Source organism: Pseudomonas sp. p99-361 (genome assembly GCF_003935475.1).
Classification (GTDB): Bacteria; Pseudomonadota; Gammaproteobacteria; order Pseudomonadales; family Pseudomonadaceae; genus Aquipseudomonas; species Aquipseudomonas juntendi.
In genome coordinates, this window is the sequence record NZ_RHQO01000045.1 from 1 (window position 1) to 41,347 (window position 41,347).

Annotated in this window: 40 protein-coding genes; 12 read left to right on the forward strand and 28 right to left on the reverse strand. The window is 64.7% G+C overall.

The window, feature by feature from the left end:
* Positions 1 to 145: 145 nt before the first annotated feature.
* Together EGJ22_RS18295 and osmE are read right to left on the reverse strand one after the other, a co-directional pair.
* Positions 146 to 676, reverse strand: a complete 531-nt coding sequence (locus tag EGJ22_RS18295) for a bacterioferritin (RefSeq protein WP_009683295.1) — start codon at positions 674 to 676, stop codon at positions 146 to 148.
* Between the two features lie 47 nt (positions 677 to 723).
* Positions 724 to 1,065 (reverse strand): osmotically-inducible lipoprotein OsmE, encoded by a 342-nt coding sequence (gene osmE, locus EGJ22_RS18300; RefSeq protein ID WP_125920332.1) that lies wholly within the window; start codon positions 1,063 to 1,065, stop codon positions 724 to 726.
* Between the two features lie 123 nt (positions 1,066 to 1,188).
* On the opposite strand from osmE, the gene EGJ22_RS18305 reads away from it, so the two are divergent.
* From EGJ22_RS18305 to EGJ22_RS18315, 3 genes are all read left to right on the forward strand, one after another.
* Positions 1,189 to 2,079 (forward strand): triacylglycerol lipase, encoded by an 891-nt coding sequence (locus EGJ22_RS18305; protein ID WP_029885716.1) that lies wholly within the window; start codon positions 1,189 to 1,191, stop codon positions 2,077 to 2,079.
* 94 nt (positions 2,080 to 2,173) lie between these two features.
* On the forward strand, positions 2,174 to 2,461 hold the full coding sequence (locus EGJ22_RS18310) for a PsiF family protein (RefSeq protein WP_029885715.1): 288 nt from the start codon (positions 2,174 to 2,176) through the stop codon (positions 2,459 to 2,461).
* Positions 2,462 to 2,531: 70 nt separating this feature from the next.
* Positions 2,532 to 3,539 carry an AI-2E family transporter gene (locus tag EGJ22_RS18315; protein WP_009683291.1) on the forward strand — a complete coding sequence of 336 codons (1,008 nt, stop codon included), beginning with the start codon at positions 2,532 to 2,534 and terminating at the stop codon, positions 3,537 to 3,539.
* A 120-nt stretch (positions 3,540 to 3,659) separates the two neighbouring features.
* On the opposite strand, the gene EGJ22_RS18320 is transcribed toward EGJ22_RS18315, so the two are convergent.
* Complete coding sequence (locus tag EGJ22_RS18320) at positions 3,660 to 4,925, reverse strand: Hsp70 family protein (RefSeq protein ID WP_029885714.1); 1,266 nt, start codon at positions 4,923 to 4,925, stop codon at positions 3,660 to 3,662.
* Positions 4,926 to 5,100: 175 nt separating this feature from the next.
* Between EGJ22_RS18320 and cbpA the strand changes: the two genes are divergently transcribed.
* Positions 5,101 to 6,054 (forward strand): curved DNA-binding protein, encoded by a 954-nt coding sequence (gene cbpA / locus EGJ22_RS18325; RefSeq protein WP_009683289.1) that lies wholly within the window; start codon positions 5,101 to 5,103, stop codon positions 6,052 to 6,054.
* Positions 6,055 to 6,056: 2 nt separating this feature from the next.
* Complete coding sequence (locus tag EGJ22_RS18330; RefSeq protein ID WP_009683288.1) at positions 6,057 to 6,362, forward strand: chaperone modulator CbpM; 306 nt, start codon at positions 6,057 to 6,059, stop codon at positions 6,360 to 6,362.
* A 68-nt stretch (positions 6,363 to 6,430) separates the two neighbouring features.
* Here EGJ22_RS18330 and EGJ22_RS18335 read toward each other — a convergent pair whose 3' ends face one another.
* The 17 genes from EGJ22_RS18335 to EGJ22_RS18415 all read right to left on the reverse strand — a co-directional run bounded on the left by EGJ22_RS18335 (position 6,431) and on the right by EGJ22_RS18415 (position 23,950).
* Positions 6,431 to 6,946, reverse strand: a complete 516-nt coding sequence (locus EGJ22_RS18335; RefSeq protein WP_029885713.1) for a GNAT family N-acetyltransferase — start codon at positions 6,944 to 6,946, stop codon at positions 6,431 to 6,433.
* Positions 6,947 to 6,977: 31 nt separating this feature from the next.
* On the reverse strand, positions 6,978 to 7,676 hold the full coding sequence (gene urtE, locus EGJ22_RS18340) for an urea ABC transporter ATP-binding subunit UrtE (protein WP_029885712.1): 699 nt from the start codon (positions 7,674 to 7,676) through the stop codon (positions 6,978 to 6,980).
* Between the two features lie 146 nt (positions 7,677 to 7,822).
* Positions 7,823 to 8,680 carry an urea ABC transporter ATP-binding protein UrtD gene (urtD, locus tag EGJ22_RS18345; RefSeq protein WP_029885711.1) on the reverse strand — a complete coding sequence of 286 codons (858 nt, stop codon included), beginning with the start codon at positions 8,678 to 8,680 and terminating at the stop codon, positions 7,823 to 7,825.
* Entirely contained in the window at positions 8,677 to 9,756 is a 1,080-nt protein-coding gene (urtC, locus tag EGJ22_RS18350; protein ID WP_029885710.1) for an urea ABC transporter permease subunit UrtC, read from the reverse strand. Before urtC ends, urtD begins: the two co-directional genes overlap by 4 nt.
* Positions 9,756 to 11,243 (reverse strand): urea ABC transporter permease subunit UrtB, encoded by a 1,488-nt coding sequence (gene urtB / locus EGJ22_RS18355; protein WP_029885709.1) that lies wholly within the window; start codon positions 11,241 to 11,243, stop codon positions 9,756 to 9,758. Before urtB ends, urtC begins: the two co-directional genes overlap by 1 nt.
* A 138-nt stretch (positions 11,244 to 11,381) precedes the next feature.
* Positions 11,382 to 12,647, reverse strand: a complete 1,266-nt coding sequence (urtA, locus tag EGJ22_RS18360; protein WP_029885708.1) for an urea ABC transporter substrate-binding protein — start codon at positions 12,645 to 12,647, stop codon at positions 11,382 to 11,384.
* A 184-nt stretch (positions 12,648 to 12,831) separates the two neighbouring features.
* Positions 12,832 to 14,238, reverse strand: a complete 1,407-nt coding sequence (gene cycA, locus EGJ22_RS18365; protein WP_029885707.1) for a D-serine/D-alanine/glycine transporter — start codon at positions 14,236 to 14,238, stop codon at positions 12,832 to 12,834.
* 290 nt (positions 14,239 to 14,528) lie between these two features.
* Positions 14,529 to 15,896 (reverse strand): PepSY domain-containing protein, encoded by a 1,368-nt coding sequence (locus EGJ22_RS18370; protein WP_054904941.1) that lies wholly within the window; start codon positions 15,894 to 15,896, stop codon positions 14,529 to 14,531.
* Positions 15,897 to 15,953: 57 nt separating this feature from the next.
* Positions 15,954 to 17,984, reverse strand: coding sequence for a TonB-dependent copper receptor (locus tag EGJ22_RS18375; RefSeq protein ID WP_064314457.1), 2,031 nt, complete (start codon positions 17,982 to 17,984; stop codon positions 15,954 to 15,956).
* 66 nt (positions 17,985 to 18,050) lie between these two features.
* Complete coding sequence (locus tag EGJ22_RS18380) at positions 18,051 to 18,482, reverse strand: DUF2946 domain-containing protein (protein WP_009683278.1); 432 nt, start codon at positions 18,480 to 18,482, stop codon at positions 18,051 to 18,053.
* 22 nt (positions 18,483 to 18,504) lie between these two features.
* On the reverse strand, positions 18,505 to 18,990 hold the full coding sequence (locus EGJ22_RS18385; protein ID WP_029885705.1) for a copper chaperone PCu(A)C: 486 nt from the start codon (positions 18,988 to 18,990) through the stop codon (positions 18,505 to 18,507).
* 46 nt (positions 18,991 to 19,036) lie between these two features.
* Positions 19,037 to 19,426: a DUF2946 domain-containing protein gene (locus EGJ22_RS18390; RefSeq protein ID WP_029885704.1), complete on the reverse strand. Its 390-nt coding sequence runs from the start codon at positions 19,424 to 19,426 to the stop codon at positions 19,037 to 19,039.
* 93 nt (positions 19,427 to 19,519) lie between these two features.
* Complete coding sequence (locus EGJ22_RS18395; protein WP_009683275.1) at positions 19,520 to 20,374, reverse strand: SPFH domain-containing protein; 855 nt, start codon at positions 20,372 to 20,374, stop codon at positions 19,520 to 19,522.
* Positions 20,375 to 20,400: 26 nt separating this feature from the next.
* Positions 20,401 to 20,838: an NfeD family protein gene (locus EGJ22_RS18400; RefSeq protein WP_125920333.1), complete on the reverse strand. Its 438-nt coding sequence runs from the start codon at positions 20,836 to 20,838 to the stop codon at positions 20,401 to 20,403.
* A gap of 94 nt (positions 20,839 to 20,932) precedes the next feature.
* On the reverse strand, positions 20,933 to 21,655 hold the full coding sequence (locus EGJ22_RS18405) for a cobalt-precorrin-6A reductase (protein ID WP_029885702.1): 723 nt from the start codon (positions 21,653 to 21,655) through the stop codon (positions 20,933 to 20,935).
* A complete protein-coding gene (locus tag EGJ22_RS18410) occupies positions 21,652 to 22,746 on the reverse strand; it encodes a cobalt-precorrin-5B (C(1))-methyltransferase (protein WP_029885701.1) in 1,095 nt (364 codons plus the stop codon). The genes EGJ22_RS18405 and EGJ22_RS18410 overlap by 4 nt, the downstream gene beginning before the upstream one ends.
* Positions 22,739 to 23,950, reverse strand: a complete 1,212-nt coding sequence (locus EGJ22_RS18415) for a bifunctional cobalt-precorrin-7 (C(5))-methyltransferase/cobalt-precorrin-6B (C(15))-methyltransferase (protein ID WP_029885700.1) — start codon at positions 23,948 to 23,950, stop codon at positions 22,739 to 22,741. The genes EGJ22_RS18410 and EGJ22_RS18415 overlap by 8 nt, the downstream gene beginning before the upstream one ends.
* A 143-nt stretch (positions 23,951 to 24,093) precedes the next feature.
* Here EGJ22_RS18415 and cobG point away from each other — a divergent pair, with 143 nt between their 5' ends.
* The 7 genes from cobG to EGJ22_RS18450 all read left to right on the forward strand — a co-directional run bounded on the left by cobG (position 24,094) and on the right by EGJ22_RS18450 (position 30,601).
* On the forward strand, positions 24,094 to 25,425 hold the full coding sequence (cobG, locus tag EGJ22_RS18420) for a precorrin-3B synthase (RefSeq protein ID WP_029885699.1): 1,332 nt from the start codon (positions 24,094 to 24,096) through the stop codon (positions 25,423 to 25,425).
* The gene (locus EGJ22_RS18425) at positions 25,418 to 26,044 is read left to right on the forward strand and encodes a precorrin-8X methylmutase (protein ID WP_009683269.1); all 627 of its coding nucleotides are present in this window, start codon (positions 25,418 to 25,420) and stop codon (positions 26,042 to 26,044) included. Before cobG ends, EGJ22_RS18425 begins: the two co-directional genes overlap by 8 nt.
* Positions 26,041 to 26,775 (forward strand): precorrin-2 C(20)-methyltransferase, encoded by a 735-nt coding sequence (locus EGJ22_RS18430; protein WP_029885698.1) that lies wholly within the window; start codon positions 26,041 to 26,043, stop codon positions 26,773 to 26,775. The genes EGJ22_RS18425 and EGJ22_RS18430 overlap by 4 nt, the downstream gene beginning before the upstream one ends.
* Positions 26,763 to 28,460, forward strand: coding sequence for a precorrin-3B C(17)-methyltransferase (cobJ, locus tag EGJ22_RS18435; protein ID WP_064314458.1), 1,698 nt, complete (start codon positions 26,763 to 26,765; stop codon positions 28,458 to 28,460). The genes EGJ22_RS18430 and cobJ overlap by 13 nt, the downstream gene beginning before the upstream one ends.
* Before the next feature lie 92 nt (positions 28,461 to 28,552).
* Positions 28,553 to 29,230, forward strand: a complete 678-nt coding sequence (locus EGJ22_RS18440) for a hypothetical protein (RefSeq protein WP_009683265.1) — start codon at positions 28,553 to 28,555, stop codon at positions 29,228 to 29,230.
* 61 nt (positions 29,231 to 29,291) lie between these two features.
* Positions 29,292 to 29,981, forward strand: a complete 690-nt coding sequence (locus EGJ22_RS18445) for a hypothetical protein (protein ID WP_029885378.1) — start codon at positions 29,292 to 29,294, stop codon at positions 29,979 to 29,981.
* A complete protein-coding gene (locus tag EGJ22_RS18450) occupies positions 29,978 to 30,601 on the forward strand; it encodes a hypothetical protein (protein ID WP_029885377.1) in 624 nt (207 codons plus the stop codon). The genes EGJ22_RS18445 and EGJ22_RS18450 overlap by 4 nt, the downstream gene beginning before the upstream one ends.
* Here the strand turns inward: EGJ22_RS18450 and EGJ22_RS18455 are convergent.
* The 8 genes from EGJ22_RS18455 to prmA form a co-directional block, all read right to left on the reverse strand.
* Positions 30,598 to 31,194 (reverse strand): MarC family protein, encoded by a 597-nt coding sequence (locus tag EGJ22_RS18455; protein WP_009683262.1) that lies wholly within the window; start codon positions 31,192 to 31,194, stop codon positions 30,598 to 30,600. The two genes, EGJ22_RS18450 and EGJ22_RS18455, sit on opposite strands and share 4 nt — an antisense overlap.
* 65 nt (positions 31,195 to 31,259) lie before the next feature.
* Positions 31,260 to 34,031: a hybrid sensor histidine kinase/response regulator gene (locus EGJ22_RS18460; protein ID WP_029885376.1), complete on the reverse strand. Its 2,772-nt coding sequence runs from the start codon at positions 34,029 to 34,031 to the stop codon at positions 31,260 to 31,262.
* Between the two features lie 135 nt (positions 34,032 to 34,166).
* A complete protein-coding gene (gene purD / locus EGJ22_RS18465) occupies positions 34,167 to 35,462 on the reverse strand; it encodes a phosphoribosylamine--glycine ligase (protein WP_029885375.1) in 1,296 nt (431 codons plus the stop codon).
* Between the two features lie 145 nt (positions 35,463 to 35,607).
* Entirely contained in the window at positions 35,608 to 37,215 is a 1,608-nt protein-coding gene (gene purH, locus EGJ22_RS18475) for a bifunctional phosphoribosylaminoimidazolecarboxamide formyltransferase/IMP cyclohydrolase (RefSeq protein ID WP_009683258.1), read from the reverse strand.
* Between the two features lie 81 nt (positions 37,216 to 37,296).
* The gene (fis, locus tag EGJ22_RS18480) at positions 37,297 to 37,617 is read right to left on the reverse strand and encodes a DNA-binding transcriptional regulator Fis (RefSeq protein ID WP_003249693.1); all 321 of its coding nucleotides are present in this window, start codon (positions 37,615 to 37,617) and stop codon (positions 37,297 to 37,299) included.
* A complete protein-coding gene (gene dusB / locus EGJ22_RS18485; RefSeq protein ID WP_029885374.1) occupies positions 37,614 to 38,627 on the reverse strand; it encodes a tRNA dihydrouridine synthase DusB in 1,014 nt (337 codons plus the stop codon). The genes fis and dusB overlap by 4 nt, the downstream gene beginning before the upstream one ends.
* 202 nt (positions 38,628 to 38,829) lie before the next feature.
* A complete protein-coding gene (locus EGJ22_RS18490; protein ID WP_029885373.1) occupies positions 38,830 to 40,200 on the reverse strand; it encodes a DUF3426 domain-containing protein in 1,371 nt (456 codons plus the stop codon).
* Positions 40,201 to 40,242: 42 nt separating this feature from the next.
* Entirely contained in the window at positions 40,243 to 41,121 is an 879-nt protein-coding gene (prmA, locus tag EGJ22_RS18495; protein ID WP_064314460.1) for a 50S ribosomal protein L11 methyltransferase, read from the reverse strand.
* Positions 41,122 to 41,347: the final 226 nt, after the last annotated feature.

Consider the following 41,347-nt stretch of genomic DNA (forward strand, 5'->3'; position numbering starts at 1 on the left):
GCGCGGCCCCGCCCCCCCCACCGGCAAATCGCGCATGTCTTGATTTCAGCGCCAAACCTGTGGGAGCGGGCGTGCCCGCGAAGGGCTGCAAAGCAGCCCCAGTAACGCTTAACTGACTGGCATTCCGCTAAGCGCCCCTTGGTCCTTACAAGCCTTGCAGCAAGTCGGACATGTCGTCTGCGTGCTCTTCTTCCTGCGCCAGGATGTCTTCGAAGATGCGGCGGGTGGTAGGGTCTTTGTCGCCGATGTACTGGATGATTTCGCGGTAGCTGTCGATTGCGATGCGCTCAGCGACCAGGTCTTCCAGCACCATCTCCTTCAGGGAATTACCGGCCACATACTGAGCATGCGAGTTCTTGGTCAGGTTGTCGGGGTTGAAATCCGGCTCGCCGCCCAACTGCACAATGCGCTCAGCCAGCTTGTCGGCGTGCTCGGCTTCCTGGTTGGCATGCTCAAGGAATTCGCTCGCGGCAACGCTTGCCTTGATACCGCTGGCCATGAAGTAGTGGCGCTTGTAACGCAGCACACACACCAGCTCGGTCGCCAGGGACTCGTTCAGCAGGCGCAGGATCTGTTCGCGGTCGGCGTGGTAACCCTCGGTCACGGCGCCTTGCTCAACATGCTGGCGGGCACGTTCGCGCAGGGTTTTTACATCGGTCAGTTCTGTAGCACTCATGTTCATCTCCGAAAGCATCAGGGTGGTCGTGGCATGCAGGGTGAGACTTACGCGCCGTGAACGGCCTCGCTGTCTTCTTCGCGTTGTTTACAGGTTTTGAAACCCTTGGCATCAACATGGCCGGTGGCGTCGAAACGCACGTAATACGGTTGTTGCTTGCCATCGTGGTTAAGAATGTAGTCGTTGCAGGTGCCCCCGTGCGGCAGGTCGATCACGTTCGATGGGCTACCGCCAATGGCGATGACCTTCTGCATGGTCATGCCGTGCTCCACCTGCTTGACCAGCGGTTCGTCGCGGTAGATGACGTAGTCGACCGGGTTTTCCGGGCGGCTGCCGCAGGCGGCCAAGGTGGCGCTTGCCAGAAGGATTGCCAGGGTCTGCTTGTACATGGTCCCGCTCCTTGCAAAGGGTCTGTGTGGTTTTGAACAACAGCGCGCGCCAGGAGTTCGATTGCGATGCCCACGAAAGCCGCTGTAGGGTTGGCCAAACCTCCACGCAAAGGGGCAGGGGCAATGCAGCAGGATTTGGCCACGCAATACCCCTTGGTACTGGTGCCAGGGATGCTCGGGTTCGTCCGGGCCGGGTTCTATCCCTACTGGTTCGGCATTGTCCCGGCCTTGCGCAAAGGGGGCGCGCAGGTGTTCCCGGTACAGGTTTCGCCGCTGCACAGCAGTGAGGTGCGCGGCGAGCAACTGCTGACCATCATCGAAGACATCTGCAGGCGCACGGGCGCCGCCAGGGTCAACCTCATCGGCCACAGCCAAGGCGCCCTGAGTGCGCGTTATGCAGCCGCCAGGCGGCCAGCCAGGGTGGCATCGGTCACCTCGGTGGCCGGGCCCAACCATGGTTCGGAGCTGGCCGACCACCTGCAACGCACGGCGCCGGGGGATTCGCCCCAGGGGCGTATGCTGAGGGCGGTGCTGCATGCCCTTGCCGTGGTGCTGGGGTGGCTGGAAACCGGTTGGCGGCGCGAGCGGTTGCCGGTGGATGTGCATGCCTCGCATCAGTCGCTGACCAGCGCCGGGGTAGCACTGTTCAACCAGGCTTACCCACAGGGCTTGCCGGACACCTGGGGCGGGGAAGGCGCCCATGAAGTCAACGGAGTGCGCTATTACTCATGGTCCGGCACCTTGCAGCCCGGGCTGACCGACCGGGGGCGCAACCGCTTCGATGGCAGCAACCGTTTCTGCCGCCTGTTCGCCCGCAGCTTCGTCAGGGAAAAGGGCCAGTGCGACGGTATGGTGGGGCGCTTCAGCTCGCACTTGGGGCAGGTGATCGGTGACGATTACCCGCTCGACCACCTCGATATCGTCAACCAGCAGTTCGGCGCCGTAGGGCGGGGTGCCGAGCCGGTGCGGCTGTTCACCGAACACGCCGCGCGGCTCAAGGCGGCAGGCCTTTAACGGCGTATGTCGGGGGGGGCTGGGGGCTGAAATTCTTGGCTACACTCTGACCTCGACACCCGTGCATCGGGCACGGAGCCCAGGAGACCACTCCATGAAAGTGCTGCACATCCCGTTACTGGCCCTGGCGTTGATGTTCAGCGCCCAAGGCTTCGCTGCCAACACCGCGCAGCAGGAAAAAATGAAAACCTGCAATGCCGACGCCACCGCCAAGGCCCTCAAGGGTGATGAGCGCAAGGCATTCATGAGCACCTGCCTGAAGAAGAGCGCCCCGCAAACCCAACAGGAAAAGATGAAAACCTGCAATGCCGACGCCACCACCAAAGCCCTGAAGGGGGACGAGCGCAAAGCGTTCATGAGTGACTGCCTGAAGAAGAAGTGACCTGCGCCTATGCCTGCGCCGTCAAGGCTGGCAGACTGCGGGCATTCCCGCTGTCTGCCTTCGAGGCTGTATGACCTTTACCCCGCGTCAGATTACCTTGGCCAGCCTGATCATCGTCATGGCCGGCCTGCTGCTGGCTTTGCCGCTGAAGTTATTGCCCAGCCTGCTGGCCGGCTTGCTGGTGTTCGAACTGGTCAACATGCTGACCCCGCGCCTGCAACCCTTGCTGGCCGGGCAACGCGCGCGCTGGCTGGCGGTGGCGCTGCTGGGCACGCTGGTGGTGCTCAGCCTGAGCCTGCTGATTGCCGGCGCGTTCAGCTTCCTGCTGCACGAGGCGGAAAACCCCGGCGCCTCGTTGGACAAGTTCATGGCCCTGGTCGAACAGGCTCGCAGCCAGCTGCCGCCGTTCATCGAAGCCTACCTGCCCGCCAGTGCTGCCGAATTCAAGGTCGCCATCGGCGACTGGATCAAAAGCCACCTCAGCGACCTGCAACTGGTCGGCAAGGGCATGGCGCACATGTTCGTCACGCTGCTGATCGGCATGATCCTCGGCGCCATCATTGCCTTGCAGCGCATTCCCGATGTGTCCCGCCGCAAGCCGTTGGCGGCGGCATTGTTCGAGCGCCTGGCCTTGCTGGTACAGGCGTTTCGCAACATCGTCTTCGCCCAGATCAAGATTTCGCTGCTCAACACGGCCTTTACCGGCATATTCCTGGCAGTGGTGATGCCGCTGTTCGGGGTGCACCTGCCGCTGACCAAGACGCTGATCGTACTGACCTTCCTGCTGGGGCTGCTGCCGGTGATCGGCAACCTGATGTCCAACACCCTGATCACCATCGTCGGCTTGTCGCTGTCGATCTGGGTGGCGGCGGCGGCGCTGGGCTACCTGATCGTCATCCACAAGGTCGAGTACTTCCTCAACGCCCGTATCGTGGGTGGGCAGATCAGCGCCAAGGCGTGGGAGCTGCTGCTGGCGATGCTGGTGTTCGAGGCGGCGTTCGGGCTGCCTGGGGTGGTGGCGGGGCCGATCTACTATGCCTACCTGAAAAGTGAGCTGAAGCGGGCCGAGTTGGTTTGAAGCGGCAAGCGGCAAGCGGCAAGCTACAAGTTGCAAGTTGCAAGCTGAGCATCTATAGATGCACTAACACCTCTCAGCTTGTAGCTTGTAGCTTGTAGCTTGTAGCTTGTAGCTTGTAGCTTATCCGTACCGCTTGCGCGCTTCGATCGCCAGCCCACTACCAATACTGCCAAAGATATTGCCCTCCACATGCCGCGCATTGGGCAACATCGCCGACACGCTGTTGCGCAATGCCGGAATCCCGCTGGATCCACCGGTGAAGAACACCGTGTCGACCTGGCCTTCGCTCACCCCGGCCTTGGCCAGCAGCTCGCTCACGCTGCCGCGCACGCGCTCCAGCAACCCCTCAATGGCCTCTTCGAACAGCACCCGGGTCAGTTCGGCAGACAGTTCAGGCTCGACCCGGTGCAGGTCGATGCGGCGGCTGTCGCGCTCGGTCAGTTCGATCTTGCTGGCTTCCACTTCCATCGCCAGCCAGTGCCCGGCACGCTGCTCGATCAGCTTGAACAGCCGGTCGATGCCGAAGCTGTCCTCGATGTCGTAGCGCATGCTGCCCAGCGCCAGCTGCGACTTCTGCGAGTACAGCGCGTTGATGGTGTGCCAGGTGGCCAGGTTGAGGTGGTAGCTGGTCGGCATCAGGGCGCCGCTTTTCATGCGGCTGCCGTAGCCGAACAGCGGCATCACGCCCTGCAGGCTCAGCTGCTTGTCGAAGTCGGTACCGCCGATGTGCACGCCGCCCGTGGCCAGGATGTCGCCCTGGCGCTCGGCCAGCAGGTGGCGCTCTGGCGACAGGCGGATCAAGGTGAAGTCCGAGGTACCCCCGCCAATGTCGACAATCAGTACCAGCTCTTCGCGGCTGATGGTCGACTCGTAGTCGAACGCGGCGGCAATCGGTTCGTACTGGAACGACACGTCCTTGAAGCCGAGCTTGCGTGCCACCTCGGCCAGGGTGTCCTCGGCCTCCTGGTCGGCGGCCGGGTCTTCGTCGACGAAAAATACCGGGCGCCCCAGCACGACCTGGTCGAACTCGCGGCCCGCGGCCGCCTCGGCACGCTTTTTCAGCTCGCCGATGAACATGCCCAGCAGGTCCTTGAACGGCAAGGCACTGCCCAGCACGCTGGTGTCGTGCTTGATCAGCTTGGAGCCCAGCAGGCTTTTCAGCGAGCGCATCAGGCGGCCTTCGTAGCCTTCCAGGTACTCGTGCAGTGCCAGGCGGCCATAGACCGGGCGCCGCTCTTCAATGTTGAAGAACACCACCGAGGGCAAGGTGATCTTGCCATCTTCCAGGGCGATCAGCGACTCGACCCCAGGGCGGTGCCAGCCAACCGTGGAGTTGGAGGTGCCAAAGTCGATGCCCAGGGCACGGGCCGGGGTTACGTCAGACATGGGAAAAGGCTTCCGGAGGCAAAACGGCCGCGCAGTTTATGCCAGTTGGCTACAGAATCAAGACCAGTCGTCTGCGATGGAGCAAAGCCAAGGCGGTCTTGAAAGGCTATGCTTGACCCCTATCTTCAGTAGCATCTTCAGTTGCAACACGCACTTTCACATTGGTGATCCACAGATGGACTTCAAAGACTATTACAAGATACTTGGCGTAGAGCCCACGGCGGACGAGAAGGCGATCAAGGCCGCGTACCGCAAGCTGGCACGCAAGTACCACCCCGATGTCAGCAAGGAACGCGATGCCGAGGACAAATTCAAAGAGGCCAACGAGGCCTACGAGGTTCTGGGCGACGCGCAGAAACGTGCCGAGTTCGATGAGATCCGCAAGTATGGCGGCCAGCACGGCCGGCCATTCCAGGCGCCACCGGGCTGGGAAAACCGCGGTGGCGGTGGCGGCTTCGAGGGCGGCGATTTCTCCGACTTCTTCAGCTCGATATTCGGCAACCGTGGTGGCAACCCCTTCGGTGGTGGCCGGCAGCAGCAACGCAGTGCCGGCAGGCGGGGGCAGGACGTGGAACTTGAATTGGCCGTATTCCTTGAAGAAACCCTGAGCAAGGAGTCCAAGCAGATCAGCTTCCAGGTGCCGCAAACCAATGCCATGGGCCAGCGCACCGGTTTCACCACCAAAACCCTGAACGTGAAGATTCCGGCCGGGGTCACCGATGGCGAGCGTATCCGCCTCAAGGGCCAGGGCGCGCCGGGCAGTGGCGGCGGGGCCAATGGCGACCTGTTCCTGACCATTCGCATGGCACCGCACCCGCTGTTCGATGTTGAAGGCCATGACCTGATCATCACCGTGCCGCTGGCGCCATGGGAGGCTGCGCTGGGCACCAAGGTTGCGGTACCCACCCTGGACGGCAAGATCAACCTCACCATCCGCCCGGACAGCCAGAGCGGCCAGCGCCTGCGTGTACCGGGCAAAGGCCTGGCGAGCAAGCACGGTGAGCGCGGTAACCTGTATGCACAGCTGAAGGTGGTGATGCCGCCGGCATCCGACGAGTCTGCCCGCGAACTGTGGGCGAAGCTCGCCGAGAAAGCGGCGTTCAACCCGAGGACACAATGGAGTAAGTGATCATGAGCAGCACCCTGATCGTTCAACTGGACATGCGTACCCTGTGTCAGGAAGCCGATGTCACGGCCGACTGCGTGATCGAAATCGTCGAACACGGCATTGTCGAGCCTTCTGGCCGAACGCCAGAGGACTGGCTGTTTGACGATCAGGCGCCGTTATTGGCCAAGCGCGCGGCCAAGCTGCACCGGGAACTGGAGCTGGAGTGGGAAGGGGTGGCGCTGGCGCTGGAGCTGTTGCAGGAAGTGCAGCAGCTGCGCAGCGAGAACAGCATGTTGAAGCAGCGGCTGGGCAGGTTTACCCAGATGTAGGCTTGCGCGCCGGCCTTTGTGGGAGTGGCCTTGTGTCGCGAAAGGGCCCTCCCACAAGCGGCCGCATTTCAGCCTGGTTCAGCTCCCGGGTTCAGTACCCGCTGCATGAAGGTCAAATCCAGCCAGCGGCCGAACTTCACGCCAACCTGGGGCATCTGCCCGGTCACCACGAAACCCAGCCGCTCATGCAGGCGGACCGACGCCGCATTGCCACTTTCGATGGCCGCGACCATCACATGCTTGCCGCAGCCTTGTGCACGCTCGATCAGCGCCGCCATCAACACCGCCCCCAGCCCCTTTCCCCGCTGGTCGCCGCGGATGTACACCGAGTGCTCCACGGTCAGGCGGAAACCCTCGAACGGCCGCCAGTCGCCAAACGAGGCATAGCCCAGCACGCCCGTGTCATCCACAGCCACCAGGATCGGATAGCCCTGCTGCGCACGTGCTTCGAACCAGGCCTGGCGGTTGGCCAGGTCTACCGGGGTTTCGTTCCAGATCGCCGTGGTAGTGCGCACGGCGTCGTTGTAGATATCGAGGATGCCCGGCACGTCGGCGGGCAGGGCATCGCGCAGCTGGTAACTCATGACAGGGTCTCGCAAGTACGGTGCTTGCAGGTTAAATGGTTACCAGGCCGCGCACACCCTCGGCTTGCATGTTTTCGCCGCGCCCGCGCTGCACGATCTCGCCACGGGCCATGACCAGGTACTGGTCGGCCAGTTCTTCGGCAAAATCGTAGAACTGTTCCACTAGCAGGATCGCCATGTCCCCCCGTACGGCCAGGCGACGGATGACGGCGCCGATTTCCTTGATGACCGACGGCTGGATGCCTTCGGTCGGTTCGTCGAGGATCAGCAGGCGCGGCCGGCTGGCCAGGGCGCGGCCAATGGCCAGCTGTTGCTGCTGCCCGCCAGACAGGTCGCCGCCCCGGCGCTGCTTCATTTGCTCAAGCACCGGGAACAGCTCGTAGATGAAGGCTGGCACTTCGCGGGCCTCCCGCGCGGGGAAACGCGACAGGCCCATCAGCAGGTTCTCCTCGACGGTCAGGCGCGGGAAAATCTCACGGCCCTGGGGCACGTAGGCGATGCCGGCGTGCACGCGTTGCTGGGGTTTGAGCGCGGTAATCGGTTTGCCTTCCCATTCGATGCTGCCATCCCGGGCGGGCACCAGGCCCATCAGGCAGCGCAGCAGGGTAGTCTTGCCGACCCCGTTGCGGCCCAGCAGGCAGGTCACTTCGCCGACTTTGGCTTCGAAGGAGAGGCCGCGCAGAATGTGGCTGCCGCCGTAGTATTGGTGCAGGGTGTCGATCTTGAGCATGTTGGTGTTCCTGAAAGTGTTGCTGTGCCTGTGCCGGCCTATTCGCGGGTGAACCCGCTCCTACAGGGACCGCACAGATTTCAAGACTTGTGCATTACCTGTGGGAGCGGGTTTACCCGCGAATAGGCCGGCACAGGTATCCCTGTCTAGCGGCCCAGGTACACCTCGACCACCCGCTCATCCGCCTGCACCTGCTCCAGCGACCCTTCTGCCAGCACACTGCCCTGGTGCAGTACAGTAACGTGGTCAGCGATGCTGCCGACAAACCCCATGTCGTGCTCGACCACCATCAGCGAATGCTTGCCGGCCAAGCCCTTGAACAGCTCGGCGGTGAACTCGGTCTCGGCATCGGTCATGCCCGCCACGGGTTCATCCAGCAACAGCAACTGCGGCTCCTGTACCAGCAGCATGCCGATTTCGAGGAACTGCTTCTGCCCGTGCGACAGCAGGCCCGCCTGGCGCTGGGCCAGCGGCAGCAGGCGCAAGGTGGTCAGTACCTCTTCGATGCGCTGGCGCTGCTCGCCGCTCAGGCGCGCAGCCAGGCTGGCCCATACCGATTTGTCGGTCTTCAGCGCCAGCTCCAGGTTCTCGTATACCGTCAGCGCCTCGAACACCGTGGGTTTCTGGAACTTGCGGCCAATGCCGGCTTGGGCGATCTGGTACTCGCCCAGACGGGTCAGGTCGAGGGTGTCGCCAAAGTAGGCCGTGCCGCTGTCTGGGCGGGTCTTGCCGGTGATCACGTCCATCAGGGTGGTCTTGCCGGCGCCATTGGGGCCGATGATGCAGCGCAACTCACCCACCCCGATGTACAGGTTGAGCGCGTTCAGCGCCTTGAAACCGTCAAAGCTGACACTGATGTCTTCCAGGCTCAGCACCGTGCCGTGGCGGGTATCCAGGCCCGCCTTGCGGGTGTGGCCCAGGCCAATGGCGTCGCGGCCGGCGCCGAGCGGGTCGAATACCGGTTCGAGCATGAATTCGGGATGCACCGGGGGCACGCCTCTCATGGCTGGCTCCTTTTTTTCAACAGGCCGACCACGCCCTTGGGCAGGTACAGGGTGACGAGAATGAACAGCGCACCGAGGAAAAACAGCCAGAACTCCGGGAAGGCCACGGTGAACCAGCTTTTCATGCCGTTGACCAGGCCGGCGCCGAGCAACGGCCCGATCAGCGTGCCACGGCCACCAAGGGCTACCCACACGGCGGCTTCGATGGAGTTGGTCGGTGACATTTCGCTGGGGTTGATGATGCCCACCTGGGGCACGTACAGCGCCCCGGCCAAACCGCACAGCACGGCGCTGAGCACCCACACCAGCAGCTTGAAGCCGCGCGGGTCGTAACCGCAGAACATCAGGCGGTTCTCGGCGTCACGCACTGCGGTCAGCAGGCGGCCGAACTTGCTGCGGGTCAGCCGCCAGCACAGGTACAGGCTGGCCAGCAGCAGGCCGACCGTCAGCAGGAACAACACGGCGCGGGTCCCTTGCGCGGTGATGTCGAAGCCCACAATGGTGCGGAAGTTGGTGAAGCCGTTGTTGCCGCCGAAGCCGGTTTCGTTGCGGAAGAACAACAGCATGCCGGCGAAGGTCAGGGCCTGGGTCATGATCGAGAAGTACACACCCTTGATCCGCGAGCGGAAGGCGAACCAACCGAACACCAGCGCCAGCAGCCCGGGGGCCAGCACCACCAGGCACAGGGCCCAGGCAAAATGCTGGGTTCCGGCCCAGTACCATGGCAGCTCGGTCCACGACAGAAAAGCCATGAACCCGGGCAGGCCGTCCCCGGCCGCCTGGCGCATCAGGTACATGCCCATGGCATACCCGCCCAGGGCGAAGAACAGGCCGTGGCCCAGTGACAGCAGGCCGGCGTAGCCCCAGACCAGGTCCAGGGCCAGGGCGACGATGGCGTAGCAGAGAATCTTGCCTACCAAGGTCAGGGTATAGGCCGACACTTGCAAGGCGTGGTCCGCCGGGAGCAGCGACAACAGCGGCAGGGCGACCAGCAGCAGGGTGACGACGGCGCCGATGGCCAGCGACAGGCGCGGCCCGGCCTTTTGCGTAGCGGTGACTAGCAGTGGCTGGTTCATCAGTCGATTACCCGTCCCTTGAGGGCGAAAAGGCCTTGCGGGCGCTTCTGGATGAACAGAATGATCAACGCAAGGATGAGGATCTTGCCGAGTACGGCGCCGATCTGGGGTTCCAGCAGCTTGTTGGCAATACCAAGGCCAAACGCCGCCCACAGGCTCCCGGCCAGTTGCCCGACCCCGCCGAGCACCACCACCAGGAACGAGTCGATGATGTAGCTCTGGCCCAGGTCCGGGCCGACGTTGCCCACCTGGCTCAGGGCTACGCCGCCCAGCCCGGCGATGCCCGAGCCAAGGCCGAAGGCCAGCATGTCGACGCGCCCGGTAGACACACCGCAGCATGCCGCCATGTTGCGGTTCTGGGTCACCGCCCGCACGTTCAGGCCCAGCCGCGTGCGGTTGAGCAGCAGCCAGGTAAGCAGCACCACCGCCAGGGCGAAGCCGATGATCACCAGGCGGTTGTAGGGCAGCACCAGGTTGGGCAGCAGCTGGATGCCGCCCGACAACCATGCCGGGTTGCTGACTTCGACGTTCTGCGCGCCGAACAGCAGGCGGATGGCCTGGATCAGGATCAGGCTGATCCCCCAGGTGGCCAGCAGGGTTTCCAGTGGGCGGCCATACAGGTGGCGGATGACCGTGCGCTCCAGCGCCATGCCGACCCCGGCGCTGATGGCGAAGGCCACCGGCAGGGCGATCAGCGGATAGAACTCGATGGCACCCGGGGCATAACGCTGCACCAGCACCTGGACCATATAGGTGCTGTAGGCGCCGAGCATCAGCATCTCGCCATGGGCCATGTTGATCACGCCCAGCAGGCCGAAGGTGATCGCCAGGCCGAGCGCCGCCAGCAGCAGGATCGACCCCAGCGACAGGCCACTGAAGGCCTGGCCGAGCAGCTCGCCGAACAGCAGCTTGCGCTGCACCTGGGCCAGGCTGGTTTCGGCAGCGGTGCGCACGCCCGGGTCGCTTTCCGCGTTGGGTTGCAGCAGCGCTTCAAGGCGGGTGCGGGCCAGCGGGTCGCCGGTTTCCCCCAGCAGGCGTACGGCGGCCAGGCGTACGGCGGGGTCGCTGGCGCCCAGTTGCAAATTGGCCAGGGCCAGGCCGAGGGCTGCGTGTACGGCAGCGTCCGGCTCGCTGGCGAAGCGCCGGTCGAGGAACGCCATTTGCGCCGGTTGTGCGCTTTTTTGCAGTTGCTGGGCGGCAGCCAGGCGGGTGTCGCTGTCGTCGCTGAGCAACTGGTGGCTGGCCAGGGCATTGTCGATCAAGCCGCGCAGGCGGTTGTTCAGGCGCAGCTTGCGGGTGTCGTCGGGTGCGATGCGGCCCTGGCGCAGGTTTTCCAACAGCGGCAGGCGTGCAGCATCGGGTTGCGCTGCCCAGTTTCCGAGCAGTTGGGCCTGCTCCGCGGGCTTGGCGGTGAGGAAAAATTCGCCCTCGCTGGCGTGGGTTGCCAAGGGCATTAGCAGGAGAAGTGTGAGCAGGAGTCTGAGCATGCGGGCAATCCTGGAAATCGGTGTTGGATTCTTCGCGCGTAAACCCGCTCCTACAGGGATTTCACCGGTCCATAGGGCAGTGGGGATCCTGTGGGAGCGGGCAAGCCCGCGAATGGGCTGCAAAGCAGCCCCCTGCACTCAGTTACCTTTCACGGCGTAATCTGGCCGCTTGTCATTGCCTGGAATGAACGGGCTCCATGGCTGCGCCCGCAGCGGCTGCTCGGTTTCCCAGACCACGCTGAACTGCCCGTCATCCTGGATCTCGCCGATCATCACCGGCTTGTGCAGGTGATGGTTGGTCTTGTCCATGGTCAGGGTGAAGCCTGACGGTGCCTTGAAGGTCTGGCCGGCCAGGGCCTCGCGGACCTTGTCCACGTCGGTGGACTTGGCTTTCTCGACCGCCTGGGCCCACATGTGGATGCCCACGTAGGTGGCCTCCATCGGGTCGTTGGTTACCGCCTTGTCGGCACCGGGCAGGCCTTTGGCCTTGGCGTAGGCTTTCCAGTCGGCGACGAACTTCTGGTTGACCGGGTTATCCACCGACTCGAAGTAGTTCCACGCCGCCAGGTGGCCCACCAGCGGCTTGGTATCGATACCGCGCAGCTCTTCTTCGCCCACCGAGAACGCCACCACCGGCACGTCGGTGGCTTTCAGGCCCTGGTTGGCCAGTTCTTTGTAGAACGGCACGTTGGAGTCGCCGTTGACCGTGGAGATGACCGCCGTCTTGCCGCCTGCGGAGAACTTCTTGATGTTGGCGACGATGGTCTGGTAGTCGGCGTGGCCGAACGGCGTGTACACCTCTTCGATGTCCTTGTCGGCCACGCCCTTGCTGTGCAGGAAGGCCCGCAGGATCTTGTTGGTGGTGCGAGGGTAGACGTAGTCGGTGCCCAGCAGGAAGAAGCGCTTGGCGCTGCCGCCGTCTTCGCTCATCAGGTATTGCACCGCAGGGATGGCTTGCTGGTTGGGGGCGGCGCCGGTGTAGAACACGTTTGGCGACATCTCTTCACCCTCGTACTGCACGGGGTAGAACAGCAGGCCGTTGAGTTCCTCGAACACGGGCAGCACCGACTTGCGCGACACCGAGGTCCAGCAGCCGAACACCACCGCGACCTTGTCCTGGGTCAGCAGCTGGCGGCTCTTCTCGGCGAACAGCGGCCAGTTGGAGGCAGGGTCGACCACCACCGGTTCGAGCATCTTGCCGTTGACCCCGCCTTTGGCGTTGATTTGCTCGATGGTCATCAGCGCCATGTCCTTGAGCGACGTCTCGGAAATGGCCATGGTCCCCGACAGCGAATGCAGGATGCCAACCTTGATGGTCTCGGCGGCCTGGATACTCCAGCTCAGGCCCATTGCCGCAATCGATGCGCTGAGGGTAAAGGCCTTGATCAGACTGCGACGCTTCATGTGCTCTCTCCGCTGGTTTTTATGTGTTGGGCAAGCGGGAGGAGCTTTGCAAGGGGTGTGCCTAACGGCGAAACGGGCGGGATAGAGCAGTGGTGCGAGGTGTTGGGGCGTTTGCGCGGGCCAGCATGGTGCTTGTGGGGGTTGCGTGCACAGGATTGGGGCTGCAACGCAGCCCCCAAGGTCATTAACCGTTGCGCACTGTGGAACGCGGCTGACGGCGGCTGCGCACGCCCTGGTAAGTGGATGCCAGCAACAGGAACCAGATCGGCGTTACCACCAGCGCCGAGCGGGTGTCGGCCTCCAGGCTCAGCAACACCAGGATGAAGGCAAAGAACACCAGGCACACGTAGCACATGAAGCGCCCGCCCGGCATCTTGTACTTCGACGCCTGGTGCAGCGCCGCCCGTTGCTTGCGGTACTTCAGGTACGACAGCAAGATCAGCGTCCAGACGAACATGAACAGCACCGCCGATACCGTGGTCACCAGGGTGAATGCCTCGACCACGTTCGGCACCAGGTAAATCAGCACCGCCCCCAGCAGCAGGCAGGTGCAGGAGAAGTACAGGCCGTTGGCAGGTACCGAGCGGCTGGACAGTTTCTCGAACGCCCTGGGCGCATCACCTTCCTGCGACAGGCCGTACAGCATGCGGCTGGTGGAGAACACGCCGCTGTTGGCCGACGAGGCGGCCGACGTCAGCACCACGAAATTGATGATGCTCGCCGCGGCCGGCAGGCCGGCCAGCACGAACAGCTCGACGAACGGGCTCTTGCCCGGTACCACGTCGCGCCACGGGGTCACCGCCATGATCGCGATCAGTGCCAGCACATAGAACACGATGATGCGTACCGGGATCGAGTTGATCGCCCGCGGCAGGGTGCGCTCGGGGTTTTTCGCTTCGGCAGCGGTGGTGCCGACCAGCTCGATGCCGACGAAGGCGAACACGGCGATCTGGAAGCCGGCGAAGAAGCCCATCACCCCGTTGGGGAACATGCCGCCGTCATTCCACAGGTTGGCCAGCTGCGCCGTGCGCCCGCTGGGCGAGGTGAAGCCGGTGATGACCATGTACAGGCCGGTGGCGACCAGGCCGATGATGGCGACGATCTTGACCAGGGCGAACCAGAACTCCAGCTCACCGAACATTTTCACCGTTACCAGGTTCAGCGACAGCAGCAGCGCCACGCAAGTCAGCGCGGGTATCCACTGCGGCAGGTCGGGGAACCAGAACTGTGTATAGGCGGCGATGGCGACCACATCGGCGATGCCGGTGACCACCCAGCAGAACCAGTAGGTCCACCCGGTGAAGTAGCCAGCCCAGGGCCCGAGCAGGTCGGCGGAAAAATCGATGAAAGACTTGTAGTTGAGGTTCGACAGCAGCAGCTCGCCCATGGCGCGCATGACGAAGAACAGCATGAAGCCGATGATCATGTAGACGAAGATGATCGATGGGCCGGCCAGGCTGATGGTCTTGCCCGAGCCCATGAACAGGCCGGTGCCGATCGCGCCGCCGATGGCGATGAGCTGGATATGGCGGTTGGTCAGGTTGCGCTGCAGATGCGGTTCATCTGGCGCTGTGGGTGAGGTTTGCGTCATAGGCAGCATTCCCTTGTAAAGGTCAGTCTTCTTGTCAGAGGTAGCCGGCTAGGCTAACACGGGCGTCCCAATTCGGGGCGTGACAGATCGACTCTGCATTTGGGTAGCAGTGTGATGCCTGTGCCGCCCTCTCTACAAAGCCAACGCAGTTCGTTGTAGGAGCAACGGTCTTTCCCAAAATTTGAAAAGCCTGCGCGATTCATTGTGGGAGCGGTGAATGGCAGCTTCTGCTCCTACTCGTGCTCTAGGCACCTACGGCATTCAGCTTGTCATTCACCGCTCATGCACAATTAGGCGCTGGCCAACACCCGGCGGCGCCTCACCACCAGGCTGTCCACCGCCCACATCACCACCATCGACACCCCCACCAGCGGGAACATCACCCCCAGCACCAGCATCACCGCCACCGCCGCCTTCCAGCGCGGCAGGTCATGGCGCAGCGGCGGTACGCCCAGGCCGCCCTCGGGCCGACGTTTCCACCACATCACCAGCCCGCTCACCGAGCCCAGCAGGATCATCAGGCACACCAGCAGGATGATGACCTGGTTGACCACGCCAAACATCCTGCCTTCATGCAGCATCACCCCCAGTTCGGTGGCACGGGCGACCGGGCTGTAGTCCTGCCAGCGCACGTCGGCCAACACCTTGCCGGTGTACTGGTCGACATGCAGGGTGGCGTCATTGCGCGGGTCATCGGCGAACACGGCGACGGTGAACACCCCATCGGCGGTGGTGGGCAGGGTAATGCTGTAGCCCGGCTCGACCTGCCGCGCGGTGGCGATGTCTTCGACCTGCTGCAGGCTTACCTGCGGCGCTGCCGGTTTGGCCGACATCATGTGGTGCCCGGCGTGTTCGGCATGCGCGCCAGACTGCGGCATGGGCGTATTTTCCATGGCCCACGGCACGGTCTGGCGGTGCGCGTCGTTCAGTTCGCCTGCCTGCTGGTCGGACTTGGGCACGTTGGTCCACATGGCCGCCGGGAAGCGGTTCCACAGCTCGGCGTACTGCTTGCCCCACAGGCCGGTCCAGGTCATGCCGCTGAGCAGCATCAACAGCAGCAAGGCCGAACCCCAGAACCCGGTTACCGCATGCAGATCGCGCCACAGCAGGCGGCCACGTGCCGACAGCCGGGGCCACACTACCCCGGCGCCGGTGCGCCCGCGTGGCCACCACAGGTACAGGCCCGACACCACCAGCACGATGCCCCAGCCGGCAGCCAGTTCCACCAGGCGGTCACCGACGGTGCCGACCATCAGTTCGCCATGCAGGGCACGGGCGATGGCCTGCAGGTTCAGCTTGCCGTCCTGTTCGCCGAGGACCTTGCCGCTGTAAGGGTCAACGAAGACGTTCAATTCTCGCCCGCCGTCATGCACCACGAACTGCGCGCTGCGCTCGGCATTCAACGGCGGCAGGTATTGGCCCACGTGGCCCTTGGGGTAGGCCTGGTGCACCTCGGCCAGCAACGTATCGGCGGCCTGGCGATGATGGCCGGCTTCGACCACCATCAGGTCGCGGTACAGCACTGGGTCGAGTTGCGGCTTGAACAGGTAGATGATCCCGGTGATGGCCAGCAGGATCATGAAGGGGGCCACGAACAGCCCCGCATAAAAGTGCCAACGCCAGGCCAGGTTATAGAAACTGATGCGTGTTCCTCTCATGGGAACCTCCTTTTGACCCGCAGATGGGCGCAACCGAAGCTGCGCCCGTGGTTAGTGTCAGAAGCTGAAATCGACCTTGGTCCAGAACGTCCTGCCTGGCTCGTTGACCGGCTGTGGGTCGCTTGCCGGGTAGCCGAACCCGGCGTTCCCGGCCAGGTTCAGGTGCTCGGCGTATGCCTTGCCGAACAGGTTGTCGACCCCGGCGCTGAGCTTGAGGTTGGTGTTGACCTTGTAGGCGCCGTTGAGCGAGAACACGCCGAAGCCGGCGCTTTTTTCGTAGTCCTTGCCAACCACGTTGCCCTGGTTCTCGGCGATGCGGTTCTGCGCCGCCACCAGCCGCCACAGCGCACCGGCGCTCCACACATCACGGCTGTAGGTCAGGCCCAGGCGGCTTTCCAGCGGGGGCATCTGCGGCAGCGCCTTGCCGTCACTGCTGTTCTTGCCCCACGCGTACGCCAGGCTGGCATCGGCCTTCCAGTGCTCGGTCAGCTGGTAGGCCGCGCCCAGTTCGCCACCCATGATACGCGCATCGACATTCTGGGCCTGCGAGGTGCTCATGCCCATCATGCCGGGGCGGTAGTCGAACAGGATGTAGTCACGGATCTGCCCGACATAACCCGAGGCCCAGGCTTCCAGGCGTTCGCTACGGTACTGGATGCCGAAGTCCAGCTGGGTGGTCTTCTCGGGCTTGATGCCGTCGAAAGCGTTGGCCGCACCGGGCGGTGCCAGCTTGGGCGAAAACAGCTCCCAGTAGTCGGGGAAGCGCTGGGCATGGCCCAGGCCAATGTAAGTGGTGGCCGGCAGGCCTGCCAGGTCATGTTCGTAGCGCACGAAGCCGCTGGGCAGGGTGGCCGCGCGGGTGTCGCCCTGGGTGGCGCTGCCTTGGCGGAAGTCGCGGGCCGAGGCGCGGTCCAGGCGGGCACCGCTGATCAGGCGGTCCTCACCCGTGGCGTACCAGGTCAGTTCGCTGAAGGCACCGTAGTTGTGGAAGTCGGCGTCCTTGGTCCAGGCCTGGCCTTTGTGCGCGTCCACGCCCATGCCGCCACGCTGGCGGTGCTCGTTGGTTTGCGCGTCGAGGCCGCTGATCAGTTGCACGTCGGCCCAGCGCCAGGTGGCCTTGATGCGTGCGCCCAGGGTGCGGCGGTCCACGTTGCTGACCATGGGCATGCCCATCATGCCGCTGCCCGAGGGCGTGCGCAGGCTGTAGTTGTCCATCACGTGGTCGGCGTAGTTGTAGTAGACCTGCGCTTCAAGCGTGTCCAGCACCTCGCCGAGGTTGGACTTTTCAAAGCGCAGGCCCAGGCTTTCGCGCTTGAACTGCGAGCCGTCCATGCCACGCCCGGCGTAGCGGGCTTCGCCATCGCCCTTGCCGGCGGTCAGCTCCAGCAGGGTGTCCTGGTCGGGCGTCCAGCCCAGGGCGACATCGCCGTTCCACTTGTCCCAGCGTGACGGCACGGTGTCGTTGTTACCGTCGTGATAGTCGTCCGAGCGCGACTGGTTGCCGACGAACCGTGCATAGGCCTGGCTGTTCCCGGCAGCGGCATCCAGCACTTTGTCGAAACGGCCGTTGGAGCCGGCCAGCAGGCTGGCATTGACCCGGCTGCCGAGGCTGCCGAACTGCTCGGGTTCGCGTTCGAACAGTATCGTGCCCGCCGAACCGCCTGGCCCCCAGATCACGCTCTGCGGGCCCTTGATAACGGTCAGCCGGTCATAGGTTTCGGGGGAAATGTAGGAGGTCGGCGCGTCCATGCGGTTGGGGCAGGCGCCGAGCATCAGCCCGCCATTGGTGAGGATGTTCAGGCGCGAGCCGAACATGCCGCGCAGGACCGGGTCGCCGTTGGTACCGCCGGCGCGGATCGCCGAGAAACCGGGAATGGTTTTCAGGTAGTCGGCGCCATCGCTGGCCGGCACCGGCTGGCGTGGGTCTTTCGGGTTGGTGACCACGGTCAACGGCGAACTCGGTGCCACGGCGGTGACGACCGTCGGGCTCAGCTCGGCGGCCAGGGCTACCGGCGCAAGCAGCGAGCCGCACAGTGCGGCGATGGTCCCACGCAGGGACAAGGCAAAAACAGGGGTGCAGCCAGACATAATGATTCCAGTCGATCAGTCATGAGGTAGCGCGAAGCTCGCGGGCTTCGTGCACAAAACGTCGGTTCAGGTGCTGATCGAGGAAGGCGGTGCACGGCTGCGCGCACCGGGGAATACAGCCTGCCGGGCATGGCCCTGGTGCGTGGGTGCAATCAGGTGGCTGGTGGGGACGACGCTGCCGGCGCTGAGTGGGCTAAGGGCCTGGGGCAGGGCCGGGCAGTTGAACAACAGGCTGCAGTAGCCGCACTTTTCCCACATCACATGCAGCTGGCCGTCGCTGCCGTGGCCGTGATGGCTGTCGCCAGCGTGCTGATGGGCAGCCGGCATGGGCATGTCCATCGGCATGGCCATGCCGGCGTGATGGTTCATCGGCATCGCCTGGGAAATCAGCGGGCCGATGAAGATCATCCACATGGCGAACAGGCTCAGCCATCCGCCACCGGCGCGCCTGCGGTCAGGGCGGGTGGTACGGCGCATGCGGGGGTAGGGCAGGCTCATGGCCAGCGCCTGTCAGCTGCGGTCAGTGTGCGTGTTCGTGCGCTTGCGGCTGGTTCGCTGGCGCTTGCTTCTGCACGGCCACTTCGACGGTGACATCGCCGGCCTTCTCGAAGTGCAAGGTCAACGGGAAGCGCTTGCCATCGACCAGCAGGCTGCGATCCTTGGGCTGCATCAGCATCACGTGGTAGGCACTGGGGGCGAAGGTCAGGTCCTTGCCGGCGGGCACCACCACGCTGGGTACCTGTTGCATTTTCATGGCGCCGTTGGCGCTCATGGCATGTTCGTGCAGTTGCGCATCATCGCTGATCGGGCTGTTGACGCTGAGCAGGCGGTCGTCGGCCTGGCCGTTGTTGTGCACCACGAAATACGCCGCCACGTTGGGCGCATTGGGTGGCAACTGCAGCGACCAGGGGTGGGCAATGTGCAGGTCACCCACGCTGTATTCGTGGGCATTGGCGAAAGCGCCAGGCAGCATCAGGGCGGCCAGGACGAGGGCGTGCTTGAGCATGGTGAATCTCCGTTCTGTTTCAGGTTCAGGCAGTCAACGACGGAACTCAGGCCAGCGGAGAGGCACGGGGGTTTAACGCAGGCCAGAGCTGGCGCGGCGTGGGTTGATAGTCAGCCGGTGGCAGCAGCAGCCCGGCGAACAGTGTCGGCGGGTTGTGCAATTGCGGCGGGTATGCGGGCAGGGCCAACAGCGGCGCGGCGCCAGAGCAGCACCAGCAGTTCATCAAGGCGGCGCTGTCGTCGCTTTGCGGGCCCAGGTCGATCTTGGCCAGTGCCTGGACATCGACCTTGGCCTTGTTGGCCATGCTGGAACAGAAGGCCCCCCACAGCAGCTGCTCGGCCGGGCCCTTGGGCGCGGCAGAGGACAGCGGCATGGCCAGCAGGTTGAACAGCACTGCAAGGCAGGCTATCCAGGCGATGTGCCGACGTGGGGGCATAGAGAGATCCGGTCAGGAATCGTGGTGGGTATTGTAAGGCGGAGTATAGGTAAATACGCGGGGTGCGGTGAAGTGACGCAGCGCGTGGTGCTATCAAGCCTTGCCACGCCCCATCAGCCCACGCACGGTTTCCTGCAGGTCCGCCGGCAACACCACCACCTTGGCATTGTTGCTACCGGCCAGGTTTTCCATCGCCCCGACATAGCGCTCACCCAGCAGGTACATGGCCGGCACGGTTTCGTTGCCCACGGCTTCCTTGACCAACGAAATAGCCCGGGCCGAAGCCTCGGCCAGGCTGATTTGCGCCTCGGCGTCCAGCCTGGCGGCTTGCAGGCGCGCTTCGGCTTCCAGGATGGCCGCTTGCTTGGCGCCTTCGGCACGGGTCACATCGGCCTTGCGCTCCCGTTCGGCGGCAGCCTGGCGCTCCATGGCCAGTTGCATGTTTTCCGAGGGCTTGATGTCCTGGATTTCCACCGAACGCACGGTCACGCCCCAGTCTTCGGTCTGCTCGGACATCGCCTCGCGCAGGCGAGCCTTGATCTGCTCGCGGCTGGACAGTGCTTCGTCCAGGTCCATCGCACCGACGATCGCGCGCAGCGAGGTCATGGTCAGGCTGGTGACGGCGAAGGAGAAGTTCTGTACGCCATACGAGGCTTTCTGCGGGTCCACCACCTTGGCGAAGCACAGGGCATTGGCGACGATCACCGCGTTGTCCTTGGTGATGATTTCCTGCTCCTGCACATCGAGGATGATGTCCTTGGTGGGCAGGCGGTAGGCGACCACATCCATGTACGGGATGACGATGTTCAGGCCGGGCTTGAGGGTGCTGTGGTAGCGGCCCAGGCGCTCGACGATCCATTCCTCGCCCTGGGGTACGATGCGAACCCCCTTGAACACGGTGATCAGAACGAACAGCGCGATGGCGCCAACGACGATGAGGCTGGTCATGATGCAAAATTCCTTTTTGTGCGGTTTCAGGCCCGGATGACGCGGGCGGTATTACCCTCGATGGCGGTCAGGCGCACCCGCTCGCCGGCGGCGATTTCGTTGTCGGCGATGCAGGTCCATTCTTCATTGCCGAGGATCGGCTTCTGGAAGCGCACGCGGCCCTTGTGGAACTCCGACACCGCGGCGGTCAGCAGGCCCACTTCGCCGATCACGCTGTCGGCGGTCCAGCGCACATCCGGCTGCTTGCGCCGGAACAGCTTGAACCACAGCACGGTGGTGGCCGATGACAGCACTACCCACAGCAGTACCTGCATGTCCAGGGCCAGGGTGGGCGCGGCCAGGGCAACCAGCGCGACCAGCACGGCACCGATGCCGAACCAGAGGATGAAGAATGTCGGCAGGACCAGTTCCAGCAGGATCAGCCCGATGCCGAACAGCAGCCAGATCCACCATTGCATTTCCATATGGGTTGCGCCTTCCAGGGGGAGGTGCTGAGTGTAAGGCAGCGGGGCGCTACTGGGCCACTTGCAGGGCGTACGGAAAAATCTGAAAAAGCTGTCAGTGCAGGCCCAGCGCGGCCAGCAGCGCCAACGGCGTGTCGAATGCACGGTCCACCGCTGGCAACGCCGGGCGTTTCAGGACCAGCACCGGCACCCCCAGCTCACGCGCCACTTCCAGTTTGGGTTCGGTCGCCACGCTGCCGCTGTTCTTGCTGATCAACACGTCGATGCTGCGCCGCTGGAACAATGCCCGTTCATCCTCGAGAACAAACGGCCCGCGCGCACCGATCACCTCGCAGCGCTCATTGCCGGGGCAGGCCTCCAGTGCCCGCAAGGTCCAGAACTGCTGTGGCGGAATTTCGTCCAGGTGCTGCAGCGGCTCACGCCCCAGGGTAAACAGCGGCCGGCGAAACGGCTGCAGTGCTGCGATCAAGTGCGCCCAGTCTGCCACTTCGCGCCAGTCATCCCCCTTTTGCGCCTGCCAGGCCGGGCGGCGCAGGGCCCAACAGGGGATGCCGGCGCTGCGTGCGGCCTGGGCGGCATTGCCGCTGATCTGTGCTGCATAGGGGTGGGTGGCGTCGATCAGCAGGGTAATGCCCGACTCGCGCAAGTAGCGCGCCAGGCCTTCGGCGCCACCGAAGCCACCGACCCGCACTTGGCATTGCAGGTCCTGCGGCACACGGCCGATACCGGCAAGGCTGTAGACATGCTGCGGGCCGAGGCGGCGGGCGATGGCCAGGGCCTCGGTGATGCCACCCAGCAGCAGGATACGGGCGGTCATGCCACGCCAGCCTTGCCGACAATGCCGCCCTGGCGGTCGATGGCGAACACTTCCACCTGCACTGCCGCCGGCACCACGCTGCGGGCAAACGCCAAGGCATGGGCGCACACCGCATCACCCAGCGCGATACCGGCCGCATGCGCCAGTGCGAGAGCCTGCTGGCTGGTATTGGCGTCGATGATCGCGGCTTGCAGGGCTGTGTCAGCACCGATCGCCGCTGCCCAGCCGGCCAGCTGCGGCAGGTCGATGCTGGAATGGCGGCTGTGCAGGTCCATGTGCCCGGCAGCCAGCTTGCTGATCTTGCCAAAGCCGCCGCATAAGGTCAGGCGCGGCACCGGCACCTTGCGCAGGTGCTTGAGCACCGCGCCGACGAAGTCGCCCATTTCGATCAGGGCGATTTCCGGCAGGCCGTAGACACGGCGCATGGTGTCTTCACTGGCGTTGCCGGTGCAGGCGGCGATGTGGGTGTAGCCGTTGGTATGAGCCACGTCGATGCCCTGGTGGATCGACGCTATATAGGCGGCGCAGGAGAATGGCCGCACGATACCGCTGGTGCCGAGGATCGACAGGCCGCCGAGGATGCCCAGGCGCGGATTCATGGTCTTTAGCGCCAGCTGTTCACCGCCCTGCACGTTGACCGTGACCTCGAAGCCGCCAGGGTGGCCACACTCATCGGCCAGGCGCTGCAGGTGCTCGCTGATCATGCGCCGGGGCACCGGGTTGATGGCAGGTTCACCGACCGCCAGCACCAGCCCCGGGCGGGTCACGGTGCCGACGCCGCTGCCAGCGACAAAACGCACGCCCGGTTCGCCCAGCAGGCGCACCCGGGTGTACAGCAGCGCACCATGAGTCACGTCGGGATCATCGCCGGCATCCTTGACCGTCCCGGCTTCGGCGCATTCGCCCACCAGGCGACAGAATTCCAGGCGCATTTGCACCACCTTGCCTTTGGGCAGGGTGATAGCCACGGCGTCGTCACGCTGCCCGGTGAGCAACAGCTTGGCTGCCGCCAGGCTGGTGGCGGTGGCGCAACTGCCGGTAGTCAGGCCGCTGCGCAGTGGGGCGGGCTGTTCGCGGGTTTCTTCACGCATCGACGGGTTTCTGCACTTCCAGCAGGGTGATCGGCAGCGCCTGGCGCCAGGTGTCGAACGCGCCCAGTGGCTGGGCATGGGCGACATGCACGCGGGTCAGTTCGCCGCCGTGCTGTTGGCGAAAATGCGCCAAGGCCAGTTCGCTTTGCAGGGTCACCGCATTGGCCACCAGGCGCCCGCCAGGGCGCAGGCTGGCCCAGCACAGGTCGAGCACCCCTTCGCGGGTGACGCCGCCGCCGATGAAAATGGCATCGGGCGGCTCCAGCCCATGCAACGCTGCCGGCGCCTTGCCGCGAACCAGCTGCAGGCCGGGAACACCCAGCGCATCGCGGTTATGTTCGATGAAGCCCTGGCGGCCTTCGTCGGCCTCGATGGCCAGGGCGCGGCAGGCCGGGTGGGCGCGCATCCATTCGATACCGATCGAGCCGCAGCCAGCACCCACGTCCCACAGCAGTTCGCCTGGCTGCGGTGCCAGGCGCGCCAGGGTCATGGCGCGGACATCGCGCTTGGTCAGTTGGCCGTCGTGGCGGAAGGCGCTGTCGGGCAGCCCGGCCAGGCGATGGTGACGGGGGGCGTGGGGCGTGGCCTGGCAGTCGATGGCCACCAGGTTGAGTGCAGCGATATCGGTGTGCGGCCAGTCCTGGGCAGTGCCGACCAGCATGCGTTCGGCTTCGCCACCGAGGTGCTCGAACACCTGCAGGCGGCTGGGCCCGAAGCCACGTTCGCAGAGCAGTGCAGCGATGGCCGCCGGGCTGTCGCCATCGTTGCTCAGCACCAGCAGGCGCAGGCCGCTGTACAGGTGGGCGTTGAGGGCAGCCAGCGGCCGCGCCACCAGTGACACCACGTGCAGGTCCTGCAGTGGCCAGCCCAGGCGGGCCGCTGCCAGGGCGCAGGAGGAGGGCATCGACAGCACGCGCATTTCGGCCGCGGGCACCAGGCGCGCCAGGCTGGCCCCGACGCCGTAGAACATGGGGTCGCCGCTGGCCAGCACGCACACCGGCTCGCCACGCAGGGCCAGTACCGGGTTCAGCGAGAATGGGCTGGGCCAGGGCAGTTGTTCAGCGCGCGTGCAGTGCGGCAGCAGGGCCAGCTGGCGGGGGCTGCCGACGATCTTCGTGGCGCCCAGCAGGGCGCGCCGGGCTTGTTTGCCCAAGCCAGGGAAGCCGTCTTCGCCGATGCCTACTACTGTCAGCCAGGGTGTCATTCATACCTCTTAAAGATTCTGGGGCGCACAGCGCCCCAGAATTTCTGCTCAAACCCGAATGATGCTCGACCACCGGCTTTTCATGCCGCCGGCCAAAGCAGGCATAATACCGCGCCTTCTACACTCAAGCGCACTTTCACAGATTGCCGGATACTCCATTGACCCAGGCCGATGCCCCCGCTGTTACCCCACGTCCCTCGGCTTGCCCGGGGTTGTGGCGCATCGTCAGTGCCCGCGATGGCGGTATCTGCCGGATCAAACTACCGGGCGGCCTGCTGCTGGCCGACCAGGCCGATGCGGTAGCCGCCGCTGCCGAGCGTTTCGCCGGCGGCGTGATCGAGGCCACCAACCGCGGCAACCTGCAGATCCGCGGCATCGGCAATGCACACCACGCCCTGGTCGAGACCTTGCTCGCGGCAGGCCTGGGCCCGCGCGATGCGGCAGGCGACGATGTGCGCAACCTGATGCTCAGCCCGCTGGCCGGGCATGATCCGGCCATGCTGCTGGATGCACGGCCCCTGGCCGGGCAGATTCTCGACCTGCTCGAAAGCACCCCGCGCTTCCACCAGTTGTCAGCCAAGTTCGCCGTGCAGCTCGATGCCGGCGAAGCCCTGGCCATGCTCGAACACCCTCACGACCTGTGGTTGTCGGCCTTGCGCCTGGGCCAGCAAACCTGGCTGGCGTTCGGCCTGGCGGGTTGCCCGGCAGATGGCCAAGTGCTGGGTGCGGTGCCGCTGGCTGATGGCCTGGCCTTGGTGCGTGCCGTGCTCGACCGTTTCCTCGACCTGGCCAGCCCCGCGCATTCGCGCATGCGCCAGTTGCTGGAGGCCTGCCCGGCCGGCGAGTTTGTCGAAGGCCTGCCTCTGGATATCCGCCGCGACGCTGCCGTGCTCGGCTGGCGCCGGCACCAGTCTGCTCCCGTGTGGTTGGGCAAGCTGCCCCAGGCCCGCGGCCTGGCCCTTGGCGTTGCCCCGGCGCAGGGCCGCCTGACCCCGGCCATGCTGCGCGGCGTCGCCCAGGTCTGCCGTGAGCTGGGCGACGGCAGCCTGCGCCTGAGCCCATGGCAAAGCCTGGTGCTGACCAACCTGCCGGCGCAGCACATCGAGCAGGCCCAGGCCGGGTTGTCTGCCCTGGGCCTGCTTTGCCACGTCGATGAGCCGCTGGCGCGTATCAGCGCCTGCACCGGCAGCAGCGGCTGCGCCAAGGCCCTGGGCGAGACCAAGGGCGATGCCGTGGCCCTGGCCGCGCTGCTCGGCCCTGGCGCCCCGGGCAGCGTGCACTTGTCTGGCTGCCCCCGTTCCTGCGCCGTGGCCCACGTTGCCCCGGCCACCCTGTTGGCCCGTTCACCGGGCCGTTATGACCTGTACCTGCGTGACGCGTGCCAGCCAGGCTTTGGCGCCCTGCGCGGCACCGACCTTACCTTGAATGAAGCAGGCGCCATGCTCGACCTGCCGACGGAGCACCTTGATGATTGACTACATCCGCGATGGTCAGGAGATCTATCGCAATTCCTTCCGGATCATCCGCGAGGAAGCCCGGCTCGAGCGGATCCCCGCAGACCTCGAAAAGCTCGCCGTGCGGGTGATCCACGCCTGTGGCATGGTCGAAGCCATCGATGGCCTGCAGTTCTCTGCAGGCGCTGGCCATGCCGGGCGCGAAGCGCTGCGCAACGGCGCACCGATCCTGTGCGATGCGCACATGGTCGCCGAGGGCATCACCCGGGCCCGCCTGCCAGCCGACAACCAGGTCATCTGCACCCTGCGTGACCCCAGCGTGCCTGGCCTGGCCAAAGAGGCCGGCAACACCCGCTCGGCTGTGGCCCTGGAGTTGTGGCGCCCGCACCTGGAGGGCAGCGTGGTGGTCATCGGCAACGCCCCCACCGCCCTGTTCTACCTGCTGGAAATGCTCGACGCCGGTGCGCCCAAGCCGGCGCTGATCCTCGGCTTCCCGGTCGGCTTCGTCGGTGCTGCCGAGTCCAAGGCGATGCTCGCTGCCGACAGCCGCGGCGTGCCGTTCGTGATCATGCAAGGCCGCCTGGGCGGCAGCGCAATGGCCGCTGCCGCGGTCAACGCCCTGGCCACGGAGGTGGAATGATGGCGCCGCGTGGACGACTGCTGGGCCTGGGCGTAGGCCCCGGCGACCCCGAGCTGATCACCGTCAAGGCCCTGCGCCTGCTGCGCGAGGCCCCGGTGGTCGGCTACTTCGTGGCCAAGGGCAAGCGTGGCAATGCCTTCGGCATCATCGAGGCGCACCTGCAGCCTGCCCAGACCCTGCTGCCGCTGGTCTACCCGGTGACCACCGAAGCCCTGCCGGCGCCTTTGTCCTATGAACAGGTCATCAGCGACTTCTACGACGAAGCCAGCGTGCTAGTGGCCGAGCACCTGGATGCCGGCCGTGACGTGGCGGTGATCTGCGAAGGCGACCCGTTTTTCTACGGCTCGTACATGTACCTGCACGACCGCCTGGCACAGCGTTATGAGGCCGAGGTGATTCCTGGCGTGTGCTCCATGCTGGGGGGCGCTTCGGTGCTGGGCGCGCCCTTGGTGTACCGCAACCAGAGTTTGTCCGTGCTGTCGGGGGTGTTGCCGGCCGATGAGCTGAAGCGCCGCCTGGCCGACGCCGATGCGGCGGTGATCATGAAGCTTGGCCGCAACTTCCCCAAGGTCCGCGACGTGCTGGCCGAGCTTGGCCTGGACGGGCGCGCGCTGTACGTGGAACGGGCGACCATGGCCAACCAGAAAATCGTGCCGCTGGACCAGGTCGACCCGCTGTCGTCGCCGTACTTTTCGCTGATCATCGTGCCGGGGGAAAAATGGCAGGGCTGACCATGAACCCGGCACCGGCCATCGTCATTCTCGGGCCGGGCAGCCTGTTGACGGCACAGCGCATCCAGCAGTGTTATCCACAGGCTTTGATCCATGGCCTGCAGGGCCGCGTGGAGGGCGCCGACTGCTACTACAGTGCCTTTGGCGACACCCTGCGGGCGCTGTACCAGCAAGCCACCCCGATCATTGCGCTGTGCGCAGCCGGTATCGTCATTCGCAGCCTGGCGCCCCTGCTCAGCGAGAAGGGCAGCGAACCGCCGGTGCTGGCCGTGGCTGAAGATGGCAGTGCGGTGGTGCCATTGCTCGGTGGCCTGGGCGGGGTGAACGTGATGGCGCGGGAAATCGGCGCGGCGCTGGGTGTTGCCGCCGCCATCACGACCAGCGGCGAACTGCGTTTCGGCACCTGCCTGCTGAACCCGCCGCAAGGCTATGCCCTGGCTGATGTCGAGCAAGGCAAGCGCTTTGTTTCCGACCTGCTGGCTGGCGAGTCGGTGCGGGTCGAGGGGCATGCGCCCTGGTTGCAGCAGGCGCAATTGCCCGCCAGCGAGGTGGCCCGGCGCACCATTCATGTGGGGCACCTGGCGCGCCCGGCCAGCCGCGACGAGCTGCTGATCCACCCGCGCTCGGTGGTGGTGGGGGTTGCAGGCGGCGCGCTGCACACTATCCGTGCTGCCTTGCAGCAGGCCGGCATCGCCGAGCCAGCTGTGGCCTGTGTGTTGGCGGGCGAGCACGCCATGGCCGACACCACCCTGCACGAAGCGACGCAGGCTTTGGGGGTTGCCCTGCGCTTCGTGGCCCAGCCAGGCGATGTTGCCAGCATGCTGGCGGCGGCATTGCCCGGTGCCCAACTGATCGGGCAGGGCGACGTGGTCATCGCGGTGGCTCCCGCCCCGGTCGAGGTGGAGCGGCTGGGCCGCCGCCGCGGCCGTTTGGCCGTTATCGGCCTGGGGCCGGGCGCTGCCGAACTGATGGTGCCAGCGGTCAAGGCGGAGTTGGCCCGGGCGCAGGACGTGCTTGGCTATGAAACCTATGTGCGCATGGCCGGGCCGTTCCGTAGCGACCAGGTGCTGCACTGCACCGACAACCGCGAAGAGATGCAACGCGCCAGGCATGCCTTCGAGCTGGCGGCCCAAGGCCGTTCGGTCGTGGTGGTGTCGTCGGGCGACCCGGGGGTGTTCGCCATGGCGGCGGCAGTGCTCGAAGCGCTGCACGCGTCGACCGACCCGGCGTGGCACCGGGTCGACCTGGAGATCCTGCCGGGGGTATCCGCCTCGCTGGCGACCGCTGCCCAGGCAGGTGCACCGCTGGGCCATGACTTCTGCGTGATGTCGCTGTCGGACAACCTCAAACCCTGGTCCATCATCGAGAAGCGCCTGGACCTGGCCGCCCAGGCTGACCTGGTGTTGGCATTCTACAACCCGATTTCCCGCTCGAGGCCGCATCAGCTCGGCGTGGCGCTCGAGGTGGTTCGGCGGCACCGTGCTGGCAACACGCCTGTAGTCCTGGGGCGTGATATCGGTAGGCCGGGGCAGACGCTCAAGGTAGTCACATTGGCCGAGCTGCTGCCAGAAATGGTCGACATGCGCACCATGGTGCTGGTGGGCTCCTCCACAACCTGCGTGTTTCCTCGCCTCACGGGTGGGGTGTGGGCCTACACGCCACGTTGGTACCCTTCGGCCAGCTAGCTGCCGCGGAAACCCTTCAGCGCGCTGTCTTGCGAGCACGCTGGCTAAGGTGGCTGCCCCTGATTCAGGGGTAACCACCAAGGAGCTTCCCGATGTCTGAAACACAAGCCACTACCCGCGACGCCGCCGTCCTGGTCGAAGGCAACCTGCTTGCCTGTGGCGCGGGTATGTCCGTGCAAAGCCGCCATGACTGCAAGAATGCATACCACTTTGCCACCTTGGTGGCGGACAAAGCCTTCGATGCCGAAAAGCAGAGCAGGGAGTGGTATGACAAGCTCATCGATGTGATGCGTGACCTGGGCTTCACCATCCCCAAGCGCAGCTTCGAGCAGGAAACATCGGCCGAGCTTTCGGTCACCGTCGGCGCCATTGCTGTACGTGCTATTGCCGTTGCCGGCAACGCAATGTTGGGCGGCACCCAACTGGGCAGCCTGGCCAAAAAGGCCTTCGACAAGATGGCCACCGTCGAGAGCGACGCCAAAGTGCTCGACCACAAGCGCAAGAACAAGTCCCGGGGCATGGTCGGCCTGGCTGCGTGCATCGAGACCGAGCAAGGTGATGTGGTCATGGTGATCAGTTGCATCCAGGCGTCTGCCCCGCAGCTGGACGACGACGTGCTGGGCATCCAGTGGAAGCTGAACAAGAGCCGCTACTACGCCGGTACGGCGGTGCTCACCCTCAACAACTTCGTCTACGACAAAGTGCGCGAAACCGTGGAAAACAAACTGGGCGTGCGCAGCGTCGAGAACGTTCTGCAGTACGACATCTGATTGCCTGGCGGCATTTCGCCGATGCCGCCTTTTCGACTCTCCTTGAAATGAGGCAACACACATGGATAAAGCATCCGAGCAACTGATGCTGATCGGTGGCACGGCGTTGGTTTACCCGCAGAGGGCGGGCGAAATACTGCGCCAGGCCGCTTTCGACTCGATACTGTACGCCCAGCTGGTGGCCAACAAGCACGCCGGGTCGCGTTTCGAGCAGTATGACGCCTGGTACGCGGCCAACCGCGAGGCATTTCGCCAATTGGGCTGGATCAAGCTGGCCAGCACCCACGACCTCAAACAGCTGGGGCAACCCGTTCGCAGCACCCAGCTCCAGCCGCTGGAAGCCTGGTTGAAAATGCGCGCGATCAGCCCCGAAGCCCTGCTGACCACGGTAAGGGCAGGCCTGCGCCGCTCTGCCCAGGGTGTTGGCCATTTGCTGAGGTTCAGCGCCCAGGAGCAGGGCCAGCGGTCCAGACTGGTCGTGGAGGTGGGGCTGCTGAAGGCCGGGCCGACCCTCGATCTTTGCAGCATCACGCTGCAGGTCGACGAGCGTATTTCTGCCGTGCCCTTGAATGTGCTGCTGAGCGAGCAGGGACTCAGGGGCGAAGCCGAATTCGATGGTATTTCCCTGGCACTGGATAACGGGCGCTTCGAGCACCAGCGCACTGCGCTGCAGGCGCTGATGGAGGACAGGAATGCCCAGGGTGACTACCGCTTCGACCCTTATGCGCCAGTAGTGGGGGCAACACCATGACGAACGTTGCCCCTGCGGTAATCGGAGCCGGTATCGTGTCGTTCTTGCCAGGAATGGACGCAGCCCAGGCGAGCAAGGTGAAGCTGGCCCTGGCGCTGGCCGAGCGGGCCACGCAAACAGCCTACAGGGAGGGCTTGATCGAGAACTGGTTCGACTACTACCGCAACCAGCTCAAGTTCATGGGCTGGGACTCGGTGTCTCCCGAGCAGGCGCATTGTCCCGACCCGCGCCGTGCCAAACAGACCGATCAGGTTCTGGAAACCATCGCTGCCAAGGCGGGGGAGCGCTATGCAACGGCAACCGGGCTCTCCATCCGGAAACTGTTGAGGCAGCCCTCGGTGCTGCGTGAGTTGGAACGGTGTGCATACGAGCGCCAGCATTTCCAGCTACTGCCATGCGCGCCCGCCGGTGCCGGCCGGGTCGACATGGTGCTTTACCATGAGGTCGACAGCCACGCGGCATTCAAGGCCGGCTTTCTCAGCCACAAGCGTAGCCACCGGGTGGTGCGGGCGGAACTGGTGCGGTTCAATGTGCTGGCGTTCGAGAACAGCTTCTTGGGCAAAGTGCAGGAGCGGGTGGTGCAAGCCTCGTTGAACCGTATTCTCGAATACGGCCTTTAAGGTGCCAGGTAGCCCTTGATGCCGGTGAAGATGATCTGTGCAGCCAGAGCGCAGACGAACAGGCCCATCAGCCGGCTGACGATCTGCAAGCCCTGGTCACCGAGCAGGCGCTCGATGCGGTGCGACAGGTACAGCACCACACCCACGGTGAAGCTGGCCAAGGCAATGCCGATGATTGCCAGCAACTTGTCGCCCCAGTGCGGTTGGCTGACGCCCATTACCAGCAGGGCGCCGATGGTGCCGGGCCCGACGGTCAACGGGATGGTCAGCGGCACGATGGTGACGTCCTGTTGCACGTTGTCGGCCTGCACCGCGGACTTGCCTTGGGCCATGCCCAGCGCAGAAATGAACAGCACACTGCCCGCGCCAATCCGGAAGGCGTCAGCGGTGATGCCGAAAATGCCGAAGATCGCCCGGCCGAACAGGTACAGCAGCACGCTGGCGATGAGCGCGGCAAAGGCTACCTTCCACGCCAGTTGCTTGCGTTCTTTGCTGGAGTGGCCACGGGTCAGGCTGATGAAGCACGACAGCACGAAGAACGGGCTGTAGAGCACGAGCATTTTCAGGTAGACGCTGAACAACTCATGGAGCATGAGCGCGGGTCCTTGGCAAAGTCGGTTGGCGTGGGCTGGGGCTGTGGTGGGCCTGCGCCGGCAGGTCAGGAAATGTGCGCCGGGTCGGTCGCGGCTTCGCGCTGGCTGGCCCAGTACTGAATCAGTTCGCGCAGTTGCGACAACTCCACCGGCTTGGCCATGTGCCCGTCCATGCCGGCCAGCCGCGCGCGCTCCTTGTGCTCGGCAAGAATATGCGCCGTCAGCGCCACCACTGGGGTGCGCTGGCGCTTGTTGGCGGCTTCCCAGGCGCGCAGCTGCCGGGTGGCCGAGAAACCGTCCAGCACAGGCATTTCACAGTCCATCAAGACCAGGTCGTAATGCCTTTCTTTCATGGCCTGCAGGGCTTCCTCACCATTGCTGGCGGTGTCTGGTTGCAGGTTCAGCTTGCCGAGCATGCCGCGTATCACCTTGGTCGAAATGCTGTTGTCCTCGGCCACCAGTACGCGGAAATCTGCTGGCAAGTCCAATGCCTGCGGGACCCCAGGCGGGCTGGCGGGTAGCGCCTGCTCGCGGCCGCGCTGGGCCAGCTCCTCGGCCAGGGTGGTTTTCAGGGTATAACCGGCCACCGGCTTGGCGAGTATCCGTTTGACCCCGGCGTTACGCGCGATGACTTTGCTGGGCGCGTTGCTGATACCGGTGAGCATGACCACCAGAATGTCGTGGTTCAGGCTGGGGTCTTCCTTGATCTTGGCGGCCAGCTGCATGCCGGTCATGCCGGGCATGTTCTGGTCCAGCAGCACGGCGTCGAAGTAGTCGCGCAGGTGCGCCTTGGTGCGCAACAGGGCCAGGGCCTCCTTGCCTGATGGCACCGCGCTGACATTCATGCCCCAGGCACTGCATTGCTGCACCAGCACTTTCCGGCAGGTATCGTTGTCGTCCACTACCAGCACCCGGGCATCGCGCAGCGGGCCTTCGAGGTCGGCCAGGGGCTGTTCCAGGCGCGAAGGGTCCAGCGGCAGGGTCAGCCAGAGGGTATTGCCCATGCCTGTGCTGCTCTTGATGCCGAATTCACCTTGCATCAGGCCGATCAGCTGCTTGGCGATGACCAGCCCCAAGTGGCCGCCCAGCTTGCTGTTGGAGAGGAAATGGTGGCTGTGCAGTTCGGCCTGCAGCAGGGCCTCGCGGTCTGCGGCCGGCAGCGGCTCGCCACTGTCCTGCACGGCAATGCGCAGGCGTGGCACTTCACCACGCTGATCCAGGGCCACCACCAGCAGGATCTCGCCCTGGTCGGTGTTTTTCAGTGCGTTTTCCAGCAGGCTGGACAACGCCTGGCGCAGCCGCGTGGGGTCACCGCTGATGACCCGTGGCACCTGCGGCTGGGTAAAGCTGATCAGCTCGATGTTCTGCTGTTCGGCCTTGGCGCGGAATATGTTCAGGCAGTCCTCGATCAGCGCGTTGAGGTCGAACTGCACATCATCCAGCTCGATCTGCCGGGACTCGAGCTTGGAAATGTCGAGTATCTCGTTGATCAGGGTCAGCAGTTCGTTGCCCGCGCTGTGGATGGTCTGCACGTAGTCGCGCTGCTTGACCGACAACGGCGTGCCCAGCAACAGCTCGGTCATGCCCAGCACACCGTTCATCGGGGTGCGGATTTCGTGGCTGATCTTGGCCAGGAACTCGGCTTTGGCGTTGATTTCGGCATCGCTGGCAGCCAGTGCCCGGCTGACGCTGAAGCGCTCTTCACTCATGCGCCGCAGGCGTTCGCTGACCGCCAGGTTGAGCAGCAGGCCGCTGGCCACGGCCAGGCCCAGCAAAATGCTCAGTAGCCATGGCGTGGAAGTGCGGGTAAAGCCGAGCAGGGCCGGCAACAGCACCAGGCCACCCAGGTTGAACAGCACCATTGCCAGGCAGAACAGCCGGGCGGGGGCATAGCCCTTGTACCACTGGTAGCTGCTGACCAGCAGCATGCTCACGGTGCCCAGCGCCATCAGGGCGTAGGTCATCAGGTTGAGGGGCAGGGTATCGACGAACAGCAGCACCAGGCCGCTGAGCCCGACCAGCAGCATTTCACCTTGCAGCAAACGGTTCAGCCGGGGCGAATTGCACGGCGAGAAGAAGTGCTGGGTGAAATACAGCCCGGCCAGCCCCGCCAGTACCAGGGTCAGGTAGGCCGCGGGCGTTTGTGCGCTGTGCCATACATGCCACCACGGGCCGCTGAGGTTCAGCAAGATGAGGCCGCTGAGCAGCATCAGGCCGTGATACAGCGCCAGCACCAGGGAAGTGCTGGAGCGGCTGTAGAGGAAGCGGATCAGGTTGTGCAGGATCAGCATCACCAAACCGCCGAACAGCATGCCGAACAGCAGCGGCTGGCGCTGGTCGGCGGCGGCCTGGGCGGCGGGCTCCAGGCTGATGGCCGGGCGCAGCTGGTGTTCGGACACCAGGCGCAGGTAGATGTCCGCCGGTTGCTTGCTGTTGGGCAGGGGGAGTACATGGTCGCTGCCGCGCAGGGTGGGGCTGGCATTGCCGGCCTGGCGCCCGTGGTGCAGCTGACGCAGAAGTTGGTCGCCTTCGAGGGCGTAGAGGTCCAGGCCAGAAAGGTCCGGGGCGAAAACCCGCAGCAATTGTTCCTGGTCGCCCGGTTCCAGGCGGTAATGTAGCCACAGGGCTTGTTCTGCCGGTGCGGCATCCAGTTCGGCAAGGATCAGCGGGCTGAACTGGTTACGGTAGCGCTCGGAACGCACGTCGCTCAGTTGCAGGTTGGCCTGTTCATCGAGCAGCACCGACCAGCCCCCGCCATGATCGGCCGCAGCCGGGAACATGCAGAGCAAGGTCAGCAAGCTGACGATAAGAGCTGAGGCAATCCGAAGCCGACGCACTACGAAATCCCTTCTTGGCCGATGTGCCGGGTATCAACTATGCGCGGCGCACCAAGCCGAAGGCAAGGCCCATGGCGGGCCTTGTCGACGAGCCGGGCGCCGGGTGCACAGGGCACCCCGGCGTGCCGGTAGTGGTTACTGCTGGTGTTCACCGCGCTCACGGGCAATGGCCCGGTAGCCGATGTCGGTGCGGTAGAAGCTGCCGTTCCAGCTGACTTCCTTGGCCAGGCGGTAAGCCTGCTGCTGCGCGTCGGCAACGGTGCTGCCCATGGCGGTGGCACACAGCACGCGGCCGCCGTTGGTGACCACCTGGCCATCCTTGAGCGACGTACCGGCATGGAACACCTTGCCTTCGATCTGCGCTGCAGCGTCCAGGCCGTTGATCACGTCGCCCTTGGCGTAGTCGCCCGGGTAACCGCCAGCGGCCAGTACCACGCCCAGGCTCGGGCGTGGATCCCACTGGGCTTCGACCTTGTCCAGCGCCTTGGCGAAGGCCGCTTCTACCAGCAGCACCAGGCTCGACTCCAGGCGCAGCATGACTGGCTGGGTTTCCGGGTCACCGAAGCGGCAGTTGAATTCGATGACCTTGGGGTTGCCCGCCTTGTCGATCATCAGGCCGGCATACAGGAAGCCGGTGTAGACGTTGCCTTCCTCTGCCATGCCGCGCACGGTGGGCCAGATCACCTGGTCCATCACGCGCTGGTGCACGTCGGCGGTAACCACCGGGGCAGGGGAGTAGGCACCCATGCCGCCGGTGTTGGGGCCCGTGTCCTGGTCACCGACGCGTTTGTGATCCTGGCTGGTTGCCATCGGCAGTACGTTGTGGCCATCGACCATGACGATGAAGCTGGCTTCTTCGCCGTCGAGGAACTCCTCGATCACCACACGCGAACCGGCGTCGCCGAAGGCGTTGCCAGCCAGCATGTCACGCACGGCGGCTTCGGCTTCGTCCAGGGTCATGGCGACGATCACGCCTTTGCCCGCGGCCAGGCCGTCGGCCTTGATCACGATCGGCGCGCCTTTTTCCTGCAGGTAGGCCAGCGCCGGCTCGATCTCGGTGAAGTTCTGGTAGTCGGCGGTCGGGATCTTGTGGCGTGCCAGGAAGTCCTTGGTGAAGGCCTTGGAGCCTTCCAGCTGGGCCGCGCCCTTGGTTGGGCCGAAGCAGTCCAGGCCGCGGCTGCGGAACAGGTCGACCACACCGATGACCAGCGGCGCTTCCGGGCCGACGATGGTCAGGTCGACGTTCTTCTCGGCGAAGTCGGCCAGTTGCTCCAGGGCGCACACATCGATGGCGACGTTTTCGCACTTGGCTTCGATGGCGGTGCCGGCGTTGCCTGGGGCAACGAAGACTTTTTCTACGCGTGGGTCCTGCGCGACTTTCCAGGCCAGGGCGTGCTCACGGCCGCCGCTGCCGATGATCAAAACTTTCATGTCAAAACCTCGATTCAGGTGACCCCGAGGCGGGCGGGGAACGCTGTGGGAGCGGGCGTGCCCGCGAATGCGGCGGTGAATTCACCATCGTATTCGCGAGCGCGCCCGCTCCCACAGGATCGCCGCTTGCCCGGGGGCCGCGTAATTAGTGGCGGAAGTGACGCATACCGGTGAATACCATCGCGATGCCCGCTTCGTCAGCCGCGGCGATGACTTCTGCATCACGCATCGAACCACCCGGCTGGATCACGGCGCTGATACCCACTTTGGCGGCATTGTCGATGCCGTCACGGAACGGGAAGAACGCATCCGAGGCCATGACCGCGCCCTGTACCTGCAGGCCGGCATGCTCGGCCTTGATGGCGGCGATGCGGGCAGAGTTGACGCGGCTCATCTGGCCAGCGCCCACGCCGATGGTCTGGCGCTGCTTGGCGTAGACAATGGCGTTGGACTTGACGAACTTGGCCACTTTCCAGGCGAATACCAGGTCGTGGATTTCCTGCTCGGTTGGCGCACGTTTGGTAACGATCTTCAGGTCATCGGCAGTGATCATGCCGATATCACGGCTTTGCACTAGCAGGCCGCCGTTGACACGCTTGAAGTCCCAGCCCGCAGCGCGCTCGGCTGGCCACTCGCCGCATTCCAGCAGGCGCACGTTCTGCTTGGCAGCCACTACGTCGCGCGCCGCCTGGGAAATTTTCGGGGCGATGATCACTTCGACGAACTGGCGCTCGACGATGGCCTTGGCGGTTTCGCCGTCCAGTTCACGGTTGAAGGCGATGATGCCGCCGAATGCCGACTCGGTGTCGGTGGCATAGGCCAGGTCGTAGGCCTTGCGGATGCCGCCTTCGTCTTCCGGCACCACGGCCACGCCACACGGGTTGGCGTGCTTGACGATGACGCAGGCCGGCTTGACGAAGCTCTTCACGCACTCCAGCGCGGCGTCGGTGTCGGCCACGTTGTTGAACGACAGTTCCTTGCCTTGCAGCTGCACGGCGGTGGAGATGCTGGCTTCGCCCTTCTTGGCTTCTACGTAGAACGCCGCGCTCTGGTGCGGGTTCTCGCCGTAGCGCATTTCCTGGGCCTTGACGAACTGGCTGTTGAAGGTGCGCGGGAATTCGCTGCGTGCAGCCGTGGACAGGGTCTGCTGGGCCTGGTCGATGGTGCCCATGTAGTTGGCGATCATGCCATCGTAGGCGGCGGTGTGCTCGAACGCCTTGAGCATCAGGTCGAAGCGCTGGGCGTAGGTCAGGCCACCGGCCTTGAGGCCTTCGACGATGCCGGCGTAGTCGCTGGCGTTGACCACGATGGCCACGTCCTTGTGGTTCTTGGCTGCCGAACGGACCATGGTCGGGCCGCCGATGTCGATGTTCTCGATGGCGGTCGGCAGGTCACAGCCAGGCTTGGAAATGGTGGCTTCGAACGGGTACAGGTTGACTGCCACCAGATCGATCGGCTTGATGCCGTGCTCGCTCATGATGGCGTCGTCGGTACCGCGACGACCGAGGATGCCGCCGTGGATTTTCGGGTGCAGGGTCTTGACCCGGCCGTCCATCATTTCGGCAAAGCCGGTGTAGTCAGCCACTTCCACCGCGTCAACGCCGTTGTCCTTGAGCAGCTTGTAGGTGCCGCCGGTGGACAGGATCTCGACACCGAGCTGTTGCAGCTCACGGGCGAATTCGAGGATACCGGTCTTGTCGGAGACGCTGATCAGGGCGCGGCGGACTGGCAGGCGGGTAGTCTGGTCGGTCATTTCGGGTTCCAATAACGCGGTGGAGTCAGCAAAAAAGGCGCCTCTGTTCAGGGAGCCGCCTTTTCTGGTTGGGATTCTGTGTTACAGCAAGTCGTACTGCTTGAGCTTCTTGCGCAGCGTGCCTCGGTTCAGCCCGAGCATCTCGCTGGCCTTGGTCTGGTTGCCCTTCACGTAGTTCATGACGCTTTCGAGCAGGGGGGCCTCCACTTCGGAGAGCACCAGGTTGTAGACGTCCGTGACGGTCGCGCCTTCCAGATGGGCGAAGTAATTGTGCAGCGCCTTCTCGACGCTGTCGCGAAGGGTCTGGCCCTCTTCGCTCGGCGTGTTCAGGTGCTGTTTCAGGTTGGCGTTGTCGCTCACGGGCGTTGTTCCACTCACAAAATTCTCGGTCATCATCGTCATGCGGCCACCCCTTGTCCGTCCTCTGTCTCAAGGCTCTGTCGACGTTCGCTGAAAAACCCGCGAACGTTGGCGCACTGCGCTTGTGTGTCTTCCAAAGCGTTGAACCGGGAGCGAAACTCCTTGCCGCCGGGTCGTGTTGCCAGGTACCAGCCAACGTGCTTGCGGGCGATACGTACGCCCATCACATCGCCATAGAAGGCATGCAGCGCGGCCAGGTGTTGCAGCAGAATGTGTTCCACTTCGTCCAGCTGCGGCGCCGGCAGGTGTTCGCCGGTGCGCAGGTAATGCTCGATCTCGCGAAAGATCCATGGCCGCCCCTGGGCAGCCCGGCCAACCAGCAGGCCATCGACCCCGGTGGCATCCAGCACCGCCCGGGCCTTTTCGGGCGACGTGATGTCGCCGTTGGCAAAAACCGGGATCGACACCGCCTGCTTGATGGCAGCGATGGTGTCGTATTCGGCTTCGCCGGTGTACAGGTCGGCGCGTGTGCGGCCATGTACCGCCAGCGCCTGGATGCCGGCCTGCTCGGCGATTTTCGCCACGTTCAGGCCGTTTTTGTTCGCCCGGTCCCAACCGGTGCGGATCTTCAGGGTCACCGGAACGTCCACGGCGCCGACCACGGCGTGGAGAATTTCGTGGACCAAGGCTTCATCCTTCAATAAAGCAGAGCCTGCAGCTTTGTTGCAGACTTTTTTTGCCGGGCAGCCCATGTTGATATCTATGATCTGGGCGCCTGCCTCGACATTGGCCCGTGCTGCCGCTGCCATCATCTGCGCATCACCGCCGGCGATCTGCACCGAGCGCGGCTCGGGATCACCCTCATGGATGCGGCGCAGGCTCGACTTGCGGCTGTTCCACAGGTTCATGTCGCTGCTGACCATTTCCGACACGACCATGCCTGCGCCCAAGCGCTGGCAAAGTGTACGGAAAGGCTGGTCCGTGACCCCGGCCATGGGCGCGAGGATCAGGTTGTTGCGTAGCGTGTATTGGCCGATGCGTACCGCCGACATAGGTGATCCCTGTTGTGGGGCCGAATCTTGGAGTTCGAAAAAGGGTTGGCATGATACCCGCTCTCGGTGACCGGATAAAGATGGAACTGGATAAAATCTGAACAACCGGGGCTGGCGACAAGCGGCAAGTTGCAAGCCACAAGACAAGCAAGCCGACAGCCGGCCTGCTTCGTCTTGTAGCTTGTAGCTTGAAGCTTGCCGCTTATTCCGGTGAGCGGAAGCTCAGGCTGTAATTGACCGCCTTCGGGCCGGGGTCGAGGATGTCCAGGGCTATGTGGATCGGCGTCTGGCTGGGCATTTCGCCACGCCCCGCCAACTCACCCGACAGGTATTCGCTGGGCTTGAAGCGGCGGCTGGCGATCAACTGGCCATTGAGGTCGGCGAAGCGCAGTTCGAGCAACGGGAATGGCTGGGCAAATGGCGCACGGTTGTAGATGATCGCATCAACGATGAGCGCGCCTTTGAAATCCGGGTGGCTGCGTACCACTAGGTTGCTGCTCTTGATCCGGCCAATGTCGACACGGGTGGGCACCTGGCAGCCGACCAGCGGGCACAGCTGCAGGAACATGGGCCGGTACTGGTCCTGGCGGGCCATTTCGTCGAAGTGGAACCACACGTACTGGAAGGCCAGCAGGCCGGCGGCCAGCAAAGACAGCACGCCCCACAGGATCCGCTTGCCCCAGTTGGGCGCAGGCTTTTCCCAGCCCAGTTGCAGGGGGTCGTCGACCACGTCGACCAGCGGCTCCTTGCGCGGTGCGCGCTCGGGCTTGCCGGCAAGGCCGGGTTCCAGGCGCTCACCGGGCAGCGGTGCGCCAAGCTCGTCGTCCCGCGCCGACAGCTGCAGTGGCAGCGGTTCATCGTCGCGCGCGCTCAGGCCTTTTTCCGGGATGTCGTCATCGTCAGTGTGCAGCGGTTCGCCGAGTGTTTCAGGCTCATCGATTTCGCCAGTGCGCTGCACGGGCGGCTGGTCGTCGAAGTCCAGGTCGAAATTGCTGCCCAGTACCGGTTCGGTGCGCTCGCCAGGGGCAGGCTGCAGGTCTGGCGCCTGTGGCTCTGGCGTCAGCAGCACTGGCGCAGGCTGTGCCTGCAGTGGCGGCTCGAGGGGGTCATCGGTTGCCGTGCCGAACAGGTCGTCCACAGGCTCGTCGGCATGCCCCTCATCGCGCCGCGCTTGCAACCCGTCATCCTGCCGGGCGGCGCGTGCCTGCGCCGGCCCCCCACGCCGCTCAAGGCGCTCCAGCTCTTTGTCGAGGTCAAGGGCATCGAGCGCCTCGGCGGTGACGGCCCAGTCCTCCCCTGGCGCAGGGGTGGGCGCACTGCTGGCCGCCTCGGGCGGGGCAGGCGTTGTCGCCACGGCGTCGGGCAGCGCTGGCGCCGCCGGGGCAGCAGGCGCCACCGCCGGCGCTGGCGCGGTGCTGGCAGCGCGGTTCTGCTCCAGCAACTGCTTGGCGGCGTTGAACACCTGCAGGCAATGGCCGCACCGCACCACGCCGCGCGCTACGCTCAGCTGGTGGTGGGTGACGCGAAAGCTGGTCTGGCAATGCGGGCACTGGGTGACGAAACTGTCGGTCATGCGGCAATCCGGGAGCTGTGCAGAAAAGTATTCTAGGCCCGCTTAGCGGCGCCGACCACTGATGCGCACCCAGCCATCGCGCACGACGATCGGGTCCAGGTCGAAGTCGGCGGCATAGGCTGCGGCCACCTCCTCGCCCTGCTCGGCAAGGATGCCCGACAGTGCCAGCAGGCCACCTGGGCGAACCAGCCCGGACAGCTGCGGGGCCAGCGACACCAGCGGGCCGGCAAGGATGTTGGCGACCAGCACGTCGGCCTGCATCGCCGGCATGTGCTCTGGCAGGTACAGGGCCAGTTTCTCGTCGGCGATGCCATTGCGCTGGGCGTTGTCGCGGGAAGCCTCGATGGCTTGCACGTCGATGTCGGTACCCACCGCCTCACGGGCGCCGAGCAGCAGGGCGGCGATGGCCAGAATGCCCGAGCCGCAACCGAAGTCCAGCACCTGGGTGCCTTCGAGCTGCTGGCCATCGAGCCATTCCAAGCACAGGGCGGTGGTGGGGTGGGTGCCGGTGCCGAAGGCCAGGCCCGGGTCGAGCAGCAGGTTGACCGCGTCTTTCTCGGGGGCGTCATGCCAGCTGGGCACGATCCACAGGCGGCGGCCAAAGCGCATGGGCTGGAAGTTGTCCATCCAGCTGCGTTCCCAGTCCTGGTCCGCGATCACTTCGGCCTGGTGCTCGGGCAGTTCGGCGCCGGTCAGCAGGCGCAGGTGGGCGAACACCTGCTCAGCGTCGGTATCGGCTTCGAACAAGGCCAGCAGGTGGGTGTGCGACCACAGCGGGGTGGTATTGAGGTCGGGTTCGAAGATCGGCTGGTCTTCGGCATCCATGAACGTGACAGAAACGGCGCCTACTTCAAGCAGGGCGTCTTCGTAGGTTTCGGCTTGTTCCGGGCTGATGGCCAGGCGTACTTGCAGCCAGGGCATGGCGGGCACCTTTGGTAAATCGACAGGGGCAGCCCTAGGCTGCGCGAAGGCTGGCAGTTTACGCGAGTGCGCAGGGTTTGTAGAGAAGGCCCCGGCCTTGTGGGGGCAACTGTCTTGTATTGCCTGGGCGGGCCTCATCGCCGGCAAGCCCCACGGGGATCGCATCAGGGCTGACAGGTGTTTGCCACAAGGTATGCAGCGCCTGTTAGAGCGAGCGCCGCCCGCG

Excerpts from the sequence above, each read along its gene's own strand:
- purH (WP_009683258.1), bottom strand. The coding sequence starts at position 37,215 with ATGACCGACCAGACTACCCGCCTGCCAGTCCGCCGCGCCCTGATCAGC.
- EGJ22_RS18315 (WP_009683291.1), top strand. The coding sequence starts at position 2,532 with ATGACCTTTACCCCGCGTCAGATTACCTTGGCCAGCCTGATCATCGTC.
- EGJ22_RS18320 (WP_029885714.1), bottom strand. The coding sequence starts at position 4,925 with ATGTCTGACGTAACCCCGGCCCGTGCCCTGGGCATCGACTTTGGCACC.
- urtC (WP_029885710.1), bottom strand. The coding sequence starts at position 9,756 with ATGAACCAGCCACTGCTAGTCACCGCTACGCAAAAGGCCGGGCCGCGC.
- EGJ22_RS18390 (WP_029885704.1), bottom strand. The coding sequence starts at position 19,426 with ATGCCCCCACGTCGGCACATCGCCTGGATAGCCTGCCTTGCAGTGCTG.
- EGJ22_RS18305 (WP_029885716.1), top strand. The coding sequence starts at position 1,189 with ATGCAGCAGGATTTGGCCACGCAATACCCCTTGGTACTGGTGCCAGGG.
- EGJ22_RS18415 (WP_029885700.1), bottom strand. The coding sequence starts at position 23,950 with ATGACACCCTGGCTGACAGTAGTAGGCATCGGCGAAGACGGCTTCCCT.
- EGJ22_RS18400 (WP_125920333.1), bottom strand. The coding sequence starts at position 20,838 with ATGGAAATGCAATGGTGGATCTGGCTGCTGTTCGGCATCGGGCTGATC.
- EGJ22_RS18405 (WP_029885702.1), bottom strand. The coding sequence starts at position 21,655 with ATGACCGCCCGTATCCTGCTGCTGGGTGGCATCACCGAGGCCCTGGCC.
- EGJ22_RS18370 (WP_054904941.1), bottom strand. The coding sequence starts at position 15,896 with ATGAGAGGAACACGCATCAGTTTCTATAACCTGGCCTGGCGTTGGCAC.
- cycA (WP_029885707.1), bottom strand. The coding sequence starts at position 14,238 with ATGACGCAAACCTCACCCACAGCGCCAGATGAACCGCATCTGCAGCGC.
- EGJ22_RS18295 (WP_009683295.1), bottom strand. The coding sequence starts at position 676 with ATGAGTGCTACAGAACTGACCGATGTAAAAACCCTGCGCGAACGTGCC.
- fis (WP_003249693.1), bottom strand. The coding sequence starts at position 37,617 with ATGACGATGATGACCGAGAATTTTGTGAGTGGAACAACGCCCGTGAGC.
- EGJ22_RS18490 (WP_029885373.1), bottom strand. The coding sequence starts at position 40,200 with ATGACCGACAGTTTCGTCACCCAGTGCCCGCATTGCCAGACCAGCTTT.
- EGJ22_RS18395 (WP_009683275.1), bottom strand. The coding sequence starts at position 20,374 with ATGACCAGCCTCATCGTCGTTGGCGCCATCGCGCTGTTCGTTCTGATC.
- purD (WP_029885375.1), bottom strand. The coding sequence starts at position 35,462 with ATGAAAGTTTTGATCATCGGCAGCGGCGGCCGTGAGCACGCCCTGGCC.
- EGJ22_RS18425 (WP_009683269.1), top strand. The coding sequence starts at position 25,418 with ATGATTGACTACATCCGCGATGGTCAGGAGATCTATCGCAATTCCTTC.
- EGJ22_RS18310 (WP_029885715.1), top strand. The coding sequence starts at position 2,174 with ATGAAAGTGCTGCACATCCCGTTACTGGCCCTGGCGTTGATGTTCAGC.
- urtA (WP_029885708.1), bottom strand. The coding sequence starts at position 12,647 with ATGAAGCGTCGCAGTCTGATCAAGGCCTTTACCCTCAGCGCATCGATT.
- EGJ22_RS18445 (WP_029885378.1), top strand. The coding sequence starts at position 29,292 with ATGGATAAAGCATCCGAGCAACTGATGCTGATCGGTGGCACGGCGTTG.
- osmE (WP_125920332.1), bottom strand. The coding sequence starts at position 1,065 with ATGTACAAGCAGACCCTGGCAATCCTTCTGGCAAGCGCCACCTTGGCC.
- EGJ22_RS18380 (WP_009683278.1), bottom strand. The coding sequence starts at position 18,482 with ATGAGCCTGCCCTACCCCCGCATGCGCCGTACCACCCGCCCTGACCGC.
- EGJ22_RS18455 (WP_009683262.1), bottom strand. The coding sequence starts at position 31,194 with ATGCTCCATGAGTTGTTCAGCGTCTACCTGAAAATGCTCGTGCTCTAC.
- urtE (WP_029885712.1), bottom strand. The coding sequence starts at position 7,676 with ATGCTCAAGATCGACACCCTGCACCAATACTACGGCGGCAGCCACATT.
- EGJ22_RS18335 (WP_029885713.1), bottom strand. The coding sequence starts at position 6,946 with ATGAGTTACCAGCTGCGCGATGCCCTGCCCGCCGACGTGCCGGGCATC.
- EGJ22_RS18450 (WP_029885377.1), top strand. The coding sequence starts at position 29,978 with ATGACGAACGTTGCCCCTGCGGTAATCGGAGCCGGTATCGTGTCGTTC.
- EGJ22_RS18440 (WP_009683265.1), top strand. The coding sequence starts at position 28,553 with ATGTCTGAAACACAAGCCACTACCCGCGACGCCGCCGTCCTGGTCGAA.
- prmA (WP_064314460.1), bottom strand. The coding sequence starts at position 41,121 with ATGCCCTGGCTGCAAGTACGCCTGGCCATCAGCCCGGAACAAGCCGAA.
- EGJ22_RS18430 (WP_029885698.1), top strand. The coding sequence starts at position 26,041 with ATGATGGCGCCGCGTGGACGACTGCTGGGCCTGGGCGTAGGCCCCGGC.
- cbpA (WP_009683289.1), top strand. The coding sequence starts at position 5,101 with ATGGACTTCAAAGACTATTACAAGATACTTGGCGTAGAGCCCACGGCG.
- EGJ22_RS18330 (WP_009683288.1), top strand. The coding sequence starts at position 6,057 with ATGAGCAGCACCCTGATCGTTCAACTGGACATGCGTACCCTGTGTCAG.
- EGJ22_RS18385 (WP_029885705.1), bottom strand. The coding sequence starts at position 18,990 with ATGCTCAAGCACGCCCTCGTCCTGGCCGCCCTGATGCTGCCTGGCGCT.
- urtD (WP_029885711.1), bottom strand. The coding sequence starts at position 8,680 with ATGAGAGGCGTGCCCCCGGTGCATCCCGAATTCATGCTCGAACCGGTA.
- EGJ22_RS18375 (WP_064314457.1), bottom strand. The coding sequence starts at position 17,984 with ATGTCTGGCTGCACCCCTGTTTTTGCCTTGTCCCTGCGTGGGACCATC.
- dusB (WP_029885374.1), bottom strand. The coding sequence starts at position 38,627 with ATGTCGGCGGTACGCATCGGCCAATACACGCTACGCAACAACCTGATC.
- EGJ22_RS18410 (WP_029885701.1), bottom strand. The coding sequence starts at position 22,746 with ATGCGTGAAGAAACCCGCGAACAGCCCGCCCCACTGCGCAGCGGCCTG.
- urtB (WP_029885709.1), bottom strand. The coding sequence starts at position 11,243 with ATGCTCAGACTCCTGCTCACACTTCTCCTGCTAATGCCCTTGGCAACC.
- cobJ (WP_064314458.1), top strand. The coding sequence starts at position 26,763 with ATGGCAGGGCTGACCATGAACCCGGCACCGGCCATCGTCATTCTCGGG.